The sequence below is a fragment of the Klebsiella sp. K-3 genome, assembly GCF_051207495.1.
GTDB classification, from domain to species: domain Bacteria; phylum Pseudomonadota; class Gammaproteobacteria; order Enterobacterales; family Enterobacteriaceae; genus Klebsiella; species Klebsiella aerogenes.
On sequence record NZ_JBPNXF010000005.1, the window covers coordinates 342327 to 388182 of the forward strand.

Here is a 45856-nt window from a genome sequence, read left to right on the forward strand (position 1 = left end):
ATCAGCGGAATGACGGATTTGTATGCGTGGGATGAATATCGTCGTCTGATGGCGGTGGAATAAGTCTGAGTTTTGTAAAGACGGACAATAAATTTTTACTTTTACCGAAACTTAACTCTGGAACTTCGCGCTATAAAATGACTCTGAGAGTGCGTACACAGCAACTTTTTCGTTATCCGAAATTTGAAATTGAGATTGAAACCTATGAAAAAAACCACGTTAGCAATGAGTGCTCTGGCTCTGAGTTTAGGTCTGGCGTTGTCCCCGCTCTCTGCGAGCGCGGCTGAAACGGCTTCCTCGGCGACCACTGCGCAGCAGATGCCGAGCCTGGCGCCGATGCTGGAAAAAGTGATGCCGTCTGTGGTGAGCATCAACGTTGAAGGCAGCACGACTGTTAACACGCCGCGGATGCCGCGTAACTTCCAGCAGTTCTTCGGTGACAACTCGCCGTTCTGCCAGGACGGTTCGCCATTCCAGAGCTCCCCATTCTGTCAGGGCGGCGGCCAGGGCGCGCCTGGCGATAACGCGCAGCAGCAGAAATTTATGGCGCTCGGTTCCGGGGTCATCATTGATGCGGCCAAAGGCTACGTGGTGACCAACAACCATGTGGTCGATAATGCCACCACGATTAAAGTTCAGTTGAGCGATGGCCGTAAATTCGACGCGAAAGTCGTTGGTAAAGATCCGCGCTCCGACATCGCGCTGATTCAAATTCAGGATCCGAAGAACCTGACGGCGATTAAGCTTGCCGACTCTGACGCGCTGCGCGTCGGCGATTACACCGTGGCTATCGGTAACCCGTTTGGCCTCGGCGAAACCGTGACCTCCGGTATCGTCTCCGCATTGGGCCGTAGCGGCCTGAACGTGGAAAACTATGAAAACTTCATCCAGACCGATGCGGCTATTAACCGCGGTAACTCCGGCGGCGCGCTGGTGAATCTCAACGGTGAGCTGATCGGTATCAACACCGCGATCCTTGCACCGGACGGCGGCAACATCGGTATCGGCTTTGCTATCCCGAGCAACATGGTGAAAAACCTGACCGAGCAGATGGTCAAGTTTGGCCAGGTGAAACGCGGCGAACTGGGGATCATGGGTACCGAGCTGAACTCCGAGCTGGCGAAGGCGATGAAAGTCGATGCCCAGCGCGGCGCGTTCGTAAGCCAGGTGATGCCGGGCTCTGCGGCGGCGAAAGCGGGTATTAAAGCCGGCGACGTGATTACTACCCTGAACGGCAAGCCGATCAGCAGCTTCGCGGCGCTGCGTGCGCAGGTCGGTACGATGCCTATCGGCAGCAAAGTCGAGCTGGGCCTGCTGCGCGACGGCAAGCCGGTCAACGTTACCGTTGAACTGCAGCAGAGCAACCAGAACCAGGTTGACTCCAGCAGCATCTTTAACGGTATTGAAGGCGCGGAAATGAGCAACAAGGGCCAGGATAAAGGCGTGGTGGTGAGCAACGTGAAAGCGGGCACCCCGGCGGCGCAGATTGGTCTGAAGAAAGGCGACATCATTGTCGGCGCTAACCAGCAGCCGGTGAAAAACATCGCCGACCTGCGCAAAATCTTCGACGCGAAACCGTCTGTTCTGGCGCTCAATATTCAGCGTGGTGATACCTCTATCTACCTGCTGATGCAGTAACTGATACTAGCGTGAATGCCCCTTTCCCGGTAAGGGAAGGGGGCTTTTTTATTCTGCCCGCCGGTTCTGTGATTCCCGCCACAACTCCATACTTCTTTGTCATGCTTTGTGCATATGCACAGTGCGTCCTCTTCGTCACTCTTTTATGCTGATGCCCTGCTCAGGGGAGGGTTACATGGCTGGCTGGCATCTTGATACCAAAATGGCGCAGGATATCGTGGCGCGAACGATGCGCATCATTGATACCAATATTAACGTAATGGATGCCCGCGGGCGCATTATCGGCAGCGGCGATCGCGAGCGTATTGGTGAATTGCACGAAGGCGCGCTGCTGGTGCTATCGCAGGGACGGGTGGTTGATATTGATGATGCGGTTGCTCGCCATCTGCACGGCGTACGTCAGGGGATTAATTTGCCGCTGCGTCTTGAAGGGGAGATCGTCGGCGTAATTGGATTAACCGGCGAGCCCGAATCGCTGCGCAAGTATGGTGAGCTGGTGTGTATGACCGCGGAGATGATGCTCGAACAGTCGCGGCTGATGCATTTGCTGGCGCAGGACAGCCGCCTGCGTGAAGAACTGGTCATGAACCTGATTCAGGCTGAAGAAAATACCCCGGCGCTCAACGAGTGGGCGCAGCGACTGGGCATCGACCTCAATCAGCCGCGGGTGGTGGCGATGATTGAGGTCGATAGCGGCCAGCTTGGCGTCGATAGCGCGATGGCGGAATTGCAGCAGCTGCAGACGGCGCTGACCACGCCGGATCGCAACAACCTGGTGGCGATTGTCTCGCTGACCGAGATGGTGGTATTGAAACCAGCGTTAAATGCCTTTGGCCGCTGGGACGCCGATGACCACTGCAGGCGCGTTGAGCAACTGATTGCCCGTATGAAAGAGAACGGCCAGCTGCAGTTCCGCGTTGCGTTAGGTAATTTCTTTACCGGACCCGGCAGTATCGCACGTTCTTATCGGACCGCGCGCACGACGATGATGGTGGGTAAGCAGCGAATGCCGGAGAGCCGCAGCTATTTTTATCAGGATCTGATGCTGCCGGTGCTGCTGGATAGCCTGCGCGGCGGCTGGCAGGCCAATGAGCTGGCGCGCCCGCTGACGCGGCTGAAGGCGATGGATAACAACGGCCTGCTGCGCCGCACCTTGCAGGCATGGTTTCGTCATAACGTGCAGCCGCTGGCCACGTCAAAGGCGCTGTTTATTCATCGTAATACCCTGGAATATCGGCTCAATCGGATTTCGGAATTGACCGGGTTGGATCTCGGGAGTTTTGACGACCGTCTGCTGTTGTACATTGCATTGCAGCTGGATGAGCAACGCTAAAAACACTCCCGCCTGAGGCGGGAGTGGAAATGACGGACTACAGGCGCTGTAGCCCGCGAGCGGTCACTTGCCAGGTGACGGTATTGGACTGTTGCCAGCTATTGCCATTGAGCGGGTTAATAATAACGGAACGATTTCCCGCTTCGGCATGGAAGACTTCAATGGTATAGCCTTCCACCAGCATAGCGGTATCAACATAGTCGCCCAGCTGCGACGATCCTTTGATCGACTGACGATACACCACCGAACCGCGCGTATTGTAGACATTGACCGTGGCGTATGTGGTCGTAAAGTGCTTGTTCGGCATCACTGGACTCGCGGTAAAGGTCAGCAGACTGTTACCAATATCCAGCTCCATCGCGGCAAAGCACACGTCATCATCGCCAAGCAGCTGCCAGCTGAAGCAATCGCCATACAGCGCGGTGGCCTCCTGAGTTTCCTCTTCTGTACCAGCGGCTTCCTCATCCGGCACATCATGTGCGAGCGCAAAGGCTTCGAGACCCGTTTTCACCACGCGCCAGCGGTTATGTTGCTTAAGGGGGACGGCGTTTTGGGTTGTGCCATTCGTGGCGCTGGAGCGGAATGCTTCATCATGGAAAATATCGATGATCATCCCTTCCGCGAGAGCGATAGTTTCACTGTTTGCCAGATTGTTAGTTGCGCCGGCATAGCTGCGTTGATAAACGACCGTATCGTTCTCGTCGCTGACCGTAATGCTGGCATAAGTATGGGCGACGTAATACGAGTGCGGCGTACCGGCCCGCGTGGCGACCGTCATCGCGCGCTGTTTATTATCAATAACGATCTGGCAAAACTCGTTATTGCCCCGACCGCGGAGATTGAGCGTCACGCTTTTGCCCGTCAGCTCGCCAGGATCGTCATTAGCCAGGGGCAGGACATCGGCATAGGCTTTCAGCAAGCGGCTGCGTTGGGGTTCTTCAATATGAGGGAGCATCAGCCAGAGGTCGTTTTTACAGACGCACTCTTCCTGCGCTAGCAGCGAGGCCTGGCTCCGGATCGCCTGGGCGTTGTGCTCGAAAATAGCCTGTAAATCATCCGCCGGATTATTATTGAGGATAAAGTTATACAGACCATTATCATCAATGCGTATCAGCTGGTATTTCTCACGTGCGACCAGCGTTAAATATCCGAGAGAAGCTTTCAGCCGCCCAGGTTCCACGTGAGTAATGTACAGGTGATAGTGAGGACTGAATGGAATAACGACTTTTCCGGTGGCGCAATTGGTACCGGTCATGTTGCGTTCGAATACTTTTTCCCCACTGGCGGAAAGTACGTTTACCGCAGCATACAATGCCCCAGGGTAGTAGCTGTGCGGTGTAGAGCTGGTGACATTAAGAATAAGCTGCTGATTTTCGTAATCGATATCAAGGCGGGCGAAAGGCGCGTCACTAAGCCCTAAAAAGGTTATTCTCACGTTACGTTCGCTGGTATCGTTTTGTGGAATGTAGTTAACGGTAACCGCGTTGGCGCCTTCTTTTACGGTGAGATAGCTGATGTCCGGGCGATATTTTTGTGAACGACCTTTTGGAAGCTTAATCTGATACACGCCAATTGGCATCTCTTTCAGGGTCAGGGCGTCCCCATCAATAACCAGTGAATAATGGTTACCGCAATTATCCTTGATAGTCAGCGTCTGACCGTAAATTTGCTCCGGATGATCGATATTCAGCGTCAGGGTTAGCGTCCCCGTTTTACCTAATATTGCCAGCTCGCTGTTATCCACCAGCCAGAAGAAGGAATCCAGCCCTAACTGCTGGCGCGCGCTATCCCACTCGCTTTGCGGCAGAAAACGATACAGTGGATAGAGCGGTTTTGTCGCCAGTGAAACGATATTTTCCCGGGTGGCGTGCTTCAGCGTTAAACCGCAGAGATCGATAAACGGCGTCACATCATATCCCGCAGAGGTAGCAATGGCGGTTGCCAGCATATCGGCAAGCTGATGATCGGTCGGCTGGAAGCCATCGCTGTTGGCGAGTTGGCGATAATTCTGGTTAAAGACGCGGAAAGCGTTGGCGCCTGCTTTGAATAACATCAGCATCAGGAATTGCAGGCGAGGACGCAAACCCCAACTGGTGACCGGCGTCTTATCGGTAATATAGTTTATCAGCTGTGCTTCCTGCACGGCCAACTGCCCATAGTTGTATAACCAGCCATCGGTATAGAGATGATTATCCTGACTCAGCGTGAGCTGTTGATAAAAGGAGGCGTAAATATTGTTCCACACTTCGCTGACGGACAGCGTGGGATCTTGCATAAATTTACCCTGATAGCCGTGGCCAATTTCATGCAGGATAACCCACTGCGTGGCGACGTTATCCAGCCAGCCTTCGCCCACCGTTGCGGCGGTTTGCGCGCACCAGCTGCTATTATAATAGGCCGCGCCGACGCCATGTTTATCCGCCCGCAGAAAATAGCGGTTAGCAACATCCTGATTCCATTGTGAATCTGGATTATTGCTTAGCCCGGCCCACTCGTTATAGCAGGTGAAAAGGTGATTATAGAAACGGTGTAATGCCGCTAATCCCGCTTTCAGCGCATTATCGCGGTCGGCATAGGGTAGCAGCAGGTTGATAACATCCAAATCAATCAGCGCGAACGATGATTTATTATTCTCCCAGCCAAGGAAAAACGCCTCTTCAGATTGCCCTGATTTCCAGCTGGGGAGCGGTTTCGTCGTCGCGGGTTGCTGGTAAACCACGGAGAACTCGCAGGGGCTGTCGGTAAATAATGTATCGATAAAAGGGACGGAATCGACGGTGGTGCTGATCGTTTTCCAATTGGTGGTCAGGGCGCAGGTTTTCTCCAGCGCGGTATCGTCGCAGAGCAGGCGCAGGGTCGAGATGCCGTTGCTGAGATCGGTTTGTCGAATTTGCAGTACGGTATTGGCGGGTAGAATAAACCCCAGCGCCTGACGATCGTGCTGCCGCCCTTTTTCAAAACCGGCTTTATCCAGCCAGGGGGCCGATGGCAGGGTATAACATTTTTGTTCAATTTCCTGTGTCATAGAGCTATCTCCTTTTAAGCGGAAACTGAACATAAACGAAATGAAATTTTAAGTAATTCATATGGATAGGGTTGTGATGTGAAATGATGTCAGTGAGGGATAACTGAGGTTTGCTGATGGCGAAGATGATCTACGGCTAAGGAAACAGGGGATGGGGCAGGGGAAGAGGGCCAGTCGCTGGCCCTATCAGGCTGATTTATTTACGCGTCAGCTTTTCCAGATCGGCTTCAATTTCGCTGATCTTATTGGTGACCACGCTTTCCAGATGGCGCAAATCGTCAAGGATTTTACGCTTGAGGTCGATTTCAGTACGATCGCGCTGGCAGAGCTGATCCAGTTCGTCGATGACATAACGCAGGTTCGGGCTTATCTCCTGCACCTCTTTGTAGCCCTGACCGACGCCGTCGGCGACCACGGTTTTACGCTGGCGTGGGTATTTAAACTTCACGCTTTTGGCGAAGAATTCGCCTTTATCTTTCTGGAAATAGATCTTCAGGATGTCGTTGTTAGCTTCCTGGCGCAGGCTATAGCGATCGATTTCATCAGGATTGGTAATGCCAAGACTTTTCAGATTATCGTACATAACGGTACCTTTGATATCATCATAACCATTGAATAATTAACGAAAAAATCCATCTTCGCCAGCGTCAGATATAAAAAAAGCGGGATATCTCCCGCTTTTTGTTCTGCTTAGTCGATGGTGCGCAGCAGTTCGTTGATGCCGACCTTACCGCGGGTCTTCGCATCAACCTTTTTCACGATCACCGCACAGTACAGGCTGTATTTGCCATCTTTCGACGGCAGGTTGCCGGAAACGACAACCGAGCCCGCCGGCACGCGGCCGTAATGGACTTCACCGGTTTCGCGGTCGTAGATTTTGGTGCTCTGACCGATGTACACGCCCATGGAGATTACCGCGCCTTCTTCAACGATAACGCCTTCAACGATTTCAGAACGCGCGCCGATGAAGCAGTTATCTTCGATGATGGTCGGGTTAGCCTGCAGCGGTTCGAGAACGCCGCCGATGCCAACGCCGCCGGACAGGTGAACGTTTTTACCGATCTGCGCACAAGAGCCGACGGTGGCCCAGGTATCAACCATGGTGCCTTCATCAACGTAAGCGCCGATGTTGACGTAGGACGGCATCAGCACGGTATTGCGTGCGATGAACGCGCCCTGGCGGACGGCAGCCGGCGGCACTACGCGGAAGCCTTCTTTCTGGAAGCGCGCTTCGTCGTAGTCGGCGAATTTCATCGGAACTTTATCGAAGTAGCGGCTTTCCGCACCATCGATAACCTGGTTATCGTTAATACGGAAAGAGAGCAGTACCGCTTTCTTCAGCCATTGATGCGTTACCCACTGACCATCGATCTTCTCAGCGACGCGCAGCGCACCGGAATCCAGCAGGGCAATAACCTGGTTAACCGCTTCGCGGGTTACGGTATCCACATTTGCCGGCGTGATGTCGGCGCGACGCTCAAAGGCGGACTCAATAACGTTCTGTAACTGCTGCATTGTTTCTTTCCATTCACTTAAAAAAAATACGTTACCCTTTATCGTTTGGATTGAGGGCCTCTGTCAACCGTTGTTGCACTTCTTGTTGCAGCTCATTATTAAGGGCACGCCGGTCGGCGGTGGCGATTATAAATAAATCTTCTACTCGCTCACCAATTGTCGTAATTCGGGCTCCGTGAAGCGATATTCCGAGGTCGGCAAACACCTGGCCGACGCGGGCGAGCAGCCCTGGCTGATCGAGCGCAATGAGCTCAAGAAATGATTTTCTGTCGGTATGGGTCGGCAGAAAATTCACTTCAGTGGCGACGGAAAAGTGGCGCAGTTTCGCCGCCTGACGACGCGGGGCCGGCGGCTCCCAGCTGCGTTGGGTTATCGTCTGCTCTAGACCGTGACGAATCGCTTCGTGGCGATCGGCGGAAAGCGGGCTGCCGTCGGGTTCGAGGACGATAAAGGTATCCATCGCCATGCCATCGCGGGTGGTGAAGATCTGCGCATCGTGAACGCTGAGGTTGCGCCGATCCAGCTCGCCGCAGACGGCGGCGAACAGGTAAGGGCGGTCCGGACTCCAGATGAAGATCTCGGTGCCGCCGCGGGTGGCCCGTGAACTCAGCAGGATCATCGGCTTACTGAGATCGTGCTTCAGCAGGTTGCGGGCGTGCCAGGCGAGCTGATTCGGCGTGTGCCGCACAAAGTAGTTCGCCCGGCAGCGGTTCCAGATTTGGTGTAGCGCCTCTTCATTGATATTGTCCATGCGCAACAGCGCCAGCGCCTGCAGCTGATGGTGGCGTACGCGTTCGCGCATATCCGGCGTACTTTGCATACCGCGGCGCAGCTGTTTTTCGGTGGCGAAATAGAGCTCGCGTAGCAGGCTTTGCTTCCAGCTATTCCACAGCGTTTCGTTGGTGGCGCAGATATCGGCGACGGTCAGGCATACCAGATAGCGCAGTCGGTTTTCTGTCTGCACTTCTTCGGCAAACTGTTTAATGACCTCCGGGTCCTGAATATCGCGGCGCTGGGCGGTTACCGACATCAAGAGATGCTGGCGTACCAGCCAGGCGACCAGTTGCGTCTCCCGTGAATTGAGCCCGTGGAGCTCGGCGAATTTCAGCACGTCTTCGGCGCCGAGAATCGAATGGTCGCCGCCGCGGCCTTTAGCGATATCGTGAAACAGGGCGGCGATGAGGATAAGTTCAGGATGGGCCAGCCGCGGCCACAGCTCTACGCACAGCGGATGGCGGCTGCGGGTCTCTTCTTTCGCGAAGCTTTCCAGCTTTAACAAGACGCGTATGGTGTGTTCGTCGACGGTATAGGCGTGAAACAGGTCGAACTGCATCTGGCCGACAATATGCGACCACTGCGGCATATAGGCCCACAGCACGCTGTGGCGATGCATCGGCAGCAGACCGCGACTCACCGCGCCCTGATGGCGCAGCATGCTGAGGAAGAGGGTTCGCGCCTCCGGGATATAGCACAGCGGCTGCGTCAGGTGGCGGCGCGCGTGGCGCAGATGACGCAGGGTGGTGGAGTAAATACCGGTGATGCTGCTGTTACGCACCATAATAAAGAACATCCGCAGAATCGCCTGCGGCTCGCGCATAAACAGGGTATCGTCACGCAGGTCTATCAGGGTGCCGCGCAGTTGGAAATCATCATCAATAGGCCGCGGCTTTTCGTTCTCGGTTAGCGCGAGGATCGCCTCGTCAAACAGCTGCAGCAGCATGTTGTTGAGTTCGCTCACCCGGCGCGTAACGCGGAAGAAATCTTTCATCATGTGTTCGATCGGCTGATTACCTTCGCCTTCATAGCCGAGGCGGTGGGCGACATTCAGCTGGCGATCGAAAAGCAGGCGGTTATCGTAGCGATTCACTTCAAGGTGCAAAGCAAAACGGATGCGCCAGAGCTGGTGCAGGCACTCGTTAAGCTCGTTGCGCTCGGCTTCGGTGAGGAAGCCGAAACCGACCATTTCATCAAGCGAGGTAGCGCCGAAGTGGCGGCGGGCCACCCACTGCAGGGTATGTATATCGCGCAGGCCGCCGGGGCTGCTTTTGACGTCAGGCTCCAGGTTGTAACTGGTGCCGTGGTAGCGCTGATGACGGACATTCTGCTCGTCAACCTTGGCGGCGAAGAACTTTTCCGACGGCCAGAAGCCGTCGCTAAAAATATGTTTTTGCAGTTCAAGGAACAGCGCGACGTCGCCGATCAGCAGGCGGGATTCAATTAAATTGGTGGCGACGGTGAGATCCGAAAGTCCTTCCAGCAAACACTCTTCGAGGGTGCGCACGCTGTGACCCACCTCCAGCTTGACGTCCCACAATAGCGTCAGCAGTTCGCCGACCTTTTGCGCCTGGTCGTCCGGCAGCTTTTTGCGGCTGAGGATCAGTAGATCGACGTCGGAGAGCGGATGCAACTCGCCGCGACCATAGCCGCCGACGGCCACCAGCGCCAGGTCGCAGACGGAGTCAAAACCGTAGTCGACCCACAGCCGCTGCAGCAACTGGTCGATAAACTCGGTGCGCGCCTCGATGAGCCGCTCTGCGGCGATGCCGTTATCAAACGCCTCTCCGAGCCAGTGCTGGAAGGTATCGATGTGCGCCTTGATTGCGGCACAGTTCAGATCGCCCTGCGGCCAGCTCACGGGATGTTCCGGCGGGATGGGCAGAAGGGGGGAAGCTGTGTCAGGGAAAGAGTTGCTCATCGCGTCACCATAAGAAAAAGCTATCTAATAAAAAAGCCGGCGGGCGCCGGCTTTTCATTATGCATCGTGCGAGATTATCGCCGGGATGGTGTCATCCTTGCGTAGCGTCAGAATTTCGCAGCCGTTATCGGTTACCACAATAGTATGCTCGTACTGCGCAGACAAGCTACGGTCTTTGGTTTTCACCGTCCAGCCGTCCTTCATGCTGCGGATCTCTTTCTTACCGGCGTTGACCATCGGTTCGATGGTGAAGGTCATACCCGGCTTGAGCACCACGTCGGTTTCCGGCGAGTCATAGTGCAGTACCTGTGGTTCCTCGTGGAAGCCGCGGCCGATACCGTGCCCGCAGTATTCACGTACCACGGAGAAACCTTCCGCTTCGACGAATTTCTGGATCGCCGCGCCGATCGCGCGCAGGTTAATACCCGGTTTGACCATCTTCAGCGCCAGATAGAGGCTTTCCTGAGTGATGCGGCACAGGCGCTCGCCGAGGATAGTCGGTTTGCCGACGATGAACATTTTTGAGGTATCGCCGTGGAACTCATCTTTAATCACGGTCACGTCGATATTGACGATGTCGCCGTCTTTCAGCAGCTTGCCGTCATCCGGGATGCCGTGGCACACCACTTCATTAATAGAGATACAGACCGATTTCGGGAAGCCGTGATAGCCGAGGCAGGCGGAGACCGCTTTCTGCTCATTAACAATGTAGTCGTTGCAGATGCGATCCAGTTCGCCGGTGCTGACGCCAGGTTTGACGTAGGGTTCGATCATTTCCAGCACTTCGGCGGCCAGACGGCCGGCAACGCGCATTTTTTCGATGTCTTCAGATGTCTTGATAGAGATAGCCATGGAATATGTCCAGCAGTGTCGATTTTTTCGACAATAATAGATTAAGTCCTGTCAATGGTAACAGTCCGGGTACGTTGGTGCCAAATTGAGAATCATTAACAGCACGCGACGTCAACAAGAGTTGGTGTCTGGCCAGGTTTTGTGGTATAAAGCGCGCCGGACTTCCGTTCCATCTCAGATACACAAGGATGGGCGTAAGCGACATACTCATATTGTGTAAATAACACACACGTATCGGCACATATTCCGGGGTGCCCTTTGGGGTCGGTAATATGGGATACGTGGAGGCATAACCCCAATTTAATCTATAGAGGTTTTAAACATGGCAACTGTTTCCATGCGCGACATGCTCAAGGCTGGTGTTCACTTTGGTCACCAGACCCGTTACTGGAACCCGAAAATGAAGCCTTTCATCTTCGGCGCGCGTAACAAAGTTCACATCATCAACCTTGAGAAAACTGTACCGATGTTCAACGAAGCTCTGGCTGAGCTGAACAAAATCTCTGCCCGTAAAGGCAAGATCCTGTTCGTTGGTACTAAGCGCGCTGCAAGCGAAGCGGTAAAAGAAGCTGCTAACAGCTGCGACCAGTTCTTCGTGAACCATCGCTGGCTGGGCGGTATGCTGACTAACTGGAAAACCGTTCGTCAGTCCATCAAACGTCTGAAAGACCTGGAAACTCAGTCCCAGGACGGTACTTTCGAGAAGCTGACCAAGAAAGAAGCGCTGATGCGCACTCGTGAGCTGGACAAGCTGGAAAACAGCCTGGGCGGTATCAAAGACATGGGCGGCCTGCCGGACGCACTGTTCGTTATCGACGCTGACCACGAGCACATCGCTATCAAAGAAGCAAACAACCTGGGTATCCCGGTATTTGCTATCGTTGATACCAACTCTGATCCGGACGGCGTAGACTTCGTTATCCCGGGTAACGACGATGCAATCCGCGCAGTTAGCCTGTACCTGGGCGCTGTTGCAGCTACCGTTCGTGAAGGTCGCTCTCAGGACCTGGCTTCTCAGGCGGAAGAAAGCTTCGTAGAAGCTGAATAATAAGGTTTAAGCCCTTATTAGTACCGTGTATGAATAGGGGCCAATTTTAGGCCCCTTTTTTCAATTTATGCTGTTTGGCCGCAGGCCGGGCAGTTTCCACATCTCCCGAGGATTTTAGAATGGCTGAAATTACCGCTTCCCTGGTAAAAGAGCTGCGCGAACGTACTGGCGCAGGCATGATGGATTGCAAAAAAGCACTGACTGAAGCTAATGGCGACATCGAGCTGGCAATCGAAAACATGCGTAAATCCGGCGCGATCAAAGCGGCGAAAAAAGCAGGCAACGTTGCTGCTGACGGCGTGATCAAAACCAAAATCGACGGCAACTACGGTTACATTCTGGAAGTTAACTGCCAGACTGACTTCGTTGCTAAAGATGGTGGTTTCCAGGCATTTGCTGACAAAGTACTGGACGCCGCTGTTGCTGGTAAAATCTCCGACGTTGAAGTTCTGAAAGCGCAGTTCGAAGAAGAACGTGTTGCCCTGGTTGCTAAAATCGGCGAGAACATCAACATCCGTCGTATCGCTATCCTGGAAGGCGACGTTCTGGGCAGCTACCAGCACGGTGCTCGCATCGGCGTTCTGGTTGCCGCTAAAGGCGCTGACGAAGAGCTGGTTAAGCAGCTGGCAATGCACGTTGCTGCAAGCAAGCCGGAATTCGTTAAGCCGGAAGACGTTTCTGCTGAAGTAGTAGAAAAAGAGTACCAGGTTCAGCTGGACATCGCGATGCAGTCCGGTAAGCCGAAAGAAATCGCAGAGAAAATGGTTGAAGGCCGCATGAAGAAATTCACCGGCGAAGTTTCTCTGACTGGTCAGCCTTTCGTTATGGAACCGAGCAAATCTGTTGGTCAGCTGCTGAAAGAGCACAACGCCGACGTTACTGGCTTCATCCGCTTTGAAGTGGGCGAAGGCATCGAGAAAGTTGAGACTGACTTTGCAGCAGAAGTTGCTGCGATGTCCAAGCAGTCTTAATTTTTAAAAAAAGGAGCCGCCTGAGGGCGGCTTCTTTTTGCGCCTCTCTTGTAAAATCAGCCAATCGCTTATAGTGACTGCGCTGAACGATGGCATACAATGTCGTCAGAATTAACTCATCTCAATCGTTGACAGTCTCAGGAAAGAAACATGGCTACCAATGCAAAACCCGTCTACAAACGTATTCTGCTGAAGTTAAGTGGCGAAGCTCTGCAGGGTTCAGAAGGCTTCGGTATTGATGCAAGCATACTTGACCGTATGGCTCAGGAAATCAAAGAACTGGTTGAACTGGGTATTCAGGTTGGCGTAGTGATTGGTGGCGGTAACCTGTTCCGTGGTGCTGGTCTGGCGAAAGCGGGTATGAACCGCGTTGTGGGCGACCACATGGGCATGCTGGCAACGGTCATGAACGGCCTGGCAATGCGTGATGCGCTCCATCGCGCCTATGTGAACGCTCGCCTGATGTCCGCAATCCCGCTGAACGGCGTGTGCGACAACTACAGCTGGGCGGAAGCGATTAGCCTGCTGCGTAACAATCGCGTGGTGATCCTCTCCGCGGGTACCGGCAACCCATTCTTTACCACCGACTCCGCAGCCTGCCTGCGCGGTATTGAAATCGAAGCCGACGTGGTTCTGAAAGCGACCAAGGTTGACGGCGTGTTTACCGCTGACCCGGCGAAAGATCCTTCCGCTACCATGTACGATCAGCTGACCTATAGCGAAGTGCTGGATAAAGAGCTGAAAGTGATGGATCTTGCCGCCTTCACCCTGGCGCGCGACCACAAACTGCCAATTCGCGTATTTAACATGAACAAACCAGGCGCGCTGCGTCGCGTGGTCATGGGCGAAAAAGAAGGCACGTTGATTACGGAATAATTCCCGTCGGCGCTAATTCCGGGTAATATTCCGCTTTACTTTAGCGGGGAAGTTGCCCGGTTAATTGAATTAATCAGGACTATACTTAGCTCACTTTCGCAGTGGGCGACCGTGTGGTCTGTCTGAGACAAGTTTTCAAGGATTCGTAACGTGATTAGCGATATCAGAAAAGATGCTGAAGTACGCATGGAAAAATGCGTTGAAGCATTCAAAAACCAAATCAGCAAAATTCGCACGGGCCGTGCTTCTCCAAGCCTGCTGGATGGCATCATCGTGGAATACTACGGCACGCCGACCCCGCTGCGCCAGCTGGCAAGCGTTACGGTGGAAGATTCCCGTACGCTGAAAATCAACGTCTTCGACCGCTCTATGAGCCCGGCCGTTGAAAAAGCGATTATGGCGTCTGACCTGGGTCTGAACCCAAGTTCTGCGGGTAGCGATATCCGCGTTCCGCTGCCGCCGCTGACTGAAGAACGTCGTAAAGATCTGACTAAGATCGTGCGTGGCGAAGCTGAGCAGGCGCGTGTCGCCGTGCGTAACGTTCGCCGTGACGCGAACGACAAAGTTAAAGCTCTGCTCAAAGAGAAAGAGATCAGCGAAGATGACGATCGCCGCTCTCAGGACGACGTGCAGAAAATGACTGACGCCGCCATTAAGAAAGTTGATGCGGCGCTGGCAGAGAAAGAAGCGGAACTGATGCAGTTCTGATTTTCTGCCGCTACGCAGGCCCGGGGCATTCGGGGCTGCGTAAAGTCTGAAACGCCGTACAGAAGACCGTACGCTCAATATTTGGGATTGCGTTAAAATCGCTGGCCTTGTAGCCTTCCTTTTTATACCGAAGGTCATTCGCCGCCGTTTTAGCCCCGAGGATTGATGCGTAAAGGGCTTGCTGGCGGCGTTTTGCTTTTTATCCTGTCACAATTCTTCTGGACGTCTCATGAAGCAATTAACCGTTCTCGGTTCGACCGGTTCAATCGGCTGCAGCACGTTGGACGTGGTGCGTCATAATCCCGAAAGCTTTTCCGTCGCCGCGCTGGTCGCGGGGAAAAATGTCGACCGTATGGTTGAACAATGTCTGGAATTTTCTCCCCGATTCGCGGTGATGGATGATGCGCAAAGCGCTGAGCGTTTGCGTACGCTGCTGCGTGAACAGGGCTGCCGCACCGAAGTGCTGAGCGGCAAGCAGGCGGCGGCTGATGTCGCGGCGCTGGATGAGGTCGATCAGGTGATGGCGGCCATCGTTGGCGCGGCCGGCCTGGCGCCGACGCTGGCGGCAATTCGCGCCGGCAAAACGGTACTGCTGGCGAACAAAGAGTCTCTGGTAACCTGCGGCCGCCTGTTTATGGACGCGGTTCAGCAGTATGGCGCTCGACTGTTGCCGGTTGATAGCGAACATAACGCGATTTTTCAGAGTTTGCCGGAAACAATTCAAAACCATCTGGGATACGCTGACCTGACGCAGAACGGCGTCTCGTCGATTCTGCTGACCGGTTCCGGTGGTCCTTTCCGGGAAACGGCGATTTCTGAGCTGGCGGCAATGACGCCGGATCAGGCTTGCCGCCACCCGAACTGGTCAATGGGACGCAAAATTTCCGTTGATTCCGCCACGATGATGAATAAAGGGCTGGAGTACATCGAAGCCCGCTGGCTGTTTAATGCCTCTGCGCAGCAGATGGAAGTCATTATTCATCCGCAATCGGTGATTCACTCCATGGTTCGCTATCAGGACGGTAGCGTATTGGCGCAATTAGGCGAGCCGGATATGCGCACACCGATCGCCCATACCATGGGCTGGCCGCAGCGCCTGAACTCCGGCGTTAAACCGTTGGACTTCTGTCAATTGAGCAACCTGAGCTTCTCGGCACCGGATTACGATCGCTATCCGTGCCTCAAGTTGGCGATGGACGCTTTTGATGTCGGCCAGGCGGCGACGACGGCGTTGAATGCCGCTAACGAAGTCTCGGTGGCGGCGTTTCTGAATAGTGAAATCCGCTTTACCGATATTGCGGCAGTGAACCAGACGGTGCTGGATAATATGGCGCTCAATGAACCGCAAAGCATTGATGAAGTGGTTGCAATTGATGCCGAAGCACGCGTCGCCGCACAGCGACAACTTCGATAACACATGGCGCAGGGGAGTCCCTACAACGCGTTGTGATATTTGTGGGCGCTGGGCTTCAGTGATATAGTCTGCGCCACCCGATCGTTGCATTTTGTTGTGAAAGATTACGGTGGCCGTGGCAAGACACGGCTTTTTTGCGTAAAGCTTTTGGTTGTTCTCTGCGATTGGCTGTAGCTCCGGCGCCGGATAAAAATGCGTATTCAGCGCTGCCCGGCGGCGTGTGTGTTGTGGCTAAGCTAATCCTTATTATGGACTTAAAACGCGTTATGTTGTCTGCTAATCAAACTGTCAGCAAAATGTCGCCTGCACATGGTTGTCGCCATGTCGCCATTATCATGGACGGCAACGGTCGTTGGGCGAAACAACAAGGTAAAATTCGCGCCTTTGGCCATAAAGCTGGAGCGAAATCTGTTCGTCGCGCGGTCTCCTTCGCGGCGAATAATGGTATTGAAGCATTAACGCTTTACGCATTCAGTAGTGAAAACTGGAACCGTCCGGCGCAGGAAGTGAGCGCGCTGATGGAACTGTTTGTCTGGGCGCTGGATAGCGAAGTAAAAAGCCTGCATCGTCACAATGTCCGCCTGCGGATTATCGGCGAGACGACGCGTTTTAATGCCCGGCTGCAGGAGCGCATCCGTAAGGCGGAGGCGCTAACGGCAAACAATACGGGGTTAACGCTGAATATCGCCGCTAATTACGGCGGCCGCTGGGATATTGTCCAGGGCGCGCGTCAACTGGCCGAACAGGTACAAAAAGGGTTGTTAAAACCTGAAGAGATCACGGAAGAGATGCTTAGCCAGCAGGTGTGTATGCATGAACTGGCTCCCGTTGATTTAGTTATTAGGACCGGGGGAGAGCACCGAATAAGTAACTTTTTGATTTGGCAAATTGCCTATGCCGAACTTTACTTTACGGATGTTCTTTGGCCCGATTTTGCTGAACAGGACTTTGAAGGTGCACTCCATGCATTCGTTAGTCGAGAGCGTCGTTTTGGCGGCACAGAAGAGCCGGGTGGCAGTCATGCCTGATGGGGGTCACTTTTGCTGAAGTATCGCCTGATTTCCGCTTTCGTTTTAATTCCCGTCGTTATTGCGGCGCTTTTTCTATTGCCGCCCGCGGGCTTTGCTATCGTCACCCTGGTCGTTTGTATGCTCGCCGCGTGGGAGTGGGGGCAATTAAGCGGTTTTACCTCAACGACGCAGCGCGTGTGGCTTGCGGTGCTTTGCGGCCTGCTGCTGGCGCTGATGCTCTTTATGTTGCCCGAATACCACTATGACGCGCATCAACCGATGGTTGAGGGATCGTTATGGGCCTCGTTTGGCTGGTGGATTGTCGCGCTGGTGCTGGTCCTCTCTTATCCGGCCTCGGCGGCGTTGTGGCGCCATTCAAAAGCGTTGCGTCTGATCTTCGGCTTGCTGACTATCGTCCCGTTTTTTTGGGGCATGCTGGCGCTGCGCGCATGGCATTACGCCGATAACCACTATAGCGGCGCGGTGTGGTTGCTGTACGTCATGATTCTGGTGTGGGGTGCGGATTCCGGCGCCTACATGTTCGGTAAAATGTTCGGAAAGCATAAGCTGGCGCCGAAGGTTTCTCCGGGTAAAACCTGGCAGGGCTTCTTCGGCGGCCTGTTGACGGCAGCCGTTATCTCTTGGGTTTATGGCGTATGGGCTCATCTGGATGTCACCCCAACCGTGTTGCTGATTTGCTCGGTGGTGGCGGCGCTGGCTTCAGTGCTGGGCGATTTGACGGAAAGTATGTTTAAACGTGAAGCCGGCATCAAGGATAGCGGGCATCTGATCCCTGGACATGGCGGTATTTTAGATCGCATTGATAGCCTGACGGCTGCGGTGCCGGTGTTCGCTTGTCTGCTGTTGTTAGTCTTCAGGACGATTTGACGGAAGGTTTTATGCTGAGCGTTCTCTGGAATTTGGCCGCTTTTATTATTGCGCTTGGCGTACTGATCACCGTGCACGAGTTCGGCCATTTCTGGGTGGCTCGTCGATGCGGCGTGCGCGTTGAACGTTTTTCCATTGGTTTTGGTAAAGCGCTGTGGCGCCGCGTGGATAAGCAGGGGACCGAGTTTGTTATCGCGCTGATCCCGCTCGGCGGTTATGTGAAGATGCTCGACGAACGCGTCGAACCGGTGGCGCCGGAAATGCGTCACTACGCTTTCAATAATAAAACCGTTGGTCAGCGCGCGGCCATCATTGCCGCAGGCCCTATCGCCAACTTCATTTTTGCCATCTTTGCCTACTGGCTGGTGTTTATCATCGGCGTCCCTGGCGTGCGTCCGGTTGTTGATGAAATATCGCCCAATTCCATCGCTGCGCAAGCACAAATTGCAAAAGGAATGGAACTTAAAGCGATAGATGGCATCGAAACGCCTGATTGGGATGCAGTACGTATGGCGTTAGTCGCGAAGATTGGCGACCAACAAACAATACTTACCGTCGCCCCTTTCGGGACGAACCAACGTCAGGATAAAATCCTCGACCTGCGGCACTGGGCGTTTGAGCCGGATAAGCAAGATCCGGTGGCCTCGCTGGGCATCAAGCCGCGTAGTGCGCAGATTGATACCGCGCTGGCTGAGGTACAATCTCAGTCGGCCGCGCAGAAAGCAGGTTTGCAAGCGGGAGACAGGATCGTTAAAGTCGATGGTCAACCGTTAACGCAGTGGATGACGTTTGTTAATCTGGTGCGTGACAATCCGGGCAAGGCGCTGGCTCTGGAGGTCGACAGACAAGGTACGCCGCTGTCGTTGACCCTGACTCCGGATACGAAGTCGGTAAAAGGCAAGGCTGAAGGGTTTGCAGGGGTAGTGCCAAAAGTTATCCCGCTGCCTGATGAATACAAGACAGTGCGTCAGTACGGGCCGTTTGCCGCCATCGCCGAAGCCACGGATAAAACCTGGCAACTGATGTCGTTAACGGTCAGGATGCTGGGCAAATTGATAACCGGTGATGTCAAACTGAACAACCTCAGTGGGCCGATCTCTATCGCTCAGGGGGCTGGAATGTCAGCGGAATTTGGGTTGATTTACTATCTGATGTTCCTTGCGCTGATTAGCGTGAACCTCGGAATAATCAACTTGTTCCCGCTACCCGTCCTCGACGGGGGGCATCTGCTGTTTTTAGCGATTGAAAAGCTGAAGGGCGGGCCGGTATCCGAGCGAGTTCAAGACTTTAGTTATCGCATTGGCTCAATACTGCTGGTGCTGTTAATGGGGCTTGCACTTTTCAATGATTTCTCTCGGTTGTAAGAGAGTTTGTTAGGAAGAACGCATAATAACGATGGCGATGAAAAAGTTGCTCATAGCGTCGCTGCTGTTTAGCAGCGCGACTGTATACGGTGCTGAAGGGTTCGTGGTGAAGGACATTCATTTCGAAGGCTTGCAGCGTGTCGCTGTTGGTGCGGCCCTCCTCAGCATGCCAGTGCGTCCTGGCGATACGGTGACCGATGATGATATCAGTAACACCATTCGCGCTCTGTTTGCCACTGGCAACTTTGAGGACGTCCGCGTCCTGCGCGATGGTGATACCCTGCTGGTGCAGGTGAAAGAGCGCCCAACAATTGCGAGCATTACCTTCTCCGGCAACAAGTCGGTGAAGGATGACATGCTCAAGCAAAACCTTGAGGCATCCGGCGTTCGCGTTGGGGAATCTCTCGATCGCACCAAGCTTGCCGATATCGAAAAAGGGCTGGAAGATTTCTACTACAGCGTCGGTAAATATAGCGCCAGCGTAAAAGCTGTCGTGACGCCGCTGCCGCGTAACCGCGTCGACCTGAAACTGGTTTTCCAGGAAGGCGTCTCGGCGAAAATCCAGCAGATTAACATTGTCGGTAACCACGCATTCACCACTGACGAACTGATCTCACACTTCCAACTGCGCGATGAAGTACCGTGGTGGAACGTCGTCGGCGATCGTAAATACCAGAAACAGAAACTGGCGGGCGACCTTGAAACCCTGCGCAGCTACTATCTGGATCGCGGTTACGCGCGTTTCAACATCGATTCGACGCAGGTTAGCCTGACGCCGGACAAGAAAGGCATCTATATCACCGTTAACATCACCGAAGGCGAACAGTACAAGCTCTCCGGCGTGCAGATAACGGGCGATCTGGCGGGCCATTCGGCGGAAATCGAATCGCTGACCAAAATTGAGCCGGGCGAGCTGTATAACGGCACCAAAGTGACCAAAATGGAGAATGATATTAAGAAACTCCTCGGTCGCTATGGTTACGCCTATCCGCGCGTCCAGTCGCAGCCGGAAATCAACGACACGGATAAAACCGTGAAGCTGCACATTAACGTTGATGCTGGTAACCGCTACTATGTGCGTAAAATTCGCTTCGAAGGTAACGACACCTCCAAAGATTCCGTACTGCGCCGCGAAATGCGCCAGATGGAAGGGGCGTGGCTGGGCAGCGACCTGGTTGACCAGGGTAAAGACCGTCTTAACCGTTTAGGTTATTTCGAAACCGTCGATACCGATACCCAGCGCGTGCCGGGTAGCCCGGATCAGGTCGATGTCGTTTACAAGGTAAAAGAGCGTAACACCGGTAGCCTGAACTTCGGTATCGGTTACGGTACCGAAAGCGGCGTCAGCTTCCAGGCGGGCGTACAGCAGGATAACTGGTTAGGTACGGGTTACTCGGTTGGCATCAACGGGACCAAGAACGACTACCAGACCTACGCTGAACTGTCGGTCACCAACCCGTACTTCACCGTAGACGGCGTGAGCCTCGGCGGCCGCCTCTTCTATAACGACTTCGATGCGAATGACGCGGATCTGTCTGACTATACCAACAAAAGCTATGGTACAGACGTCACCCTCGGCTTCCCGATCAACGAATACAACTCGCTGCGTGCAGGTTTAGGTTATGTTCATAACTCCCTGTCCAACATGCAGCCGCAGGTGGCGATGGATCGTTACCTTGACTCTGTAGGGTCAGACAGCACCGGCAGCTTTACCGCGAATGACTTCACCTTTAACTACGGCTGGACCTATAACAAGCTGGACCGTGGTTACTTCCCAACGGAAGGTTCGCGCGTCAACCTGAACGGTAAAGTGACCATTCCGGGGTCAGACAACGAATACTACAAAGCGACGTTGGATACCGCAACGTACGTGCCGATCGATGACGATCACCAGTGGGTTGTACTGGGTCGTACCCGACTGGGTTATGGGGACGGTATCGGCAGCAAAGAGATGCCGTTCTATGAGAACTTCTACGCCGGTGGTTCAAGTACCGTGCGTGGCTTCCAGTCGAACACTATCGGCCCGAAAGCGGTCTATAAATCCGGGGCTTATGCCGGAGATAATAACGACTACGAAGAATGTTCCAACTCTGATGGTTCATACTGTAAATCAGACGATGCGGTCGGCGGTAACGCCATGGCGGTCGCCAGCCTGGAGCTGATTACCCCGACGCCGTTTATCAGCGATAAATATGCGAACTCGGTACGTACCTCCATTTTCTGGGATATGGGTACCGTGTGGGATACTAACTGGGAAAATACTGCGGCGACTCGAGCAGCAGGCGTGCCTGACTACAGCGATCCGAACAACATTCGTATGTCTGCGGGTATCGCGGTACAGTGGATGTCGCCGTTGGGGCCGTTGGTCTTCTCCTACGCCCAACCGTTTAAAAAGTACGATGGAGACAAAGCCGAGCAGTTCCAGTTTAACATTGGTAAAACCTGGTAATTGTTGGCAACAACGGAATGTAAGTGCAGTATAGCGCTGACTGTAGGCGATAGCGGATGCTATCGCCTGGCCACGCAAATAACGGTACCCCTGGGTACTCATGGGATGGTAAGGAGTCAATTGTGAAAAAGTGGTTATTAGCTGCAGGTCTGGGTTTAGCAATGGTAACTTCCGCTCAGGCGGCAGATAAAATTGCAATGGTTAACATGAACAACCTGTTCCAACAGGTAGCCCAGAAAACTGGCGTTTCCAACACGCTGGAAAATGAGTTCAAAGGCCGCGCTAGCGAACTGCAGCGTTTGGAAGGCGATCTGCAGTCCAAAATGCAGCGTCTGCAGTCTATGAAACCGGGCGCAGATCGTAGCAAGCTGGAAAAAGACGTGATGTCTCAGCGTCAGTCCTTCGCGCAGAAAGCACAGGCTTTTGAGCAGGATCGCGCACGTCGTTCCAACGAAGAACGTGGCAAACTGGTTACCCGTATCCAGACCGCCGTTCAGAGCGTAGCGAAAGATCAGAGCATCGATCTGGTTGTTGACTCTAATGCCGTCGCATACAACAGCAGCGATGTGAAAGACATCACAGCTGATGTACTGAAACAGGTTAAATAAGTAATGCCTTCAATTCGACTGGCTGACTTAGCACAGCAGTTGGATGCAGAGTTACACGGTGATGGCGATATCGTCATCACCGGCGTTGCGTCCATGCAGAGCGCTAAAGCAGGCCAAATTACTTTCATGGTAAATCCTAAATACCGTGAACACCTGGCCGCTTGCCAGGCCTCCGCCGTTGTGATGACGCCGGACGATTTACCCTTTGCCCACGGCGCCGCGCTGGTAGTGCGTAATCCCTACCTGACCTACGCGCGCATGGCTCAAATTTTAGATACCACGCCGCAGCCGGCGAAAGACATCGCGCCAAGCGCGGTGATCGATCCCACGGCGAAGCTGGGTGACAACGTCTCCGTTGGCGCAAATGCCGTTATCGAATCCGGCGTGGTGCTGGGTGATAACGTGGTTATCGGCGCAGGCTGCTTCGTTGGCAAAAATAGCAAAATCGGCGCCGGCTCGCGTTTATGGGCCAACGTTACCGTTTACCATGAGATTGAGATCGGTGAAAATTGCCTGATCCAGTCCAGTACGGTGATCGGCGCGGACGGTTTCGGTTACGCTAACGATCGCGGTAATTGGGTGAAGATCCCGCAGCTTGGTCGCGTTATTATTGGCGATCGCGTGGAGATCGGCGCCTGTACCACCATCGATCGCGGCGCGCTGGACGATACCGTGATCGGCAATGGCGTTATCATTGATAACCAGTGCCAGATTGCGCACAACGTGGTGATTGGCGACAATACCGCCGTCGCTGGCGGCGTGATTATGGCCGGCAGCCTGAAAATTGGCCGTTACTGCATGATTGGCGGCGCCAGCGTGATTAACGGCCATATGGAAATCTGCGATAAAGTCACCGTTACCGGGATGGGGATGGTTATGCGTCCTATCTCTGAACCTGGCGTCTATTCCTCAGGTATTCCGCTACAGCCGAACAAGGCGTGGCGTAAAACTGCGGCGCTGGTGATGAATATTGACGAGATGAGCAAGCGCCTGAAAGCGGTTGAGCGCAAGGTTAATCAACAAGACTAATTCATCATTCGGTCACGTTACATTCCCGGCCTGTTGCATTCGTTAATAAGATTGCCGCAGGCCGTGTTATTATTGCCTTTTAGTATATTTAGACAGGAAGAGTATTTTGACTACTGACACTCATACTCTGCACATTGAAGAGATTCTGGAACTTCTGCCTCACCGTTACCCGTTCCTGCTGGTAGACCGCGTGCTGGATTTTGAAGAAGGTCGTTTTCTGCGCGCAGTAAAAAATGTTTCCGTAAACGAGCCGTTTTTCCAGGGGCATTTCCCTGGTAAGCCGATTTTACCTGGCGTTCTGATTCTGGAAGCGATGGCGCAGGCCACCGGCATTCTGGCATTTAAAAGCGTTGGAAAACTTGAGCCGGGCGAGCTGTACTACTTCGCGGGTATCGATGAAGCGCGTTTCAAACGTCCGGTAGTACCAGGCGATCAGATGATTATGGAAGTCACTTTTGAGAAAACCCGTCGCGGCCTGACCCGTTTCAAAGGCGTTGCGCTGGTTGACGGTAAAGTGGTTTGCGAAGCGACGATGATGTGTGCGCGTAGCCGGGAGGCCTGATACGTGATTGATAAAACCGCCTTTATTCATCCTACCGCCATTGTAGAAGAAGGCGCCGTCATTGGCGCTAACGTTCACATTGGTCCGTTTTGTATTGTGGGCGCCAACGTCGAAATTGGCGAGGGCACCGTACTGAAGTCTCATGTTGTCGTGAATGGCCACACAAAAATTGGTCGCGACAATGAGATCTATCAGTTCGCATCTATCGGTGAAGTCAACCAGGATCTGAAATATGCTGGCGAGCCGACCCGAGTGGAAATTGGCGATCGCAACCGCATTCGCGAAAGCGTCACCATTCATCGCGGTACAGTACAGGGCGGTGGATTAACGAAGGTGGGCAGCGATAACCTGCTGATGATCAACGCCCACGTGGCGCATGATTGTACGCTTGGCGACCGCTGCATTCTGGCCAACAACGCGACGCTGGCCGGTCACGTATCTCTGGATGATTTCGTCATCATTGGCGGCATGACTGCAGTACATCAGTTCTGCATCATCGGCGCGCACGTTATGGTAGGCGGCTGCTCCGGCGTCGCTCAGGACGTTCCGCCGTTCGTGATTGCCCAGGGCAACCACGCCACGCCGTTTGGCGTCAACATCGAAGGTCTGAAACGCCGCGGCTTTAGCCGTGAAGCGATTACCGCGATTCGTAACGCCTATAAACTGCTGTACCGCAGCGGCAAAACGCTGGACGAAGCCAAGCCGGAAATCGCCGAACTGGCGGCTCAGCATCCCGAAGTTCAGCCGTTTGTCGATTTCTTCGCCCGTTCAACTCGCGGCTTGATTCGTTAATGGCCGAACAGCGTCCCCTGACGATTGCCCTGGTCGCCGGAGAAACCTCCGGCGATATTCTTGGCGCCGGTCTCATCCGCGCCCTCAAAGCACGCGTCCCTGATGCGCGCTTTGTCGGCGTGGCGGGGCCGCTGATGCAGGCGGAAGGATGCGAAGCCTGGTACGAAATGGAAGAGCTGGCGGTGATGGGCATTGTTGAAGTGCTTGGTCGTCTGCGCCGCTTACTGCATATTCGTGCCGATTTAACGCGCCGCTTCGGCGAACTGCGTCCCGATGTCTTCGTTGGCATCGACGCCCCTGATTTCAATATTACCCTCGAAGGTAACCTGAAAAAGCAGGGCATCAAAACCATTCATTACGTCAGCCCGTCCGTTTGGGCATGGCGACAAAAACGCGTTTTCAAAATTGGCAGATCCACCGATCTGGTTCTGGCATTCCTGCCTTTCGAAAAAGCGTTTTACGACAGATTTAACGTTCCCTGCCGTTTCATCGGCCACACCATGGCGGATGCCATGCCGCTGGATCCTGACAAGGGCGCGGCACGTGACCGTCTGGGTATCCCGCATGATGTTCACTGCCTGGCGCTGCTGCCCGGTAGCCGCGGCGCGGAGGTCGAAATGCTCAGCGCCGACTTCCTGAAAACCGCGCAGCTTCTGCGTGGTACCTATCCCGATCTGCAGGTTGTGGTGCCGCTGGTCAATGCGAAACGGCGGGAACAGTTTGAACGAATAAAAGCGGAGACGGCGCCGGATATGACGGTGCACATGCTGGACGGTCAGGCGCGCGATGCGATGATCGCCAGTGATGCTGCGCTGCTGGCCTCGGGGACGGCGGCGCTGGAGTGCATGCTGGCGAAATGCCCGATGGTCGTTGGCTACCGTATGAAGCCGTTTACCTTCTGGCTGGCGAAGCGGTTGGTGAAAACCGATTATGTTTCCTTGCCAAATCTGCTGGCCGGGCGCGAGCTGGTGAAAGAGCTGCTACAGGATGAATGCGAGCCGCAGGCGCTGGCCGCCGCCTTGAAGCCGCTGTTGGCCGACGGCAAAACCAGCCACGATATGCATGATACTTTCCGCGCGCTGCATCAGCAGATCCGCTGCAACGCGGACGAGCAGGCGGCGGACGCAGTACTGGAGTTAGCAAAATGATGGAGTTCGTTTATCCACATACCCATCTGGTCGCCGGTGTCGATGAGGTTGGCCGCGGGCCGCTGGTCGGCGCGGTGGTCACTGCCGCGGTAATCCTGGACCCACGCAAGCCGATCGTAGGCCTCAACGACTCTAAAAAATTAAGCGAAAAGCGCCGCCTGGCGCTGTTCGATGAAATCAAAGACAAAGCGCTGTGCTGGAGCCTGGGTCGCGCCGAGCCGCATGAAATCGACGAGCTGAACATCCTGCACGCCACGATGCTGGCGATGCAGCGTGCCGTCGCTGGTCTGAGTATTACCCCTGAGTTCGTGCTTATCGACGGCAACCGCTGTCCATCGCTACCGATGCCGTCGCAGGCGGTAGTGAAAGGCGATAGCCGGGTGGCGGAAATCAGCGCAGCGTCTATTCTGGCTAAAGTCACTCGCGACGCCGAAATGGCTACGCTGGATATTGCATTTCCGCAATACGGTTTTGCCCAGCACAAAGGCTATCCTACCGTTGTACATCTGCAAAAACTGCAGGAACACGGCGCAACAGAGCACCACCGGCGTAGCTTCGGCCCGGTGAAACGCGCGCTGGGCCTGGCGTCCAACTAAGTCACTGGGATTTAAAGATGTCTGAACCACGTTTCGTACACCTGCGGGTGCACAGCGACTATTCCATGATCGATGGGCTGGCGAAAACCGGGCCGCTGGTGAAAAAGGCGGCTGCTCTAGGCATGCCTGCGCTGGCGATCACCGATTTTACCAACCTCTGCGGTCTGGTTAAGTTCTACGGAACGGGCCATGGCGCCGGGATTAAGCCCATTGTCGGCGCTGACTTCCATGTTCAGTGCGATCTGCTTGGCGATGAATTCAGCGAGCTGACGGTTTTAGCGGCCAACAATACCGGCTATCAGAACCTGACGCTGCTCATTTCTCGTGCCTATCAGCGCGGCTATGGCGCGCTGGGGCCATGGATCGATCGCGACTGGCTGGTTGAGCATCAGGAAGGGCTGATTCTGCTGTCCGGCGGGCGTAAAGGCGACGTTGGCGTCAGCCTGATCCGCGGAAACATGCCGCTGGTAGAGCAGTGTCTCGCCTTCTATCAACAACATTTTCCGGATCGCTACTATCTGGAGCTGATCCGTACCGGTCGTCAGGACGAAGAAAGCTATCTTCATGCCGCGGTTCAACTGGCGGAGGAGCATGGTTTGCCGGTAGTGGCGACCAACGATGTGCGCTTCCTGGAAACCGGCGACTTCGACGCTCATGAAATTCGCGTCGCCATTCACGATGGCTTCACCCTCGACGATCCGAAGCGTCCGCGCAACTACTCGCCGCAGCAATATATGCGCAGCGAGGAGGAGATGTGCGAGCTATTTGCCGATATCCCGGAAGCGCTGGAAAACACCGTTGAGATCGCCAAACGCTGCAACGTTACCGTGCGCCTTGGCGAATACTTCCTGCCGCAGTTCCCGACCGGCGACATGACCACCGAAGATTTCCTGGTAATGAAGTCGAAAGAGGGGCTGGAAGAGCGTCTCGAATTCCTGTTCCCGGATCCCGAAGAGCGCGCTAAGCGTCGCCCGGAATATGACCAACGTCTGGATGTCGAACTGCAGGTTATCAACCAGATGGGGTTCCCTGGCTACTTCCTGATCGTCATGGAATTTATCCAGTGGTCGAAAGATAACGGCGTGCCGGTAGGGCCGGGACGCGGTTCCGGCGCCGGCTCGCTGGTAGCCTACGCGCTGAAAATTACCGACCTTGACCCGCTGGAGTTTGACCTGCTGTTCGAACGTTTCCTTAACCCGGAACGTGTTTCGATGCCCGACTTCGACGTCGATTTCTGCATGGAGAAACGCGACCAGGTGATTGAGCACGTTGCGGATATGTATGGCCGCGACGCGGTATCGCAGATCATCACCTTCGGCACCATGGCGGCGAAGGCGGTTATTCGCGACGTGGGCCGCGTGCTGGGCCACCCGTATGGCTTTGTTGACCGAATCTCCAAGCTGGTGCCGCCGGATCCTGGCATGACGCTGGCGAAAGCCTTTGAAGCGGAACCGCAGCTGCCGGAAATCTACGAAGCGGACGAAGAAGTTAAAGCGCTGATTGATATGGCGCGTAAGCTTGAAGGCGTGACGCGTAACGCCGGTAAGCATGCGGGCGGCGTGGTTATCGCGCCGACCAAAATCACCGATTTCGCGCCGCTGTACTGCGATGAGCAGGGGCTGCACCCGGTTACCCAGTTTGATAAGAACGACGTTGAATATGCCGGGCTGGTAAAATTCGACTTCCTCGGCCTGCGTACGCTGACCATCATCAACTGGGCGCTGGAGATGATCAATAAGCGCCGGGCGAAGAACGGCGAAGGGCCGCTGGACATCGCCGCGATTCCGCTGGATGACAAGAAAAGCTTCGACATGCTGCAGCGCTCGGAAACCACCGCGGTCTTCCAGCTTGAATCGCGCGGCATGAAAGATCTGATTAAACGTCTGCAGCCTGACTGCTTCGAAGACATGATCGCACTGGTGGCCCTGTTCCGTCCGGGCCCGCTGCAGTCGGGGATGGTAGATAACTTTATCGACCGTAAGCACGGCCGTGAAGAGATTTCCTACCCGGATGTGCAGTGGCAGCACGAATGTCTGAAACCCGTACTGGAGCCGACTTACGGCATCATCCTGTACCAGGAACAGGTCATGCAGATTGCCCAGGAGCTCTCTGGTTATACCCTCGGCGGCGCGGATATGCTGCGTCGTGCGATGGGTAAGAAAAAGCCGGAAGAGATGGCCAAGCAGCGCGGCACCTTTGAAGAAGGGGCGAAAAAGCGCGGCGTGGACGGCGAACTGGCGATGAAAATCTTTGACCTGGTGGAGAAATTCGCCGGTTATGGATTTAACAAATCCCACTCCGCCGCCTATGCGCTGGTTTCCTACCAGACGCTATGGCTGAAAGCCCACTATCCGGCCGAGTTTATGGCGGCGGTAATGACCGCCGATATGGACAACACCGAGAAGGTGGTGGGCCTGGTCGATGAATGCTGGCGCATGGGGCTTAAAATCCTGCCGCCGGACATCAACTCCGGTCTGTATCATTTCCACGTCAACGACGACGGGGAAATCGTGTATGGTATCGGCGCCATTAAGGGCGTCGGCGAAGGCCCGATTGAAGCCATCATCGAAGCGCGTAACAATGGCGGCTACTTCCGCGAGCTGTTTGACCTGTGCGCCCGTACCGATATCAAAAAACTCAATCGCCGGGTACTGGAAAAACTGATTATGTCCGGGGCGTTCGACCGCCTCGGCCCACATCGCGCGGCGCTGATGAACTCGCTGAACGATGCGCTGAAAGCCGCCGATCAGCACGCCAAAGCCGAAGCGATTGGTCAGGCGGATATGTTCGGCGTGCTGGCGGAAGAGCCGGAGCAAATCGAGCAATCCTACGCCAGCTGCCAGCCGTGGCCGGAGCAGGTGGTGCTGGATGGTGAAAGGGAAACGCTGGGGCTGTACCTGACCGGCCACCCGATTAACCAATACCTGAAAGAGATCGAACGCTACGTTGGGGGCGTGAGACTCAAAGACATGCACCCGACCGATCGTGGTAAAGTGACCACGGCGGCGGGTCTGGTTATTGCTGCGCGGGTAATGGTCACCAAGCGCGGCAATCGTATCGGCATCTGTACGTTGGATGACCGTTCCGGGCGTCTGGAGGTGATGTTATTCACCGACGCTCTGGATAAATACCAGCAGTTGCTGGAAAAAGACCGCATACTTATCGTCAGCGGACAGGTCAGCTTTGATGACTTCAGCGGGGGCCTTAAAATGACTGCCCGTGAAGTCATGGATATTGACGAAGCCCGGGAAAAATATGCTCGCGGGCTTGCTATCTCGCTGACGGACAGGCAAATTGATGACCAGCTTTTAAACCGACTCCGTCAGTCTCTGGAACCCCACCGTTCGGGAACCATTCCAGTACACCTCTATTATCAGAGGGCGGATGCGCGCGCGCGGTTGCGTTTTGGCGCAACATGGCGCGTCTCTCCGAGCGATCGTTTACTTAACGATCTGCGTGGCCTTATCGGCTCGGAGCAGGTGGAACTGGAGTTTGACTAATACAGGAATACTATGAGTCTGAATTTCCTAGATTTTGAACAGCCTATCGCAGAGCTGGAAGCGAAAATCGATTCCCTGACTGCAGTAAGCCGTCAGGATGAGAAACTGGATATTAACATCGATGAAGAAGTGCATCGTCTGCGCGAAAAAAGCGTAGAGCTGACGCGCAAAATCTTCGCCGATCTTGGCGCATGGCAGGTAGCCCAACTGGCGCGCCATCCACGTCGTCCCTATACCCTGGATTATGTCCGCCTGGCTTTCGACGAATTTGACGAGCTGGCAGGCGATCGCGCCTACGCTGACGATAAAGCTATCGTTGGCGGTATTGCGCGTCTTGATGGTCGCCCGGTGATGATCATCGGTCATCAGAAAGGCCGTGAAACCAAAGAAAAGATCCGTCGTAACTTTGGTATGCCGGCGCCGGAAGGCTACCGCAAAGCGCTGCGCCTGATGGAAATGGCTGAGCGTTTCAAAATGCCGATCATTACCTTCATCGACACCCCTGGCGCCTATCCGGGCGTTGGCGCGGAAGAGCGCGGCCAGTCGGAAGCGATTGCCCGCAACCTGCGTGAAATGTCGCGTCTGAGCGTGCCGGTTATCTGCACCGTGATTGGCGAAGGCGGCTCTGGCGGCGCGCTGGCGATTGGCGTAGGTGATAAGGTCAACATGCTGCAGTACAGCACCTATTCGGTTATCTCGCCGGAAGGCTGCGCATCTATTCTGTGGAAAAGCGCGGATAAAGCGCCGCTGGCCGCGGAAGCGATGGGTATCGTTGCCCCGCGCCTCAAAGAGCTGAAGCTGATTGATTCCATCATTCCAGAACCGCTGGGCGGCGCCCACCGTAACCCGGAAGCGATGGCGGCGAGCCTGAAGGCACAGCTGTTGGCCGACCTGGCTGACCTGGATACCCTCAGCGAAGAAGAGCTGCGTAACCGCCGCTATCAGCGTCTGATGAGCTACGGCTACGCCTGATTATTCAGCACATTATTTTCTCTAAGGGGCCGGATTTCCGGCCCCTTTTTTTATCATTTTTCTACTGAGGCAAGATGATGCGCCAATGAGGTGATGTGATTAGCCGATGATGTCCTTCTCCCGTGACACTGCGCTAACTGCCGGGGACAACGCCTGGGCAGACCGTTCACAAGGAAAAGGAGAATAATATTATGGCAATTCATAAAACTGTCGCCTTGAGCGCCGTGGCCGCAGGGATCATGTTAAGTCTGAGCGCCGCACAGGCTGCGCCGCTGCTCAGCGCCACTGAAGCCACCACCATGACAGCCAGCGAGCTGGCGGCGAAAGAAAAAGCATTAACCGATTTTCCTCTAATGGACGCGGTGAAGTCTTCTATTCGTACCCTCGATAACGCTTCAGTCGAAAAGATTGAGCCCGGTCGGGCGGCTAACCCGGAGAACGTTAAACGCGTTGAAGGCATGCTCAGCGAGCAGGATTGGGATTATCTGTTCCCGATGCGCGCGCCGGAATATACCTACAGCAACTTCCTGAAGGCGATTGGTAAATTCCCGGCGGTCTGCGGCACCTACACCGACGGTCGTGATAGCGACGCAATCTGCCGTAAATCGCTGGCTACCATGTTTGCCCACTTCGCCCAGGAAACCGGCGGTCACGAGAGCTGGCGCGATATTCCGGAATGGCGCCAGGCGCTGGTCTATCTGCGCGAAGTTGGCTGGACCGAAGGGCAAAAGGGCGGCTATAACGGCGAATGTAACCCGGATGTCTGGCAGGGGCAGACCTGGCCTTGCGGTAAAGATGCCGATGGCGATTTCCTCAGCTACTTTGGTCGCGGCGCTAAACAGCTTTCCTATAACTACAACTACGGACCGTTCTCCGAGGCGATGTATGGCGACGTCCGTCCGCTGTTGGATAAACCACAGCTGGTGGCGGACTCATGGATGAACCTCGCCAGCGCGGTCTTCTTCTTTGTTTACCCGCAGCCGCCAAAACCCTCCATGCTGCACGTTATCGACGGCACATGGCAGCCAAACGATCGTGATAAGAGCAATGGCCTGGTGCCGGGGTTTGGCGTGAGCATCCAGATCATCAACGGCGGCGTCGAATGCGGCGGCGCCACGGAAAATGCCCAGTCGCTTAACCGTATTGCCTATTACAAAGAGTTCGCCAACTACCTCAAAGTGCCTATTGCCGATGATGAAGTGCTGGGCTGTAAGAACATGAAGCAGTTTGATGAAGGCGGTGCCGGCGCGCTGCCAATCTACTGGGAACAGGATTGGGGATGGGATCCGAACAGCGCAGACGGCAAAACCAATGCCTGCCAGCTGGTGAGTTATCAGACGCCGTACAGCGCGTTCAAAGAGGGGGATTACAGCAAATGCGTGCAGCACTACTTCAACGTAACCGTGGTTGATGATGCGGGTAGCGATGGCGCGTCTGATAAGACGGATGACGTTACGCCTGCCCCACAGGTAAACGTGGCGCCGGTGGCGCGTATTGCCGGCCCGGTGGGCGCTGTTGAAGCCGGTAGCCTGGTGTCGCTGAGTGCGGAAGGCTCTACCGATGCTAACGGCGATAAGCTGAGCTATAGCTGGATGTCGCAGGATGGGCAGACGTTAAGCGGCGCGGATAAAGCGGTTATCAATTTCAGCGCGCCGCAGAGCGACAAAGATGCTCAGTATGTGGTTAGCCTGACCGTCAGCGATGGTAGTCTGTCCAGTACCGCAACCTACACTCTCAATGTGAAGGCGAAAACGCCGGCAGAGGAAGCGAAGGATGAGCCGGCAGGCGATAGCGGCGTCATCAGCTATCCAGCGTGGAGCGCCAGCCTGAGCTGGAAGCCGGGTGACATCGTCAATAACCACGGCGCGCTTTTCCAGTGCAAGCCCTTCCCGGAAGGAGCCTGGTGCAACGTGGCGCCAACTTACTACGAACCGGGCGCAGGTCTGGCCTGGGGGGATGCGTGGAAGGCGCTGTAATCATCGCTTTGCTATGATTCAGGACTAAGATAAATCCGCCAGTGCTAAGCACTGGCGCGATTGATATTATGCTTACCTTAGGTAAATCCAGGAGGAAAGCGTGAATATCATCGCCATCATGGGGCCCCACGGCGTCTACCATAAAGACGAACCGATCAAAGAGCTGGAAGCCGCTCTGCAGAAGCAAGGATTCCAGACCATCTGGCCGCAAAACAGCGCCGACCTGCTGCAGTTTATCGAACACAACCCGCGTATCTGCGGCGTTATCTTCGACTGGGACGAGTACAGCGTTGATTTATGCAGCGATATCAATCGCCTGAACGAATACCTGCCGCTGTATGCTTTTATCAATACGCACTCGACGATGGACGTCAGCAGCCAGGACCTGCGCATGGCGCTATGGTTCTTCGAATATGCACTGGGTCTGGCGGAAGATATCGCTACCCGCATTCGCCAGTATACCAATGAATATCTGGACAACATCACGCCACCATTTACCAAAGCGTTATTTAACTATGTGCAGGAGGGGAAATATACCTTTTGTACCCCCGGACACATGGCGGGAACCGCCTACCAGAAAAGCCCGGTCGGCTGCCTGTTTTATGATTTCTTCGGCGGTAATACGCTGAAGGCCGATGTTTCTATCTCCGTTACCGAACTGGGGTCGCTGTTGGACCATACCGGCCCGCATCTGGAAGCGGAAGAGTATATTGCCCGCGCCTTTGGCGCCGAGCAGAGCTACATGGTGACCAACGGTACCTCGACTTCAAATAAAATTGTCGGCATGTATTCGGCGCCCGCTGGCAGTACGTTGCTTATCGATCGTAACTGCCATAAATCGCTGGCGCATCTGCTGATGATGAGCGATATCGTACCGCTATGGCTAAAACCGACCCGTAACGCGCTGGGGATCCTCGGCGGCATCCCGAAACGGGAATTTACCCGCGACAGCGTCCAGCACAAAGTCGAGACAACTCGCGGCGCGCAGTGGCCGGTGCATGCGGTGATCACCAACTCCACCTATGATGGGCTGTTGTATAACACCACCTGGATTAAACAAACCCTTGACGTGCCGTCGATCCACTTCGATTCCGCCTGGGTGCCTTATACCCACTTCCACCCGATTTATCAGGGGAAAAGCGGTATGAGCGGCGACCGCGTACCGGGGAAAGTGATCTTCGAAACCCAGTCGACGCATAAAATGCTGGCGGCGTTGTCACAGGCTTCGCTTATCCATATTAAAGGCAGCTACGATGAAGATACCTTCAATGAAGCCTTTATGATGCATACCTCTACCTCGCCAAGCTATCCGATCGTTGCCTCGATAGAGACCGCGGCGGCGATGCTGCGCGGTAACTCCGGAAAACGCCTGATTCAGCGCTCCATCGAACGCGCGCTACATTTCCGTAAGGAGGTTCAGCGCCTGCGTGAGGAGGCTGACGGCTGGTTCTTCGATATCTGGCAGCCGGAAGAGGTCGAAGAAGCGCAATGCTGGCCTGTTTCCCCTGGAGAAACGTGGCATGGATTCCAGGACGCCGATGCCGACCATATGTTCCTCGATCCGGTCAAAGTCACGATTCTCACGCCGGGTATGGACGAGCAGGGCAATATGGCGGAAGAGGGGATACCGGCGGCGCTGGTGGCGAAATTCCTCGACGAGCGCGGCGTGGTGGTGGAGAAAACCGGGCCGTACAATCTGCTGTTCTTGTTCAGTATCGGTATTGATAAAACTCGAGCGATGGGCCTGCTGCGCGGTCTGACCGAGTTTAAACGCGCCTACGATCTTAACCTGAGGGTGAAAAACATGTTGCCGGATCTCTACGCTGAGGATCCGGACTTCTACCGCAATATGCGCATCCAGGATCTGGCGCAGGGGATCCACCGCCTGATCCGTCAGCACCAGCTCTCACAGCTGATGCTGCGGGCGTTCGACGTGTTGCCGGAGATGAAAATGACCCCGCATCAGGCCTGGCAGCGACAGATTAAGGGCGAAGTAGAAACCATCGAACTGGAGAAACTGGTGGGGCGTATTTCGGCAAATATGATCCTGCCGTATCCGCCTGGCGTGCCGTTGCTGATGCCGGGAGAGATGATCACCGAAGAGAGCCGCGCGGTGCTCGATTTCCTGTTGATGCTCTGTTCGATCGGCCGCCACTACCCAGGTTTTGAAACCGATATCCACGGGGCCAAACGTGATGAAGATGGCGTCTACCGTGTACGAGTCTTAAAAAATAATTAGGGGCTTGCGCGGCGGCGGGCGGCGCGAGTAACGTGTTGGGCTTCAACAGGAGGAGAACAACCATGCTGGGTTTAAAACGGGTTCACCATATTGCCATCATCGCGACAGACTACGCGAAGAGCAAAGCGTTCTATTGCGACATCCTCGGGTTTACGCTGCAAAGCGAGTTCTACCGCGCCGAGCGTGATTCGTGGAAGGGCGACCTGGCGCTGAACGGCGAGTATGTCATCGAGCTGTTTTCGTTCCCGTTCCCTCCTGCGCGTCCAAGCCGCCCGGAAGCCTGTGGTCTGCGCCACCTGGCGTTTAGCGTCGACGATATTGATGCCGCGGTTGCGCATTTGCAGGCGCACGGCGTCGCCTGTGAAGCTATCCGCATCGATCCGTTTACCGATAAGCGTTTTACCTTTTTCAACGATCCCGACGGCCTGCCGCTGGAGATTTACCAACAGTAATACTTGCCAGAACCAGCCCTGGCGCGTAACGTGCCGGGCTATCTCTTCTTAGCTGCATACGCACGATCATGACGCCGGATATTGCCTCATCGCTTCGACCACATCGTCAGTTTCTGCTGGCCTTCAGCGGCGGCCTGGACTCAACCGTCCTGCTGCACCGGCTGGTACGCTGGCGCCAGCGCGAGCCAGCGGTTCAACTGCGCGCGATTCACATTCACCACGGCCTGAGCGCCAACGCAGACCACTGGGTCGAGCATTGCGAACAGATTTGCCAGCAGTGGCAGGTGCCGCTACAGGTGGTGCGCGTAACGCTGGCGGATGAGGGGTTGGGGATCGAAGCGCATGCTCGTCAGGCGCGCTATCAGGCCTTCCGTGAAGCGCTTTTGCCAGGTGAAGCGTTATTGACGGCACAACATCTCGACGACCAATGCGAGACTTTCCTGCTGGCGCTCAAACGCGGTAGCGGCCCGACCGGCTTATCGGCGATGGCGGCCTGTAGCGAGTTCGCTGGTGGCAAATTGCTGCGTCCGCTGCTCAATGAGAGCCGTGATTCCCTGCATCAGTGGGCGCTGACTTATCAGCTGCGTTGGATTGAAGATGAAAGTAATCAGGATGATGCCTACGATCGCAACTTTCTGCGCCTGCGGGTGGTACCGCTACTGAGCGAGCGCTGGCCGCATTTTGCCGAGGCCGTTGCCCGCAGCGCCAGCTTATGTGGCGAACAGGAACAGTTGCTCGATGAAATGCTGTCGGCGGAGCTCGCCGCGCTGGTCGATGAGCGCGGTTCGCTGGCGATAGAACCGCTAAGCGCGATGAGCGCGGCGCGTCGTGCGGCGCTGCTGCGCCGCTGGCTGGCCTCCCAACAGGCGCCGATGCCGTCGCGCGAAATGCCGGAGCGCATCTGGCAGGAAGTGGCACTGGCGCGTGAAGACGCCGCGCCTTGCCTGCGGTTAGGCGGTTTTGCCGTCCGGCGCTACCAGCAGCGCCTGTATTGGGTAAAGCATCTGCCTGGCCTGACCGAGCGTGAGTTGCCATGGGAGGACCCCACTACACCGCTAATATTGCCGGAAACGCTGGGAGAACTGGCGTTGCAGTCAGGCGGGCCGTTACGCATGCCGTGCGCGGATGAGCCGGTATCGATACGTTTTCGCGCCAGCGGTAATCTGCACATCGTCGGGCGTCCGGGCGGGCGTAAGCTTAAGAAAATCTGGCAGGAAATGGCGGTCGCCCCCTGGCGTCGGGATACTACGCCGCTGCTATTTTATGGCGAAACGTTGATTGCGGCGGCCGATGGATTGTTTGTCACCAGAGAGGGGCAAGTGCAGGAAGGCGAGGGGTTACAGCTGGTATGGCGGAAAACGGGCGGCTAAGCCGCCCGATGGGCTTCAGGATTCGCTGACCACCACGGTGCCAATTTCCGGGTGGCTGAAACTGGCGATTTTATCCAGGCGTAGCTCGCGGACGTTACCGGCAAGTTCTACCACCAGATACTCGACATTTTTACGCGAGATAAGATCGTTCGCTTTGGCCTGCAGCTGTTCACCATCTTTCAGGGCCAGCGCCAGCACCAGGTGATGCTGGCAGGCAAGCTCGAGGTTGTCATAATCATCGCAGTTAATGGGTTGATAAGTATCATTCATTGACATAATCGCTCACCAATAAGTTTGCCGCCGCATAAGCGGCCTTTTCCCTGACTGACTCCGAAAGGGCCTGATCCGCCGCAACCTCATTTAATACTTTCAACGCGCAGCCCAGCGCATCCGGGATATACCCTAAGTCTCCGCTGGCTATTTCCGCATACCGCTTGCGTATTAACTCACAATATTGATCCACATGCCCTCCTGTCAGCGTTCTGACTTAACCGTGGGATGCAAGTTTAAGCCTACGAAGATAAACTCTGTTTAGCAAGGTGACTATACCATAGTCATCTAAGCAATATCAGCAGGATGAAAGGAGTACCTGCGATTGCCGACAGCCTTTTGTCGCCAGTTTCGCTACAATGTACGCCACTTTTTTCAGGAGTTTATTCATGGCGCTGAAAGCGACGATTTATAAAGCTGTGGTGAATGTTGCCGATTTGGATCGCAACCAGTTTCTGGATGCTAACCTGACGCTGGCGCAACATCCCTCAGAAACCCAGGAGCGTATGATGCTGCGCCTGCTGGCGTGGATCAAATATGCTAACGAACGCTTGCAGTTCACCCGCGGGTTGTCCTCGGATGATGAACCGGAGCTGTGGCAATTAAACGACCATTTGGGCGTCGATCTGTGGATTGACCTGGGGTTACCGGACGAGAAACGCCTCAAGAAAGCCTGCTCGCGGGCGCAGGAGGTGGCGCTGTTTGCCTATAATAGCCGAGCGGCTGAAATCTGGTGGCAGCAGAATCAGAACAAGCTTGCGGCGTATCCGAAGCTGACCATCTGGTATCTTGATGATGCGCAACTGGCGCAGCTGAGCGCTTTTGCCGATCGCACCATGACGCTGCAGGCAACCCTGCAGGACGGCGGTATCTGGTTATCTGACGATCGGAATAATCTGGAAATTCATTTAACGGCCTGGCAGCAGCCGGCATGATAACGATTAGCCGCAGCGTTTCCATCCCGGATGAGGAGATCTCGCTTACCGGGGTCCGCGCACAGGGGGCGGGCGGTCAGCATGTGAATAAGGCCTCGACGGCGATTCACTTACGTTTTGATATTAAAGCATCGAGCCTGCCTGAGTTTTATAAAGAACGCCTGCTCGCCGCCAGTCACCACTTAATTTCTGCTGACGGTGTGGTTATCATTAAGGCTCAGGAATATCGCAGCCAGGAGATGAATCGCGAAGCGGCGATCTCGCGACTGGTTACGCTGATAAAAGAATTAACCGCAGTGCAAAAAAGCCGCCGGGAGACGCGACCGACTCGGGCGTCAAAAGAGCGACGACTTGCCTCCAAGGCGCAAAAGTCCTCAGTCAAAGCGCTGCGTGGGAAAGTTCGCCATTAAGAGGCGTGGCGGACGGGTGGAATGGATTATAAGGAATTCACAGTGAAGAAAATTGTATTTTCGCTCGCAGCGGCCTGTTCGCTCTTTGCGCTGTTTGGCTGCAATCATCGCGCTGAGGTGGAGACGGTTCAGCCGGCGGCGATGGAAGAGCTGAAACCGATGCAGCAAAGCTGGCGCGGTATTTTGCCTTGCGCGGATTGCGAAGGGATTGAAACCTCTTTGTTCCTTGAGAAAGATGGCACCTGGGTAATGAATGAACGTTATCAGGGCGTTAGCCGCGAGCCGTCATCTTTCGCTTCATATGGGACCTGGGCGCGTACCGCCGATAAACTGGTCTTGACCAATAGCAAAGGCGAGAAATCTTACTATCGGGCGAAAGGCGATAAGCTTGAGATGCTCGATCGTGACGGCAACCCGATTCAGTCAACGCTTAACTATACGCTGGAGTCGGTGAAGGCCAGCCTGCCGACGACGCCGATGGCGATGCGCGGGATGTATTTCTATATGGCGGATGCGGCAACCTTTACCGATTGCGTCACAGGTAAAACGGTGGCCGTTGCCAATAACGCTCAGCTTGAACGTGATTACGCCGCCGCGCGCGGGACCGATACTCGTCCGGTACTGCTGGTGGTAGAAGGGCACTTCACTCTCGAAGCGAACCCGGATACCGGCGAGATGATGAAAACGCTAATGACGGATAAAGACAGTAAATTTATTCCAGGTAAAGATTGCGGTAAGTAATCCGTGCAGTTGTAATTAAAAAGGCCTCGCTATTGCGAGGCCTTTTAGCTTTAAAGGGGAAATTAACCTTTAATTTGCTGCACCAGGTAATTAACAATATCCCCGGTCTTAATCAGCTGTTTCTCGCCGTTGCGACGATGTTTGTATTCAATATCATCGTTGTCGAGGTTACGATCGCCAAGCACGATGGTATGAGGGATGCCGATCAGCTCCATATCGGCGAACATCACGCCCGGACGCTCTTTACGATCGTCCATCAGCACGTCGATGCCATGCGCACGCAGTTCAGCATAGAGTTTCTCGGCCAGCTCCTGCACGCGATAGGACTTGTGCATGTTCATCGGCAGAATAGCGACCTGGAACGGCGCGATAGCGTCCGGCCAGATAATCCCGCGATCGTCAAAGTTCTGCTCAATAGCGGCGGCCACCACGCGGGTCACCCCAATGCCGTAGCAGCCCATGGTCAGGATCTGGTTGCGGCCATCTTCGCCCTGCACCGCGGCATTCATTGCCTGAGAGTACTTGGTGCCCAGCTGGAAGATGTGGCCCACTTCGATACCGCGTTTGATAAGCAGAGTGCCTTTTCCATCCGGGCTCGGATCGCCGGCAACGACGTTACGAATATCAGCAACTTCCGGAGTCGCGACATCGCGATCCCAGTTGATGCCGAAGTAATGTTTGCCATCGATGTTGGCGCCGGCGGCGAAATCGCTCATGGCCGCGACGGTACGGTCGATAACCACTGGAATCGGCATATTAACCGGGCCGAGAGAACCTGGCCCCGCGTTAACAATAGCGCGGATCTCTTCTTCGCTGGCGAAGGTCAGCGGGCTGGCGACCTGCGGCAGTTTTTCCGCTTTTACTTCGTTGAGTTCATGATCGCCGCGTACCAGCAGGGCGACCAGCGGGTAGCTGCTATCTTCTACCGCTTTCACCAGCAGGGTCTTAACGGTTTTTTCGATTGGCAGATTGAACTGCTCAACCAGCTCGGCGATGGTTTTCGCGTTCGGCGTGTCTACCAGCGTCATTTCTTGCGTCGCGGCTGCGCGCGGCTCTTTCGGCGCGACGGCTTCGGCAAACTCAATGTTCGCCGCGTAGTCGGAGCTGTCAGAGAAGATCACGTCATCTTCGCCGCTCTGCGCCAGTACCTGGAACTCATGGGAAGCGCTACCGCCGATCGAACCGGTGTCAGCCTGTACCGCGCGGAAATCCAGCCCCATACGGCTGAAGATTTTGCTGTAAGCGGTATACATCGCGTCGTAGGTTTCCTGCAGCGATTCCTGAGAGGTATGGAAAGAGTAAGCATCTTTCATCAGGAACTCACGGGAGCGCATCACGCCGAAACGCGGGCGAACTTCATCGCGGAACTTGGTCTGAATCTGATAAAAGTTCAGCGGCAGCTGTTTGTACGAGTTCAGCTCATTGCGAATCAGGTCGGTAATGACCTCTTCGTGAGTCGGGCCGAGAACGAACGGACGATCGCCTCGATCGGCAATGCGCAGCAGCTCAGGGCCATATTGCTCCCAGCGACCGCTCTCCTGCCACAGTTCAGAAGGCTGAACTACCGGCATTAACACCTCGATAGCACCGGCGTTGTTCATCTCTTCACGCACGATGTTCTCGACTTTTTTCAGAACGCGCACGCCGGTCGGCAGCCAGGTGTACAACCCTGAGGCCAGCTTGCGGATCATCCCGGCGCGCAGCATCAGCTGATGGCTGATGACTTCGGCGTCGGCAGGTGTCTCCTTCAGAGTGGAGAGCAGATATTGGCTAGTACGCATGTTGTTACGGTTCCATTTGGACGATCGGAACAGGCTGGAGAGCCAGCCTGAAACAAAAAAGTGGTTTAGTTTACCAGTGTGGCAAAGATGCCAAAAGAGAGGAAAATAAAATTAGCGCGGTTCGAGAGAAAAGACTTCAAAACCGGAGGGGATTACCCGCCAGCGCACGTTGAAATCGAGCAGCCAGACGGCGTAGGTTTTCCCTGCTTCTTCCTCTTTGCGATAAGCCGGGCGCGGATCCTGCGCCAGTACTTCACGGATAAACGCTTTGATATGCGGGTAGCGTTTTTCAAGCGTGAGTAGCTGTGCTTCTATTTCCGGCGTAAAGCTGACATTCATGCCAGCCAGCGGCGCCTGTTGCGCATAGCTGGCGCTGGCATCCGGCAGGGCCTCGGCGAAGGGAAGATAAGGTTTGATATCAACCACCGGCGTGCCGTCAACGAGATCGAGGCTGCCAAGTTCCAGTATCACCTGATCCTTCTGGCAGCGAACGCCTTTTAGTTCAACCAGCGACATGCCGATAGGGTTAGGTCGAAACGTCGAACGGGTCGCAAAGACGCCCATACGCGCGTTGCCGCCAAGGCGGGGAGGGCGCACGGTCGGGCGCCAGCCGCCAGCCATGGTCTGATGAAAGACAAACAGGACCCACAGATGGCTGAAGTTTTCCAGTCCACGCACGGCGTCCGCCTGGTTATAAGGCGCTAATAGATGCAGTTCTCCGCCGCCGTGTTCAACCAGCCCTGGCTGGCGAGGAACGGCAAACTTCTCTTTATACGGCGAGCGGATGACGCCTATCTGCGCGAACTGAAATGCACTCATTGCGCCGAGACGTTAAGCGCTGAACCCAGGCAAACGGCCTGACGGTAGCAGCCTGGCGTACCGCTGGTCACTTCGCAGCTGTGCAGCAGCACGGCGTTGGCCTTCATTTTGGCCGCGTTGATTTGCATGCGTTTACGGGCGGTCGGGATGTTCGGCGGGGAGTCCTGGTTTGAAGCCTGGCATGATTCGCCGCTCACTTCACCCAGATCGCGGAAAGGTTTCCCTACCAGCGCGGCGGCATCGGTATAGATTCTAACCGGTGCGGGACGTGAGACTTTTGGTTTAGCCGTTTCCGTCTGGACTGGCGTGGTTGCGGTGCTTTTAACAGGCTCAACGGGGGATCTGCTTAGCATAGAACAACCGCTTAACATGAGTGCTAACAAACAGACCGGTAAAGCACGCATAGTATTTCCTCAATGAATTATAAAACAGGGCGCTATTGAATCAGGTGCTTGCATAAATGACAAGACGGGCATAAAGCCCGTCCTGAATGATATTACGCTGAAAGCAGATTACCAGCCTTTCACTGCGCCGCCGTTAAAGATTTTGTTAGCGGCTTCGTAAACTTCATCGCTTTGGTAAGCCTGAACAAATTTCTTAACATTTTCCGCGTCTTTATTATCTTCGCGGGCGACGATCAGGTTTACGTACGGCGAGTTTTTATCTTCAACGAAGATACCGTCTTTCGCCGGCGTCAGGCCAATCTGGCTGGCGTAGGTGGTGTTGATGACCGCCAGAGCGATCTGCGCGTCGTCCAGAGAACGCGGCAGCTGTGGCGCTTCCAGCTCAACAATCTTCAGGTTTTTCGGGTTTTCAACCACGTCCAGAGACGTCGGCAGCAGGCCTACGCCTTCTTTCAGTTTAATCAGACCCACTTGCTGCAGCAGCAGCAGAGAACGGCCGAGGTTGGTCGGGTCATTCGGTACGGCAATCTGTGAGCCCGGCTGCAGTTCGTCCAGAGATTTGATTTTCTTCGAGTAGCCAGCGATCGGATAGACGAAGGTGTTACCCACGGAAACCAGTTTATAACCGCGATCTTTAATCTGCTGGTCGAGATACGGTTTGTGCTGGAAGGCGTTAACGTCGATGTCGCCTTTGCTCAGCGCTTCGTTCGGCAACACGTAGTCGTTGAAGGTTACCAGCTCAACGTCGAGGCCATACTTCTCTTTTGCCACTTTCTGCGCGACTTCAGCAACCTGCTGTTCCGCGCCGACGATCACGCCGACTTTAATATGGTTAGGATCTTTTTCATCCTGACCGCAACCCACCAGAGCCAGAGAACCGATTAATGCGCCAACTGCCGCAAAGGTTTTGAAATTAAAGGCCATGTTATTTCCTTCCTGTAAGAATTAGTGTTGTGTGTCAATAACGTTATTTGTGAGTCACAGCCCGGACGATACGATCGCCAGAGAATTGAATTAAATAAACCAGAATAACCAGCAATACCAGTACGGTATTCATTACCGTCGCGTTATAGCCGATGTAGCCGTACTGATAGCCAATCTGACCCAGACCACCGGCACCGACCGCACCGCCCATCGCGGAATAACCCACCAGGGTGATGAGTGTGATGGTGGCGGCGTTCACCAGACCCGGCAGCGCTTCAGGGAGCAGAACTTTACGCACGATCTGCAGCGGCGTTGCGCCCATCGCGCGTGAGGCTTCGATAAGCCCGGTTGGGATCTCCAACAGCGCGTTTTCCACCATACGCGCGATAAACGGCGCGGCGCCAACCGTTAATGGCACAATCGCTGCCTGCAGGCCGATCGAGGTACCGACGATCACGCGGGTAAACGGAATCATCCACACCAGCAAAATAATGAATGGAATCGAGCGGAAGATATTTACCAGCGCCGATAGCGTACGATACAGTCGGGCGTTGGCGGCAATCTGCCCCGGACGGGTAACGTACAGCAGTACGCCGACCGGCAAGCCGAGCACAAAGCCAAAGAAGCCGGAGACAAACGTCATAGCCAGCGTTTCCCACACGCCGCGAACCAGCAGCCAGATCATTGGTTCAGACATATCCCAGTACCTCTACTTTTACATGATGTTCCTGCAGCCAGGCGATCGCCGCCTGGGTATCTTCCGGTGTGCCGTGCATTTCAGTCAGCATGATGCCGAACTTCACTCCGCCGGCGTAATCCATCTGCGCGCTAATAATGTTGTTATTCACATTAAAGCGGCGGGCGGTTTCCGACAGCAGCGGCGCATCGACGGAATGGCCGGTGAACTCCATACGCAGCATCGGCACGCTGTCAGGCAGCGGCGTGGGCTTCAGGCGCGCCTGATAGTCATCCGGAATATCCAGATGCAGGGTAGATTGAATGAACTGTTGGGCGAGCGGCGTCTTAGGATGGGAGAAGACTTCGCTCACGGTGTCCTGCTCGATCAGTTGACCATTGCTAATGACCGCCACGCAGTCGCAGATACGTTTAACCACGTCCATTTCATGGGTGATCAACAGAATGGTCAGCCCCAGACGACGGTTAATGTCTTTTAACAGTTCGAGGATCGAACGGGTCGTTGCCGGGTCGAGCGCGCTGGTGGCTTCATCGCACAGCAGCACCTTTGGATTGCTGGCCAGAGCACGGGCAATCGCCACGCGTTGTTTCTGGCCGCCGGAGAGGTTTGCCGGATAGCTGTCGTGCTTATCGCCAAGACCAACCAGGTCAAGCAGTTCATTAACGCGGCGTTTGATTTCCGCCGGCGGCGTGTTGTCCAGCTCAAGCGGCAGCGCCACGTTGCCGAAAACGGTACGTGAAGCAAGCAAATTAAAGTGCTGGAAGATCATGCCAATCTGACGGCGCGCGCGAGTCAGTTCTTTTTCAGTCAGCGCGGTGAGTTCCTGGTTATCAACCTGCACGCTACCTTCGGTTGGGCGTTCCAGCAGGTTAACGCAGCGAATCAGCGTACTTTTACCTGCGCCGGAAGCGCCGATCACGCCGTAAATTTGCCCGGCAGGGACATGCAGGCTGACATCGTTCAGCGCCTGTATGGTGCGGTTCCCCTGCTGGAACACTTTGGTAATATTCGAAAGTTTAATCATCAGTTATTTATTATCGTTTAGCCGTTTGCCGTGGCATTTTCTTCTGCCGTGTCCAGGCGATGCCTGTCAATGAAATGGATGTTAAGGCATCCAGACGTCTAAATCAATCTGACTCTTTATAATGAGCACTTTCTTGCATGCCGAAACATGCGATACTAACGGCATTAGCCTTTATCAGGAGCAAACCGGTGGCAAAGTCTGTACCCGCAATTTTTCTCGACCGTGACGGCACGATTAATATCGATCATGGTTATGTCCACGAAATCGACAACTTTGAGTTTATCGACGGCGTCATTGATGCCATGCGTGAACTAAAGGCAATGGGATTTGCGTTAGTGCTGGTGACCAACCAGTCAGGCATCGCGCGCGGTAAATTCACGGAAGCGCAATTTGAGACCCTCACCGAATGGATGGATTGGTCGCTGGCAGACCGCGGCGTGGATCTCGACGGTATCTATTATTGTCCGCATCACCCGCAGGGGAGCGTTGAAGAGTTCCGCCAGACCTGCGATTGCCGTAAGCCGCATCCAGGGATGCTCATTTCCGCAAGCGATTTCCTGCATATTGATATGGCCGCTTCTTATATGGTGGGCGATAAACTCGAAGACATGCAGGCGGCTGCGGCGGCGAATGTCGGAACGAAAGTGCTGGTGCGTACCGGTAAGCCGGTTACCGAAGAAGCGGAAAGCGCCGCAGATTGGGTGCTAAATAGCCTGGCGGACCTGCCTGCGGCTATCAAAAAGCAGCAAAAATAAGCGTTACGTATAAAAGATGAGCGGTTGAAATAAAAATGTATTTTTCCGCTTGTCATTCCCGGCGGG

41 protein-coding genes (1 of these 41 running past the window's edge) are annotated in these 45856 nt (G+C 54.8%); 28 read left to right on the top strand and 13 right to left on the bottom strand.

The window, feature by feature from the left end:
* From dgt to ACSEMK_RS10335, 3 genes are all read left to right on the top strand, one after another.
* Positions 1-63: the final stretch of a dGTPase gene (gene dgt / locus ACSEMK_RS10325; protein ID WP_435336467.1), read on the top strand. Its footprint begins 1452 nt before the window's first position; the window shows 63 of its 1515 coding nt (coding positions 1453-1515); its start codon lies off the left edge, out of view; the stop codon is at positions 61-63.
* A gap of 141 nt (positions 64-204) precedes the next feature.
* Positions 205-1638, top strand: a complete 1434-nt coding sequence (degP, locus tag ACSEMK_RS10330; protein WP_087860846.1) for a serine endoprotease DegP — start codon at positions 205-207, stop codon at positions 1636-1638.
* Between the two features lie 175 nt (positions 1639-1813).
* On the top strand, positions 1814-2971 hold the full coding sequence (locus tag ACSEMK_RS10335; RefSeq protein ID WP_087860845.1) for a CdaR family transcriptional regulator: 1158 nt from the start codon (positions 1814-1816) through the stop codon (positions 2969-2971).
* Positions 2972-3008: 37 nt separating this feature from the next.
* Here ACSEMK_RS10335 and ACSEMK_RS10340 read toward each other — a convergent pair whose 3' ends face one another.
* From ACSEMK_RS10340 to map, 5 genes are all read right to left on the bottom strand, one after another.
* Entirely contained in the window at positions 3009-5996 is a 2988-nt protein-coding gene (locus ACSEMK_RS10340) for a putative mucin/carbohydrate-binding domain-containing protein (RefSeq protein WP_430914852.1), read from the bottom strand.
* Between the two features lie 196 nt (positions 5997-6192).
* Positions 6193-6579, bottom strand: coding sequence for a DUF3461 family protein (locus ACSEMK_RS10345; protein ID WP_015368173.1), 387 nt, complete (start codon positions 6577-6579; stop codon positions 6193-6195).
* 107 nt (positions 6580-6686) lie between these two features.
* A complete protein-coding gene (gene dapD / locus ACSEMK_RS10350) occupies positions 6687-7511 on the bottom strand; it encodes a 2,3,4,5-tetrahydropyridine-2,6-dicarboxylate N-succinyltransferase (RefSeq protein ID WP_015368172.1) in 825 nt (274 codons plus the stop codon).
* Positions 7512-7542: 31 nt separating this feature from the next.
* Positions 7543-10206, bottom strand: a complete 2664-nt coding sequence (glnD, locus tag ACSEMK_RS10355) for a bifunctional uridylyltransferase/uridylyl-removing protein GlnD (RefSeq protein ID WP_430914853.1) — start codon at positions 10204-10206, stop codon at positions 7543-7545.
* 57 nt (positions 10207-10263) lie between these two features.
* The gene (gene map / locus ACSEMK_RS10360) at positions 10264-11058 is read right to left on the bottom strand and encodes a type I methionyl aminopeptidase (RefSeq protein ID WP_045376596.1); all 795 of its coding nucleotides are present in this window, start codon (positions 11056-11058) and stop codon (positions 10264-10266) included.
* Positions 11059-11380: 322 nt separating this feature from the next.
* Here map and rpsB point away from each other — a divergent pair, with 322 nt between their 5' ends.
* The 21 genes from rpsB to tilS all read left to right on the top strand — a co-directional run bounded on the left by rpsB (position 11381) and on the right by tilS (position 37030).
* Positions 11381-12106 (top strand): 30S ribosomal protein S2, encoded by a 726-nt coding sequence (gene rpsB, locus ACSEMK_RS10365; protein WP_004858107.1) that lies wholly within the window; start codon positions 11381-11383, stop codon positions 12104-12106.
* A 119-nt stretch (positions 12107-12225) separates the two neighbouring features.
* Positions 12226-13077 carry a translation elongation factor Ts gene (tsf, locus tag ACSEMK_RS10370; protein ID WP_015368168.1) on the top strand — a complete coding sequence of 284 codons (852 nt, stop codon included), beginning with the start codon at positions 12226-12228 and terminating at the stop codon, positions 13075-13077.
* Between the two features lie 150 nt (positions 13078-13227).
* Entirely contained in the window at positions 13228-13953 is a 726-nt protein-coding gene (pyrH, locus tag ACSEMK_RS10375) for a UMP kinase (protein WP_004098747.1), read from the top strand.
* A gap of 150 nt (positions 13954-14103) precedes the next feature.
* Entirely contained in the window at positions 14104-14661 is a 558-nt protein-coding gene (gene frr, locus ACSEMK_RS10380; protein WP_015368165.1) for a ribosome recycling factor, read from the top strand.
* Positions 14662-14890: 229 nt separating this feature from the next.
* Entirely contained in the window at positions 14891-16075 is a 1185-nt protein-coding gene (gene ispC, locus ACSEMK_RS10385; protein WP_430914854.1) for a 1-deoxy-D-xylulose-5-phosphate reductoisomerase, read from the top strand.
* 266 nt (positions 16076-16341) lie between these two features.
* Entirely contained in the window at positions 16342-17103 is a 762-nt protein-coding gene (gene ispU / locus ACSEMK_RS10390; protein ID WP_087860842.1) for a (2E,6E)-farnesyl-diphosphate-specific ditrans,polycis-undecaprenyl-diphosphate synthase, read from the top strand.
* Between the two features lie 12 nt (positions 17104-17115).
* Positions 17116-17973, top strand: coding sequence for a phosphatidate cytidylyltransferase (gene cdsA / locus ACSEMK_RS10395; RefSeq protein WP_087860841.1), 858 nt, complete (start codon positions 17116-17118; stop codon positions 17971-17973).
* 11 nt (positions 17974-17984) lie between these two features.
* Positions 17985-19337, top strand: coding sequence for a sigma E protease regulator RseP (gene rseP, locus ACSEMK_RS10400; protein ID WP_045390141.1), 1353 nt, complete (start codon positions 17985-17987; stop codon positions 19335-19337).
* A gap of 31 nt (positions 19338-19368) precedes the next feature.
* Positions 19369-21786, top strand: coding sequence for an outer membrane protein assembly factor BamA (gene bamA / locus ACSEMK_RS10405; RefSeq protein WP_045390143.1), 2418 nt, complete (start codon positions 19369-19371; stop codon positions 21784-21786).
* 122 nt (positions 21787-21908) lie between these two features.
* Positions 21909-22394: a molecular chaperone Skp gene (skp, locus tag ACSEMK_RS10410; RefSeq protein WP_087860839.1), complete on the top strand. Its 486-nt coding sequence runs from the start codon at positions 21909-21911 to the stop codon at positions 22392-22394.
* Between the two features lie 3 nt (positions 22395-22397).
* Complete coding sequence (gene lpxD, locus ACSEMK_RS10415) at positions 22398-23423, top strand: UDP-3-O-(3-hydroxymyristoyl)glucosamine N-acyltransferase (protein WP_271031953.1); 1026 nt, start codon at positions 22398-22400, stop codon at positions 23421-23423.
* Positions 23424-23529: 106 nt separating this feature from the next.
* Entirely contained in the window at positions 23530-23985 is a 456-nt protein-coding gene (fabZ, locus tag ACSEMK_RS10420) for a 3-hydroxyacyl-ACP dehydratase FabZ (RefSeq protein WP_004145858.1), read from the top strand.
* Between the two features lie 3 nt (positions 23986-23988).
* Positions 23989-24777: an acyl-ACP--UDP-N-acetylglucosamine O-acyltransferase gene (gene lpxA, locus ACSEMK_RS10425; RefSeq protein ID WP_015368155.1), complete on the top strand. Its 789-nt coding sequence runs from the start codon at positions 23989-23991 to the stop codon at positions 24775-24777.
* A complete protein-coding gene (gene lpxB / locus ACSEMK_RS10430) occupies positions 24777-25925 on the top strand; it encodes a lipid-A-disaccharide synthase (RefSeq protein WP_015368154.1) in 1149 nt (382 codons plus the stop codon). The genes lpxA and lpxB overlap by 1 nt, the downstream gene beginning before the upstream one ends.
* Positions 25922-26521, top strand: coding sequence for a ribonuclease HII (gene rnhB, locus ACSEMK_RS10435; protein WP_015368153.1), 600 nt, complete (start codon positions 25922-25924; stop codon positions 26519-26521). Before lpxB ends, rnhB begins: the two co-directional genes overlap by 4 nt.
* Before the next feature lie 17 nt (positions 26522-26538).
* The gene (dnaE, locus tag ACSEMK_RS10440; protein WP_113374442.1) at positions 26539-30021 is read left to right on the top strand and encodes a DNA polymerase III subunit alpha; all 3483 of its coding nucleotides are present in this window, start codon (positions 26539-26541) and stop codon (positions 30019-30021) included.
* A gap of 12 nt (positions 30022-30033) precedes the next feature.
* A complete protein-coding gene (accA, locus tag ACSEMK_RS10445; RefSeq protein ID WP_045390153.1) occupies positions 30034-30993 on the top strand; it encodes an acetyl-CoA carboxylase carboxyl transferase subunit alpha in 960 nt (319 codons plus the stop codon).
* Positions 30994-31184: 191 nt separating this feature from the next.
* Positions 31185-32969, top strand: coding sequence for a glycoside hydrolase family 19 protein (locus ACSEMK_RS10450; protein ID WP_435336480.1), 1785 nt, complete (start codon positions 31185-31187; stop codon positions 32967-32969).
* A 100-nt stretch (positions 32970-33069) separates the two neighbouring features.
* Positions 33070-35208 (top strand): lysine decarboxylase LdcC, encoded by a 2139-nt coding sequence (locus tag ACSEMK_RS10455; protein WP_113374444.1) that lies wholly within the window; start codon positions 33070-33072, stop codon positions 35206-35208.
* Positions 35209-35270: 62 nt separating this feature from the next.
* Positions 35271-35660 (top strand): VOC family protein, encoded by a 390-nt coding sequence (locus ACSEMK_RS10460; RefSeq protein WP_015704453.1) that lies wholly within the window; start codon positions 35271-35273, stop codon positions 35658-35660.
* A 68-nt stretch (positions 35661-35728) separates the two neighbouring features.
* Complete coding sequence (gene tilS / locus ACSEMK_RS10465; RefSeq protein WP_430914856.1) at positions 35729-37030, top strand: tRNA lysidine(34) synthetase TilS; 1302 nt, start codon at positions 35729-35731, stop codon at positions 37028-37030.
* 15 nt (positions 37031-37045) lie between these two features.
* Here tilS and rof read toward each other — a convergent pair whose 3' ends face one another.
* Positions 37046-37306 carry a Rho-binding antiterminator gene (gene rof, locus ACSEMK_RS10470; RefSeq protein WP_113374446.1) on the bottom strand — a complete coding sequence of 87 codons (261 nt, stop codon included), beginning with the start codon at positions 37304-37306 and terminating at the stop codon, positions 37046-37048.
* Positions 37293-37493: a YaeP family protein gene (locus ACSEMK_RS10475; protein WP_087860833.1), complete on the bottom strand. Its 201-nt coding sequence runs from the start codon at positions 37491-37493 to the stop codon at positions 37293-37295. Before ACSEMK_RS10475 ends, rof begins: the two co-directional genes overlap by 14 nt.
* Before the next feature lie 196 nt (positions 37494-37689).
* Here ACSEMK_RS10475 and ACSEMK_RS10480 point away from each other — a divergent pair, with 196 nt between their 5' ends.
* From ACSEMK_RS10480 to nlpE, 3 genes are read left to right on the top strand one after another with little or no spacing between them, the layout of a single operon-like run.
* The gene (locus ACSEMK_RS10480) at positions 37690-38235 is read left to right on the top strand and encodes a YaeQ family protein (RefSeq protein ID WP_430914857.1); all 546 of its coding nucleotides are present in this window, start codon (positions 37690-37692) and stop codon (positions 38233-38235) included.
* Positions 38232-38645, top strand: a complete 414-nt coding sequence (gene arfB / locus ACSEMK_RS10485; RefSeq protein WP_045390167.1) for an alternative ribosome rescue aminoacyl-tRNA hydrolase ArfB — start codon at positions 38232-38234, stop codon at positions 38643-38645. Before ACSEMK_RS10480 ends, arfB begins: the two co-directional genes overlap by 4 nt.
* A gap of 42 nt (positions 38646-38687) precedes the next feature.
* Positions 38688-39386 carry an envelope stress response activation lipoprotein NlpE gene (gene nlpE / locus ACSEMK_RS10490; protein ID WP_087860832.1) on the top strand — a complete coding sequence of 233 codons (699 nt, stop codon included), beginning with the start codon at positions 38688-38690 and terminating at the stop codon, positions 39384-39386.
* Between the two features lie 62 nt (positions 39387-39448).
* On the opposite strand, the gene proS is transcribed toward nlpE, so the two are convergent.
* From proS to metN, 6 genes are all read right to left on the bottom strand, one after another.
* Entirely contained in the window at positions 39449-41167 is a 1719-nt protein-coding gene (gene proS / locus ACSEMK_RS10495; RefSeq protein WP_047065175.1) for a proline--tRNA ligase, read from the bottom strand.
* Positions 41168-41278: 111 nt separating this feature from the next.
* On the bottom strand, positions 41279-41986 hold the full coding sequence (tsaA, locus tag ACSEMK_RS10500; protein WP_020079574.1) for a tRNA (N6-threonylcarbamoyladenosine(37)-N6)-methyltransferase TrmO: 708 nt from the start codon (positions 41984-41986) through the stop codon (positions 41279-41281).
* Complete coding sequence (rcsF, locus tag ACSEMK_RS10505) at positions 41983-42390, bottom strand: Rcs stress response system protein RcsF (RefSeq protein WP_015704458.1); 408 nt, start codon at positions 42388-42390, stop codon at positions 41983-41985. The genes tsaA and rcsF overlap by 4 nt, the downstream gene beginning before the upstream one ends.
* Positions 42391-42498: 108 nt before the next feature.
* Positions 42499-43314: a methionine ABC transporter substrate-binding lipoprotein MetQ gene (gene metQ, locus ACSEMK_RS10510; protein WP_015368138.1), complete on the bottom strand. Its 816-nt coding sequence runs from the start codon at positions 43312-43314 to the stop codon at positions 42499-42501.
* 43 nt (positions 43315-43357) lie between these two features.
* On the bottom strand, positions 43358-44011 hold the full coding sequence (locus tag ACSEMK_RS10515; RefSeq protein ID WP_045390177.1) for a methionine ABC transporter permease MetI: 654 nt from the start codon (positions 44009-44011) through the stop codon (positions 43358-43360).
* Positions 44004-45035, bottom strand: a complete 1032-nt coding sequence (gene metN, locus ACSEMK_RS10520) for a methionine ABC transporter ATP-binding protein MetN (RefSeq protein ID WP_087860830.1) — start codon at positions 45033-45035, stop codon at positions 44004-44006. The genes ACSEMK_RS10515 and metN overlap by 8 nt, the downstream gene beginning before the upstream one ends.
* Before the next feature lie 188 nt (positions 45036-45223).
* Here metN and gmhB point away from each other — a divergent pair, with 188 nt between their 5' ends.
* A complete protein-coding gene (gmhB, locus tag ACSEMK_RS10525; RefSeq protein WP_435336484.1) occupies positions 45224-45790 on the top strand; it encodes a D-glycero-beta-D-manno-heptose 1,7-bisphosphate 7-phosphatase in 567 nt (188 codons plus the stop codon).
* Positions 45791-45856 lie beyond the last annotated feature (66 nt).

Bases quoted from the DNA above. Each gene is read 5' to 3' on its own strand.
- tilS (WP_430914856.1), top strand. From the start codon at position 35,729: ATGACGCCGGATATTGCCTCATCGCTTCGACCACATCGTCAGTTTCTG.
- tsaA (WP_020079574.1), bottom strand. From the start codon at position 41,986: ATGAGTGCATTTCAGTTCGCGCAGATAGGCGTCATCCGCTCGCCGTAT.
- ACSEMK_RS10345 (WP_015368173.1), bottom strand. From the start codon at position 6,579: ATGTACGATAATCTGAAAAGTCTTGGCATTACCAATCCTGATGAAATC.
- rseP (WP_045390141.1), top strand. From the start codon at position 17,985: ATGCTGAGCGTTCTCTGGAATTTGGCCGCTTTTATTATTGCGCTTGGC.
- proS (WP_047065175.1), bottom strand. From the start codon at position 41,167: ATGCGTACTAGCCAATATCTGCTCTCCACTCTGAAGGAGACACCTGCC.
- accA (WP_045390153.1), top strand. From the start codon at position 30,034: ATGAGTCTGAATTTCCTAGATTTTGAACAGCCTATCGCAGAGCTGGAA.
- metN (WP_087860830.1), bottom strand. From the start codon at position 45,035: ATGATTAAACTTTCGAATATTACCAAAGTGTTCCAGCAGGGGAACCGC.
- metQ (WP_015368138.1), bottom strand. From the start codon at position 43,314: ATGGCCTTTAATTTCAAAACCTTTGCGGCAGTTGGCGCATTAATCGGT.
- rcsF (WP_015704458.1), bottom strand. From the start codon at position 42,390: ATGCGTGCTTTACCGGTCTGTTTGTTAGCACTCATGTTAAGCGGTTGT.
- ispC (WP_430914854.1), top strand. From the start codon at position 14,891: ATGAAGCAATTAACCGTTCTCGGTTCGACCGGTTCAATCGGCTGCAGC.
- ACSEMK_RS10450 (WP_435336480.1), top strand. From the start codon at position 31,185: ATGGCAATTCATAAAACTGTCGCCTTGAGCGCCGTGGCCGCAGGGATC.
- map (WP_045376596.1), bottom strand. From the start codon at position 11,058: ATGGCTATCTCTATCAAGACATCTGAAGACATCGAAAAAATGCGCGTT.
- pyrH (WP_004098747.1), top strand. From the start codon at position 13,228: ATGGCTACCAATGCAAAACCCGTCTACAAACGTATTCTGCTGAAGTTA.
- glnD (WP_430914853.1), bottom strand. From the start codon at position 10,206: ATGAGCAACTCTTTCCCTGACACAGCTTCCCCCCTTCTGCCCATCCCG.
- ACSEMK_RS10515 (WP_045390177.1), bottom strand. From the start codon at position 44,011: ATGTCTGAACCAATGATCTGGCTGCTGGTTCGCGGCGTGTGGGAAACG.
- ACSEMK_RS10480 (WP_430914857.1), top strand. From the start codon at position 37,690: ATGGCGCTGAAAGCGACGATTTATAAAGCTGTGGTGAATGTTGCCGAT.
- tsf (WP_015368168.1), top strand. From the start codon at position 12,226: ATGGCTGAAATTACCGCTTCCCTGGTAAAAGAGCTGCGCGAACGTACT.
- lpxB (WP_015368154.1), top strand. From the start codon at position 24,777: ATGGCCGAACAGCGTCCCCTGACGATTGCCCTGGTCGCCGGAGAAACC.
- arfB (WP_045390167.1), top strand. From the start codon at position 38,232: ATGATAACGATTAGCCGCAGCGTTTCCATCCCGGATGAGGAGATCTCG.
- bamA (WP_045390143.1), top strand. From the start codon at position 19,369: ATGGCGATGAAAAAGTTGCTCATAGCGTCGCTGCTGTTTAGCAGCGCG.
- rpsB (WP_004858107.1), top strand. From the start codon at position 11,381: ATGGCAACTGTTTCCATGCGCGACATGCTCAAGGCTGGTGTTCACTTT.
- rof (WP_113374446.1), bottom strand. From the start codon at position 37,306: ATGTCAATGAATGATACTTATCAACCCATTAACTGCGATGATTATGAC.
- ispU (WP_087860842.1), top strand. From the start codon at position 16,342: ATGTTGTCTGCTAATCAAACTGTCAGCAAAATGTCGCCTGCACATGGT.
- rnhB (WP_015368153.1), top strand. From the start codon at position 25,922: ATGATGGAGTTCGTTTATCCACATACCCATCTGGTCGCCGGTGTCGAT.
- ACSEMK_RS10335 (WP_087860845.1), top strand. From the start codon at position 1,814: ATGGCTGGCTGGCATCTTGATACCAAAATGGCGCAGGATATCGTGGCG.
- ACSEMK_RS10460 (WP_015704453.1), top strand. From the start codon at position 35,271: ATGCTGGGTTTAAAACGGGTTCACCATATTGCCATCATCGCGACAGAC.
- degP (WP_087860846.1), top strand. From the start codon at position 205: ATGAAAAAAACCACGTTAGCAATGAGTGCTCTGGCTCTGAGTTTAGGT.
- dapD (WP_015368172.1), bottom strand. From the start codon at position 7,511: ATGCAGCAGTTACAGAACGTTATTGAGTCCGCCTTTGAGCGTCGCGCC.
- lpxD (WP_271031953.1), top strand. From the start codon at position 22,398: ATGCCTTCAATTCGACTGGCTGACTTAGCACAGCAGTTGGATGCAGAG.
- dnaE (WP_113374442.1), top strand. From the start codon at position 26,539: ATGTCTGAACCACGTTTCGTACACCTGCGGGTGCACAGCGACTATTCC.
- ACSEMK_RS10340 (WP_430914852.1), bottom strand. From the start codon at position 5,996: ATGACACAGGAAATTGAACAAAAATGTTATACCCTGCCATCGGCCCCC.